At 61.7% G+C, this 55,930-nt stretch carries 57 protein-coding genes and 1 pseudogene (2 of these 58 only partly in view); 42 read left to right on the top strand and 16 right to left on the bottom strand.

What is annotated here, in order from left to right; genetic code table 11:
• Nucleotides 1-197 carry the 3' end of an acyltransferase family protein gene (locus ACP2YO_RS04905; RefSeq protein WP_426439585.1) on the top strand. It extends 853 nt beyond the left edge of the window, so 197 of the gene's 1,050 nt are visible here — the last part of the coding sequence; its start codon lies off the left edge, out of view; the stop codon is at nt 195-197.
• On the opposite strand, the gene ACP2YO_RS04910 is transcribed toward ACP2YO_RS04905, so the two are convergent.
• The gene (locus ACP2YO_RS04910; RefSeq protein WP_426439587.1) at nt 194-1,270 is read right to left on the bottom strand and encodes a phosphatase PAP2 family protein; all 1,077 of its coding nucleotides are present in this window, start codon (nt 1,268-1,270) and stop codon (nt 194-196) included. The genes ACP2YO_RS04905 and ACP2YO_RS04910 overlap by 4 nt on opposite strands.
• A gap of 209 nt (nt 1,271-1,479) precedes the next feature.
• Here ACP2YO_RS04910 and ACP2YO_RS04915 point away from each other — a divergent pair, with 209 nt between their 5' ends.
• From ACP2YO_RS04915 to ACP2YO_RS04930, 4 genes are all read left to right on the top strand, one after another.
• Entirely contained in the window at nt 1,480-2,280 is an 801-nt protein-coding gene (locus ACP2YO_RS04915) for a sterol desaturase family protein (RefSeq protein ID WP_426443067.1), read from the top strand.
• A 123-nt stretch (nt 2,281-2,403) separates the two neighbouring features.
• Nucleotides 2,404-2,913, top strand: a complete 510-nt coding sequence (locus tag ACP2YO_RS04920) for a pilus assembly protein N-terminal domain-containing protein (protein ID WP_426439589.1) — start codon at nt 2,404-2,406, stop codon at nt 2,911-2,913.
• Nucleotides 2,914-3,085: 172 nt separating this feature from the next.
• Nucleotides 3,086-3,649: a TadE/TadG family type IV pilus assembly protein gene (locus ACP2YO_RS04925; protein WP_426439591.1), complete on the top strand. Its 564-nt coding sequence runs from the start codon at nt 3,086-3,088 to the stop codon at nt 3,647-3,649.
• Entirely contained in the window at nt 3,649-4,287 is a 639-nt protein-coding gene (locus ACP2YO_RS04930; RefSeq protein ID WP_426439593.1) for a TadE/TadG family type IV pilus assembly protein, read from the top strand. The genes ACP2YO_RS04925 and ACP2YO_RS04930 overlap by 1 nt, the downstream gene beginning before the upstream one ends.
• A gap of 104 nt (nt 4,288-4,391) precedes the next feature.
• Here ACP2YO_RS04930 and ACP2YO_RS04935 read toward each other — a convergent pair whose 3' ends face one another.
• The 3 genes from ACP2YO_RS04935 to ACP2YO_RS04945 form a co-directional block, all read right to left on the bottom strand.
• Nucleotides 4,392-4,604 (bottom strand): cold-shock protein, encoded by a 213-nt coding sequence (locus ACP2YO_RS04935; protein WP_016842648.1) that lies wholly within the window; start codon nt 4,602-4,604, stop codon nt 4,392-4,394.
• Between the two features lie 269 nt (nt 4,605-4,873).
• Nucleotides 4,874-5,164, bottom strand: coding sequence for a translation initiation factor IF-1 (gene infA, locus ACP2YO_RS04940; RefSeq protein ID WP_426439596.1), 291 nt, complete (start codon nt 5,162-5,164; stop codon nt 4,874-4,876).
• Nucleotides 5,165-5,188: 24 nt separating this feature from the next.
• Complete coding sequence (locus ACP2YO_RS04945) at nt 5,189-6,610, bottom strand: DEAD/DEAH box helicase (RefSeq protein ID WP_426439598.1); 1,422 nt, start codon at nt 6,608-6,610, stop codon at nt 5,189-5,191.
• Between the two features lie 576 nt (nt 6,611-7,186).
• On the opposite strand from ACP2YO_RS04945, the gene urtA reads away from it, so the two are divergent.
• The 16 genes from urtA to ACP2YO_RS05025 all read left to right on the top strand — a co-directional run bounded on the left by urtA (nt 7,187) and on the right by ACP2YO_RS05025 (nt 21,543).
• Nucleotides 7,187-8,482: an urea ABC transporter substrate-binding protein gene (gene urtA, locus ACP2YO_RS04950; protein ID WP_426439600.1), complete on the top strand. Its 1,296-nt coding sequence runs from the start codon at nt 7,187-7,189 to the stop codon at nt 8,480-8,482.
• Between the two features lie 138 nt (nt 8,483-8,620).
• Nucleotides 8,621-10,201 carry an urea ABC transporter permease subunit UrtB gene (urtB, locus tag ACP2YO_RS04955; protein ID WP_426443068.1) on the top strand — a complete coding sequence of 527 codons (1,581 nt, stop codon included), beginning with the start codon at nt 8,621-8,623 and terminating at the stop codon, nt 10,199-10,201.
• Nucleotides 10,198-11,367, top strand: coding sequence for an urea ABC transporter permease subunit UrtC (gene urtC / locus ACP2YO_RS04960; RefSeq protein WP_426439602.1), 1,170 nt, complete (start codon nt 10,198-10,200; stop codon nt 11,365-11,367). Before urtB ends, urtC begins: the two co-directional genes overlap by 4 nt.
• 4 nt (nt 11,368-11,371) lie before the next feature.
• The gene (gene urtD, locus ACP2YO_RS04965; RefSeq protein WP_426439604.1) at nt 11,372-12,133 is read left to right on the top strand and encodes an urea ABC transporter ATP-binding protein UrtD; all 762 of its coding nucleotides are present in this window, start codon (nt 11,372-11,374) and stop codon (nt 12,131-12,133) included.
• A 3-nt stretch (nt 12,134-12,136) separates the two neighbouring features.
• Nucleotides 12,137-12,832 (top strand): urea ABC transporter ATP-binding subunit UrtE, encoded by a 696-nt coding sequence (gene urtE / locus ACP2YO_RS04970; protein WP_426439606.1) that lies wholly within the window; start codon nt 12,137-12,139, stop codon nt 12,830-12,832.
• 53 nt (nt 12,833-12,885) lie between these two features.
• Nucleotides 12,886-13,722: an urease accessory protein UreD gene (locus ACP2YO_RS04975; RefSeq protein WP_426439608.1), complete on the top strand. Its 837-nt coding sequence runs from the start codon at nt 12,886-12,888 to the stop codon at nt 13,720-13,722.
• A 29-nt stretch (nt 13,723-13,751) separates the two neighbouring features.
• Nucleotides 13,752-14,054: an urease subunit gamma gene (locus tag ACP2YO_RS04980; RefSeq protein ID WP_426439610.1), complete on the top strand. Its 303-nt coding sequence runs from the start codon at nt 13,752-13,754 to the stop codon at nt 14,052-14,054.
• 9 nt (nt 14,055-14,063) lie between these two features.
• The gene (locus ACP2YO_RS04985) at nt 14,064-14,369 is read left to right on the top strand and encodes an urease subunit beta (RefSeq protein ID WP_426439612.1); all 306 of its coding nucleotides are present in this window, start codon (nt 14,064-14,066) and stop codon (nt 14,367-14,369) included.
• A 4-nt stretch (nt 14,370-14,373) separates the two neighbouring features.
• Nucleotides 14,374-14,913 carry an HD domain-containing protein gene (locus ACP2YO_RS04990; RefSeq protein WP_426439614.1) on the top strand — a complete coding sequence of 180 codons (540 nt, stop codon included), beginning with the start codon at nt 14,374-14,376 and terminating at the stop codon, nt 14,911-14,913.
• A complete protein-coding gene (gene ureC / locus ACP2YO_RS04995; RefSeq protein ID WP_426439616.1) occupies nt 14,910-16,625 on the top strand; it encodes an urease subunit alpha in 1,716 nt (571 codons plus the stop codon). The genes ACP2YO_RS04990 and ureC overlap by 4 nt, the downstream gene beginning before the upstream one ends.
• Before the next feature lie 46 nt (nt 16,626-16,671).
• Nucleotides 16,672-16,971 carry a putative quinol monooxygenase gene (locus ACP2YO_RS05000; protein ID WP_426439618.1) on the top strand — a complete coding sequence of 100 codons (300 nt, stop codon included), beginning with the start codon at nt 16,672-16,674 and terminating at the stop codon, nt 16,969-16,971.
• Nucleotides 16,972-16,993: 22 nt separating this feature from the next.
• Entirely contained in the window at nt 16,994-17,293 is a 300-nt protein-coding gene (locus tag ACP2YO_RS05005; protein ID WP_426439620.1) for a putative quinol monooxygenase, read from the top strand.
• A 7-nt stretch (nt 17,294-17,300) separates the two neighbouring features.
• Nucleotides 17,301-17,906, top strand: coding sequence for an urease accessory protein UreE (locus ACP2YO_RS05010; protein WP_426439622.1), 606 nt, complete (start codon nt 17,301-17,303; stop codon nt 17,904-17,906).
• On the top strand, nt 17,887-18,624 hold the full coding sequence (locus ACP2YO_RS05015; RefSeq protein WP_426443069.1) for an urease accessory protein UreF: 738 nt from the start codon (nt 17,887-17,889) through the stop codon (nt 18,622-18,624). Before ACP2YO_RS05010 ends, ACP2YO_RS05015 begins: the two co-directional genes overlap by 20 nt.
• Before the next feature lie 174 nt (nt 18,625-18,798).
• Nucleotides 18,799-19,452: an urease accessory protein UreG gene (gene ureG / locus ACP2YO_RS05020; protein WP_426439624.1), complete on the top strand. Its 654-nt coding sequence runs from the start codon at nt 18,799-18,801 to the stop codon at nt 19,450-19,452.
• 429 nt (nt 19,453-19,881) lie between these two features.
• Complete coding sequence (locus ACP2YO_RS05025; protein ID WP_426439626.1) at nt 19,882-21,543, top strand: CHASE domain-containing protein; 1,662 nt, start codon at nt 19,882-19,884, stop codon at nt 21,541-21,543.
• A 198-nt stretch (nt 21,544-21,741) separates the two neighbouring features.
• Here ACP2YO_RS05025 and ACP2YO_RS05030 read toward each other — a convergent pair whose 3' ends face one another.
• A complete protein-coding gene (locus ACP2YO_RS05030) occupies nt 21,742-22,290 on the bottom strand; it encodes a sigma-70 family RNA polymerase sigma factor (RefSeq protein ID WP_092118964.1) in 549 nt (182 codons plus the stop codon).
• Nucleotides 22,290-22,493 carry a NepR family anti-sigma factor gene (locus ACP2YO_RS05035; protein WP_044541248.1) on the bottom strand — a complete coding sequence of 68 codons (204 nt, stop codon included), beginning with the start codon at nt 22,491-22,493 and terminating at the stop codon, nt 22,290-22,292. The genes ACP2YO_RS05030 and ACP2YO_RS05035 overlap by 1 nt, the downstream gene beginning before the upstream one ends.
• 261 nt (nt 22,494-22,754) lie before the next feature.
• On the opposite strand from ACP2YO_RS05035, the gene ACP2YO_RS05040 reads away from it, so the two are divergent.
• Nucleotides 22,755-23,567 (top strand): response regulator, encoded by an 813-nt coding sequence (locus tag ACP2YO_RS05040; RefSeq protein ID WP_426439629.1) that lies wholly within the window; start codon nt 22,755-22,757, stop codon nt 23,565-23,567.
• A gap of 178 nt (nt 23,568-23,745) precedes the next feature.
• Nucleotides 23,746-23,874 carry a hypothetical protein gene (locus ACP2YO_RS05045; protein ID WP_426439631.1) on the top strand — a complete coding sequence of 43 codons (129 nt, stop codon included), beginning with the start codon at nt 23,746-23,748 and terminating at the stop codon, nt 23,872-23,874.
• A 45-nt stretch (nt 23,875-23,919) separates the two neighbouring features.
• On the opposite strand, the gene ACP2YO_RS05050 is transcribed toward ACP2YO_RS05045, so the two are convergent.
• Nucleotides 23,920-24,174, bottom strand: coding sequence for a hypothetical protein (locus ACP2YO_RS05050; protein ID WP_426439633.1), 255 nt, complete (start codon nt 24,172-24,174; stop codon nt 23,920-23,922).
• A gap of 327 nt (nt 24,175-24,501) precedes the next feature.
• On the opposite strand from ACP2YO_RS05050, the gene ACP2YO_RS05055 reads away from it, so the two are divergent.
• The 10 genes from ACP2YO_RS05055 (at nt 24,502) to ltrA (ACP2YO_RS05100) (ending at nt 36,647) form a co-directional block, all read left to right on the top strand.
• Nucleotides 24,502-24,702, top strand: coding sequence for a hypothetical protein (locus ACP2YO_RS05055; RefSeq protein WP_426439635.1), 201 nt, complete (start codon nt 24,502-24,504; stop codon nt 24,700-24,702).
• A 324-nt stretch (nt 24,703-25,026) separates the two neighbouring features.
• The gene (locus ACP2YO_RS05060; protein WP_426439637.1) at nt 25,027-25,251 is read left to right on the top strand and encodes a hypothetical protein; all 225 of its coding nucleotides are present in this window, start codon (nt 25,027-25,029) and stop codon (nt 25,249-25,251) included.
• 61 nt (nt 25,252-25,312) lie between these two features.
• Entirely contained in the window at nt 25,313-25,993 is a 681-nt protein-coding gene (locus ACP2YO_RS05065; RefSeq protein ID WP_426439639.1) for a transglutaminase-like domain-containing protein, read from the top strand.
• A 339-nt stretch (nt 25,994-26,332) separates the two neighbouring features.
• Nucleotides 26,333-27,352 carry a patatin-like phospholipase family protein gene (locus tag ACP2YO_RS05070; RefSeq protein WP_426439641.1) on the top strand — a complete coding sequence of 340 codons (1,020 nt, stop codon included), beginning with the start codon at nt 26,333-26,335 and terminating at the stop codon, nt 27,350-27,352.
• Between the two features lie 3 nt (nt 27,353-27,355).
• Nucleotides 27,356-28,819 (top strand): GntP family permease, encoded by a 1,464-nt coding sequence (locus tag ACP2YO_RS05075; protein ID WP_426439643.1) that lies wholly within the window; start codon nt 27,356-27,358, stop codon nt 28,817-28,819.
• A 604-nt stretch (nt 28,820-29,423) separates the two neighbouring features.
• Nucleotides 29,424-30,824, top strand: a complete 1,401-nt coding sequence (locus ACP2YO_RS05080; protein WP_426439645.1) for an IS1182 family transposase — start codon at nt 29,424-29,426, stop codon at nt 30,822-30,824.
• Between the two features lie 648 nt (nt 30,825-31,472).
• Nucleotides 31,473-32,795 carry a group II intron reverse transcriptase/maturase gene (ltrA, locus tag ACP2YO_RS05085; protein WP_426435889.1) on the top strand — a complete coding sequence of 441 codons (1,323 nt, stop codon included), beginning with the start codon at nt 31,473-31,475 and terminating at the stop codon, nt 32,793-32,795.
• A 597-nt stretch (nt 32,796-33,392) separates the two neighbouring features.
• A complete protein-coding gene (locus ACP2YO_RS05090) occupies nt 33,393-33,749 on the top strand; it encodes a hypothetical protein (protein WP_426439647.1) in 357 nt (118 codons plus the stop codon).
• 15 nt (nt 33,750-33,764) lie between these two features.
• Nucleotides 33,765-34,721, top strand: coding sequence for a reverse transcriptase domain-containing protein (locus tag ACP2YO_RS05095; protein WP_426439649.1), 957 nt, complete (start codon nt 33,765-33,767; stop codon nt 34,719-34,721).
• A 603-nt stretch (nt 34,722-35,324) separates the two neighbouring features.
• Nucleotides 35,325-36,647: a group II intron reverse transcriptase/maturase gene (ltrA, locus tag ACP2YO_RS05100; protein ID WP_426435889.1), complete on the top strand. Its 1,323-nt coding sequence runs from the start codon at nt 35,325-35,327 to the stop codon at nt 36,645-36,647.
• 149 nt (nt 36,648-36,796) lie between these two features.
• On the opposite strand, the gene ACP2YO_RS05105 is transcribed toward ltrA (ACP2YO_RS05100), so the two are convergent.
• From ACP2YO_RS05105 to ACP2YO_RS05120, 4 genes are all read right to left on the bottom strand, one after another.
• Entirely contained in the window at nt 36,797-38,188 is a 1,392-nt protein-coding gene (locus ACP2YO_RS05105) for a serine hydrolase domain-containing protein (RefSeq protein ID WP_426439651.1), read from the bottom strand.
• Nucleotides 38,189-38,415: 227 nt separating this feature from the next.
• A complete protein-coding gene (locus ACP2YO_RS05110) occupies nt 38,416-38,949 on the bottom strand; it encodes a hypothetical protein (protein WP_426439653.1) in 534 nt (177 codons plus the stop codon).
• A 207-nt stretch (nt 38,950-39,156) separates the two neighbouring features.
• Complete coding sequence (locus ACP2YO_RS05115; protein ID WP_426439655.1) at nt 39,157-39,306, bottom strand: hypothetical protein; 150 nt, start codon at nt 39,304-39,306, stop codon at nt 39,157-39,159.
• 485 nt (nt 39,307-39,791) lie between these two features.
• Nucleotides 39,792-40,658 (bottom strand): SDR family oxidoreductase, encoded by an 867-nt coding sequence (locus ACP2YO_RS05120; protein ID WP_426439657.1) that lies wholly within the window; start codon nt 40,656-40,658, stop codon nt 39,792-39,794.
• A gap of 363 nt (nt 40,659-41,021) precedes the next feature.
• On the opposite strand from ACP2YO_RS05120, the gene ACP2YO_RS05125 reads away from it, so the two are divergent.
• From ACP2YO_RS05125 to ltrA (ACP2YO_RS05135), 3 genes are all read left to right on the top strand, one after another.
• Nucleotides 41,022-41,384, top strand: coding sequence for a hypothetical protein (locus ACP2YO_RS05125; RefSeq protein ID WP_426439659.1), 363 nt, complete (start codon nt 41,022-41,024; stop codon nt 41,382-41,384).
• On the top strand, nt 41,375-41,539 hold the full coding sequence (locus ACP2YO_RS05130) for a hypothetical protein (RefSeq protein ID WP_426439661.1): 165 nt from the start codon (nt 41,375-41,377) through the stop codon (nt 41,537-41,539). The genes ACP2YO_RS05125 and ACP2YO_RS05130 overlap by 10 nt, the downstream gene beginning before the upstream one ends.
• Before the next feature lie 599 nt (nt 41,540-42,138).
• The gene (gene ltrA / locus ACP2YO_RS05135; RefSeq protein ID WP_426434049.1) at nt 42,139-43,377 is read left to right on the top strand and encodes a group II intron reverse transcriptase/maturase; all 1,239 of its coding nucleotides are present in this window, start codon (nt 42,139-42,141) and stop codon (nt 43,375-43,377) included.
• Nucleotides 43,378-43,768: 391 nt separating this feature from the next.
• On the opposite strand, the gene ACP2YO_RS05140 is transcribed toward ltrA (ACP2YO_RS05135), so the two are convergent.
• Nucleotides 43,769-43,969, bottom strand: coding sequence for a hypothetical protein (locus ACP2YO_RS05140; RefSeq protein ID WP_426439663.1), 201 nt, complete (start codon nt 43,967-43,969; stop codon nt 43,769-43,771).
• Nucleotides 43,970-44,835: 866 nt separating this feature from the next.
• Between ACP2YO_RS05140 and ACP2YO_RS05145 the strand changes: the two genes are divergently transcribed.
• The 5 genes and pseudogenes from ACP2YO_RS05145 to tnpC all read left to right on the top strand — a co-directional run bounded on the left by ACP2YO_RS05145 (nt 44,836) and on the right by tnpC (nt 48,788).
• Nucleotides 44,836-45,303 (top strand): lipocalin-like domain-containing protein, encoded by a 468-nt coding sequence (locus tag ACP2YO_RS05145; RefSeq protein ID WP_426439665.1) that lies wholly within the window; start codon nt 44,836-44,838, stop codon nt 45,301-45,303.
• 36 nt (nt 45,304-45,339) lie between these two features.
• Nucleotides 45,340-46,212 (top strand): dienelactone hydrolase family protein, encoded by an 873-nt coding sequence (locus tag ACP2YO_RS05150; protein WP_426439667.1) that lies wholly within the window; start codon nt 45,340-45,342, stop codon nt 46,210-46,212.
• A 171-nt stretch (nt 46,213-46,383) separates the two neighbouring features.
• Nucleotides 46,384-46,770: a transposase gene (locus ACP2YO_RS05155; RefSeq protein ID WP_426435284.1), complete on the top strand. Its 387-nt coding sequence runs from the start codon at nt 46,384-46,386 to the stop codon at nt 46,768-46,770.
• Nucleotides 46,767-47,111 carry an IS66 family insertion sequence element accessory protein TnpB gene (tnpB, locus tag ACP2YO_RS05160; protein ID WP_426433797.1) on the top strand — a complete coding sequence of 115 codons (345 nt, stop codon included), beginning with the start codon at nt 46,767-46,769 and terminating at the stop codon, nt 47,109-47,111. Before ACP2YO_RS05155 ends, tnpB begins: the two co-directional genes overlap by 4 nt.
• Before the next feature lie 73 nt (nt 47,112-47,184).
• Nucleotides 47,185-48,788, top strand: a pseudogene (gene tnpC, locus ACP2YO_RS05165) (IS66 family transposase).
• A 177-nt stretch (nt 48,789-48,965) separates the two neighbouring features.
• On the opposite strand, the gene ACP2YO_RS05170 reads toward tnpC, so the two are convergent.
• The gene (locus tag ACP2YO_RS05170; protein WP_426439669.1) at nt 48,966-50,651 is read right to left on the bottom strand and encodes an Ig-like domain-containing protein; all 1,686 of its coding nucleotides are present in this window, start codon (nt 50,649-50,651) and stop codon (nt 48,966-48,968) included.
• A gap of 932 nt (nt 50,652-51,583) precedes the next feature.
• On the opposite strand from ACP2YO_RS05170, the gene ACP2YO_RS05175 reads away from it, so the two are divergent.
• Nucleotides 51,584-51,769 (top strand): hypothetical protein, encoded by a 186-nt coding sequence (locus ACP2YO_RS05175; protein WP_426439671.1) that lies wholly within the window; start codon nt 51,584-51,586, stop codon nt 51,767-51,769.
• A gap of 362 nt (nt 51,770-52,131) precedes the next feature.
• Here the strand turns inward: ACP2YO_RS05175 and ACP2YO_RS05180 are convergent, their stop codons facing one another.
• From ACP2YO_RS05180 to bamA, 3 genes are all read right to left on the bottom strand, one after another.
• Nucleotides 52,132-52,911, bottom strand: a complete 780-nt coding sequence (locus ACP2YO_RS05180) for a DUF3050 domain-containing protein (protein ID WP_426439673.1) — start codon at nt 52,909-52,911, stop codon at nt 52,132-52,134.
• A gap of 510 nt (nt 52,912-53,421) precedes the next feature.
• A complete protein-coding gene (locus ACP2YO_RS05185) occupies nt 53,422-53,961 on the bottom strand; it encodes a hypothetical protein (RefSeq protein WP_426439675.1) in 540 nt (179 codons plus the stop codon).
• A gap of 204 nt (nt 53,962-54,165) precedes the next feature.
• Nucleotides 54,166-55,930, bottom strand: the 3' portion of a protein-coding gene (bamA, locus tag ACP2YO_RS05190) for an outer membrane protein assembly factor BamA (protein ID WP_426439677.1). Its footprint extends 593 nt past the window's final position; the window shows 1,765 of its 2,358 coding nt (coding positions 594-2,358); its start codon lies beyond the right edge, outside the window; its stop codon occupies nt 54,166-54,168.

A 55,930-nucleotide genomic window follows, 5' to 3' on the forward strand; every position in this document is an offset into this window, starting at 1 on the left:
TTCATTTTGCGGTGCTCTCAGCGATCGGGGCGTGGCTGCAGGTCGATCTTGTGCTGCTAGCAGCGCTGGTCGCGGGCATCTCGCTGGCGTTGAGCTATTTCCTGATTGAACCTGTGATCGAGCGTCGCTTCAATCGGCTGGGTCATATGCTGGCTGCAAGCGTCGACCGCAGGCGGGGTGCCGCAACCGCGACCTAACTGGTAACCCGCTTCGCTCGAACGCTCTTTCGACGGACCAGGAGGATTGCGCCAAGGGTCAGGCCGGCGCCAGCAAGGACATCGGCGAGGTGATGGCCTCCAACGGGCATCGTTGCCAGGATCATCGTTCCATTCACGACGAGCACGGGGATCATGAGCCAGCGCGTATCGCGCGCGGCGTAGATCGTGATCAGGCCCAGCATGGTGTGAAACGAGGGAAAGCTGACGATGCCGTCAGGTGCCGAGAGGTCGATGACGGAGAGCGTCCCATCGCGCAGCATGAGGAAGGTGCGCAGAAAGGTCCACATCTCGCCCAATGCCGAGAAGTTGGCGAACAGCTGTGGAGCGGGATGGAAATAGGCGAAGGCGCCGGCGGCCGGAACCAGCGTCATGCCGATGCACACCGCGACCGTGCTCAGGCTCAGAACGGCCATGAATTCCGCGATTCTGTCGCCGCGACGCCGCAGAACGAGCGACATCACGACCAGGTCGGCGACCGGACCTATGGCGTTGTAGGCCTTGGCCAGCAGCTTCACGACGAGCGGGCTGAAGTTCGTCGCCTGCAGAAAGCTCAACCAGTCGAAGCCGAGCAGGTGATCGACATCCGCCAGCACATTGTCCCGCAAGGGCAAGTTCGCGGCCGTAATCAAATAGGTCAGGGTGATCCCCGTGGCCATCAGGCAGCCGATCGGCAGGAAGGTGCGCCACAGCAATTCAGTCCGAAGCAGAACCTGTCGCAACAGAGCCGCCGGAAGCCCTCGGTCTTCGGCAAGGCGACTGGATGCAATCGCAATGAAGGTACCGGCGAACGCGCTGCAAGCGGCGCATTTCAGAAGGATCGTCCAGTTCGAGGGTGCAAACGAAAGTCTTGAGCTTTGCAGCCAGATCACGTCGACAAGGGCGTAACAGAGGACGCAGGACCAGACGATCGCCATGTGCCGCTGCGCGACAGCACCATGGTCGCTGAACATGAGCCAGCGTCCCAGGGCGTCTCGAATCCGGACCGGATCGATGGTCAGGGCGCGAACGCCGGAATCGGCGGTGGGTTTCTCGATCCCGGATATCGACGACACGTCATGCCCCCCGCATTTTCGGCTGTCGCAGAAGCTGCTGGGAGAATCTTAAGATTGCTCTAATCGTGGAACGCGCGCTCAGATGGCGACGCCGCCGGACGCCTGGTGTACGATCACAGACCTGGACGGGGCACATTTCCGGCTTGTTGCGATCGCCTCGTCCAGCCGACGGGGTGACGAGTGTGAGCCTGCCAGTTCAGATCGCCGAGATGCTCGGCCAGACCTTGCTCCAGATGGTGCCCGTCACCATCGCGCTGGCGCTGCTTTTCACGGTGCTGGCGCATGTCTGGGCCTGCAATCCCGGCCGACCCTGGTGGCGCAAGCGCGAGATCGTCACCGACCTTTGTTACTGGTTCCTGGTGCCGTTGTTTGGGCGCGTGTTTCGCATCGGGCTTTTGGTTGTTATCGCCGGCCTCGTGTTCGGCATCAGCGACTCTGCCGAACTGGTCGCCTTCTATGACAATGGCCACGGGCCGCTGTCGACGCAGCCGATTTGGCTGCAGGCCGTGCTATTGCTGGTGATCTCCGACTTCGTGATGTATTGGCTGCACCGCATGTTTCATCGCAGCCGCTTCTGGCGCTATCACGCGGTCCATCATTCCTCTCGGGATGTCGACTGGATTTCAGCGGCGCGCTTCCATCCGGCGAATCTCCTGCTCGGCACGGTTGGCGTCGACGTCCTGATGCTGACGGCCGGCATTTCACCGAGCGTGATGCTCTGGGTCGGTCCGTTCAATCTGTTCCTGTCGGCTTTCGTGCACGCCAATCTGAACTGGGATCTGGGCCCTTTCAGATACGTGCTGGCGACGCCGGTCTTTCACCGCTGGCATCACACCTCGCTCGATGAGGGTGGCAACACCAATTTCGCCGGCACTTTTCCGGTCTGGGATATCCTGTTCGGCACCTTCCGGATGCCGATGGACCGGCTGCCGGATGATTACGGCATCGACGACAAGGCCTTCCCGAGCGAGATCGCGGGGCAATTGGCTTATCCGTTCCGGAAGTCGTGACATCCGCGCAATTCAAGGTTCGATTTTTGCTCTTCTTAAATGAATTGCCGTCAGATTCACTCCGTCGGGCGCCGGTCCGCCGCGTATCGCTTTTGCCGGCTTGTCAACGTCCCGGGGTAGAGTATGTCGTTTCAGTCTCAGCGTATTCGCGCCGTCGCGCGTTTTGGATTCGTCTCTCTGGCCGCAGCCATGCTGCTGTGGCCTGCGGTCTCGACGGCCGCGCCGGATCCCGACCGGATCGCGGTCAACGTCGATCAGGCCAAGCTCGTCAAGCTGCCCTTGGGCATCTCGACAATCGTCGTCGGCAACCCCCTGATCGCCGACGTCACCTTGCAGAATGGCGGCGTCGTCGTCGTGACCGGCAAGGGCTACGGCGCCACCAACTTCATCGCGCTCGACCGCACCGGCCAGGTGCTGGTGGACCGTCAGATCCAGGTGGAAGGGCCGCCGAGCGATCAGCTCGTCACCGTCTATCGCGGTGTCGACCGCGAGACCTACAGCTGCATGCCGGTCTGCCAGCGCCGCATCACCCTCGGCGACGGCGAGACCTACTTCAAGGCAACCATGGACCAGGCCGGCTCGCTGAACAGTCAGGCCTCCGGTTCGGCCGCTGCCGCCAAGCCGACCAATTGAAGCATTCCTGCTCCGGCGTATCGCGCGCCGGGGCCGCGGCCGATCGCAGGCCGTCACCTCGACACGGTTAAGATTGGCTTAACGGAACGGGGCATTCTGTTCCGATCCGGCGAAACACTTCAACAATGAGTTTCCGGTAGGGGTTGCCGGCCATGTTCATCCGGGGTCATTGATGCCGTTGCCCGCCTGTTCTTCCGGAAATCTCCTCCGTCGTTTCCGCCGCAATTCCCGCGGCTCGACCGCGGTCGAGTTCGCGCTGATCGCGCCGCTGTTTTTCGGGCTGGTGTTTGCGATCATCGAGACGGCGATGATGTTCTTTGCCGGCCAGGTGCTGGAGACCGTGACGCAGGATTCCGCGCGCGCGATCATGACCGGTCAGGCACAGAACGGCCTGGTGACAGGTTGTTCGACGCCATGCACCCAGGCGCAGTTCAAGACCTATGTCTGCAGCCAGATCAGCGCCATGTTCGATTGCACCAATGGCATCTATATCGACGTGCGCAGCTACACCGCGTCCCAGTTCGGGTCGGTCACCCTTACCCAGCCGATCGATTCGGGCGGAAACTTCCTCCCGACCATGCAGTACAATACCGGCGGCTCCGGCAGCATCGTCGTGGTCCGCCTGTTCTATCAGTGGCCGCTGTTCGTCACCTCGCTTGGCTTCAACGCCGCCAACCTGAACAACAAGAAACGTCTCCTGACCGCGAGCGCGGCCTTCAAGAATGAGCCCTTCTGATGCGGAACATGTGGCAGAGATCGCTGACACGGCTTCGTCTGCAGCGGTTCGCGCGAGACAGGCGCGCGCTCGCGGCCGTCGAATTCGCCCTTATATTGCCGGTGATGCTGGTGATGTTCCTCGGCACCATCGAGTTCTCGTCCGGCGTCGCTGTCGACCGCAAGGTGACGCTGATGGCGCGCACGCTGTCCGATCTGACCTCGCAGTCGATCTCGGTCGCGGACAGTGACATCATCAACTTTTTCAGTGCCTCGGTCGGGATCATGACGCCGTATGATCCGAGCCCGACCAAAGCCACGCTGTCGGAGATCTACGTCGATTCCACGCTGACCGCGAAAATCCAGTGGACCAAGGCTGGAACCATTGCCAGCGGCGCCACCCAGGCGACACTGACGCCCTCGTCCCGCAGTCCGGGTGACAACGTCACCAGCATCGTTCCGCCGGCGTTGTTGATTTCGCAGACGTCTCTGATCCTCAGCGAGGTCAAGTACAAATACGTCCCGACGGTCGGCTGGGTGATGGCGAAAGCCGGTATCACGCTCAGCGATGTCGCCTATACGCGCCCGCGGCAAGCGAATTGCGTGATCTATCCGACGCCCGCCACGGGATCTCCCATGCCGTCCTGTCCGTCGTCGTAGGCCCGACAAAAGCGCCGCACTCGCAAAAAAAGGCCGCACCCGAAGTGCGGCCTTTGATGTCTTGACGGCAATTTCCAGGAGCTTCGCGCTCGCGGGAAATCGGCTTATCCAGCGGCGCGGAGATTATCGGCCGAGGATTTGCCGGAACGGCGGTCAGCCACGATCTCGTAAGAGATCTTCTGGCCTTCACGCAGAGTGCCAAGACCGGCGCGCTCGACAGCACTGATGTGCACGAACACGTCGTTGCCGCCTTCATCCGGCTGGATGAAGCCGTAGCCCTTGGTCGCGTTAAACCACTTCACGGTTCCCATGCTCACGGGGGTAGTCCCTTCTCAGATATACAAGTTCAAGACCCGCTGGTCGGCGGGGTGGTGAGATCGAATTTTTGGAAGGGTCGTCAGCGTCTGAACCGGCTGTACCGGTGGATAGCTAATTTCGTCCGGCCGAAAATCGATGGCCGATATATTATGCGATTGAACGATTCAAAACAATCCTGACGTGCGCGATTTTTTGGCCGGCGTGCCCGCCGGCCAATTCTTGCGCACGACATAGGCATGTCATGCACGCAACAGTTGCAAAGTCTCGCCTACCGACGGCGGAACTGGCCGCCGCGCGGCGGTGTACCCCGCGGCGGACCGCCCGGTGAACTCGCCCGCTCGTCCTTGTGGCGGAAGATCAGGCGGCCCTTTTCGAGATCGTAGGGCGACATTTCGATCGTGACACGGTCGCCGGCCAACGTCTTGATGCGGTTCTTCTTCATCTTGCCGGCGGTGTAGGCGACGATCTCGTGTCCGGCATCGAGTTGCACCCGGTAGCGAGCGTCGGGGAGGATTTCGGTCACCAGTCCTTCGAACTGGATCAGCTCTTCCTTAGCCATATGTTTCTCCAGATCGAGCGACGGCTAGTGCTGCGGTTGGTTGTTGCGTTTGGGTTGCGGTTTCTGCCGGCTTTCGCGATGCAAGAAGGCGACGCCCTGGATGCCCTCGCTGCTGCCGGCCTGCGACGAACGCGGCGACTCGCCCCGGTTCGTCTGCGGCGCGGCATTGTTACCACCTCCACGGCGGTGGCGGCGAGGCCCTTTTGCACCTGGCGCGGCCTCATTCCCACGGACATTGTGGGCTCGCGGCGCGGGACGGCCGCCCCGCTGCTGACGGGGTGCCTGCGCCGGCGCGGCGGCGTCCCGGTTGCCACCCGGCGTACGCCGGTCTTCCCGCGGCAGCGTGATGCGGATCAGCCGCTCGATATCGCGCAGATAGCCCATCTCCTCGGCGCCAGCGACCAGCGAGATCGCGACCCCGTCGGCACCGGCGCGCGCGGTGCGGCCGATCCGGTGGACATAGGTTTCCGGTACGTTGGGCAGGTCGTAATTGACCACATGGCTGATGCCGTCGACGTCGATACCACGGGCGGCGATGTCGGTCGCCACCAGCGTGCGGATCTCGCCGGTACGGAACGCCGCCAGCGTACGCTCGCGGTGGTTCTGCGACTTGTTGCCGTGGATCGCATTGGCGCTGATGCCGGCTCGCTCCAGGCTCTTCACGACCTTGTCCGCGCCATGCTTGGTGCGGGTGAAGACCAAGGCACGATTGACCGGTTCCTGCTTCAGGAGCTGGGCGAGAATCGCCGACTTGGCTGCGAAATCGACCTGGATGATGCGCTGGTCGATGCGTTCGACGGTCGAGGCGACCGGGGTCACCGCGACGCGGGCCGGATCGCGCAGCATCGCCTCGGCAAGCTCGGCGATATCCTTGGGCATGGTCGCCGAGAAGAACAGCGTCTGCCGCTTGATCGGCAGTTTGGCGACGATTTTGCGGATGTCGTTGATGAAACCCATGTCCAGCATGCGGTCGGCTTCATCGAGCACCAGGAACTCGACCTGGTTGAGCTTCAGCCCGTTGCTTTGCACGAGGTCGAGCAGGCGGCCGGGAGTGGCCACCATCACCTCGACGCCCTGCATCACCGAACGGACCTGGCGGCCCATCCGCACGCCGCCGATCGCGAGTGCCGAGGAGAGGCGGATGTGGCGGCCATAGGTGTTGAAACTGTCGAGGATCTGGCCTGACAATTCGCGGGTGGGCGACAGCACCAGCACGCGGCAGCTCTTGGGCTGCAGCCGGATACGGTTTTCCAGAATGCGGTGCAGGATCGGCAGCGCAAAGGATGCCGTCTTGCCGGTGCCGGTCTGGGCGATGCCGACGACATCGCGGCCGGTGAGGGCGATCGGGATGGTCTGGGCCTGGATGGGGGTGGGCGTGAGATAGTTTTCTTCTCGCAGCGCACGGGCGATGGGATCGGCGAGGCCGAAGTCCTGAAAGGAGGTCAAAAGGTCGTTCTTTCCATAAACAGTCGTCGTCCCGGCGGATATCGCCAGGATCGCACGAGGGCGTCAGGACACCCGCGTGTCTGGGGCATCAGGCTTGGTTGGATGCAAAGGCGAGCCAGAAGCCGCTGAGACGACTTGAACACGCAGCTCGCGTGGGCGCGCCGCGATTCACGCGGGCACCGCAACCATATGGACCAGGAACACGGCGCTTTCAAGGTGTTACGGCCACGAGAACGCCGATTGATGCGCGTTCGCCAGGCCAAACCGTGGGTGCACGCGGCCACCAATCCATGCCGGAAATTTAGCCAAAGCGCCAATTTTGCTCATGTAATAATCAGACTGCTCCTTCGGCATACATTTTTTCAGCCTAATAATTAAGCCATCGAGGCCCGTATTCCCACGGAACTCGCGGAAATACCGAACCAGTTCAATTATTTAACTAGCGTGAAGGGGGTGGCACAGTTCTTGCGATTCCCTTAACCGCAGGCGGCCCGGTGGCCGTTTCGCAAGCGTTCCACGCCTGCGTCAGGGAGATGACATTTCATGCTTACAAAAATTAGTCACGATATATCGACGATGACCCGTCGCCGCGCGCTCGCGGCGACCGCCGGCCTGGTTTTGGGCTTGGCTGCGTCCTCGTCGTTCTCGTCCGCGCAAGCGGCCGATGACACCATTAAGGTGGGTATTCTCCATTCGCTTTCCGGCACCATGGCCATCAGCGAGAGCACGCTGAAGGACACCGTCCTGTTCATGATCGATGAGCAGAACAAGAAGGGCGGCGTAATGGGCAAGAAGCTCGAAGCCGTCGTCGTCGACCCGGCCTCGAACTGGCCGCTGTTCGCTGAAAAGGCCCGCGAGTTGATCACCAAGGACAAGGTCGCGGTCGTGTTCGGCTGCTGGACCTCGGTGTCGCGCAAATCCGTGCTCCCGGTTTTCAAGGAGCTGAACAACATCCTGTTCTACCCCGTGCAGTATGAGGGCGAAGAGTCCGAGCGCAACGTGTTCTATACCGGTGCGGCGCCGAACCAGCAGGCGATCCCGGCCGTCGACTATCTGATGAAGGACGAGAAGGTGAAGCGCTGGGTGCTGGCCGGCACCGACTACGTCTATCCGCGCACCACCAACAAGATCCTGGAGGCGTACCTGAAGTCGAAGGGCGTCGCTCAGGAAGACATCATGATCAACTACACGCCGTTCGGTCACTCCGATTGGCAGACGATCGTGGCCGACATCAAGAAATTTGGCTCGGCCGGCAAGAAGACCGCGGTGGTCTCCACCATCAACGGCGACGCCAACGTTCCGTTCTACAAGGAACTGGGCAACCAGGGCATCAAGGCAACCGACATTCCGGTGGTCGCGTTCTCGGTCGGCGAAGAAGAACTCGCCGGCATCGACGCCAAGCCGCTGGTCGGCCATCTCGCCGCCTGGAACTATTTCGAATCGATCAAGACTCCGGCGAACGAGAAGTTCATCAAGGAATGGCAGGCCTATACCAAGAACCCGAAGCGCACCACCAACGATCCGATGGAAGCCACCTATATCGGCTTCAATCTGTGGGTGAAGGCGGTCGAAAAGGTGAAGTCGACTGATGCAGACAAGGTGATCGACGCGCTTCCCGGCATCGAGACGGCGAACCTCACGGGCGGTACCGCCAAGGTGCTTCCGAACCATCACATCACCAAGCCGGTCTACATTGGCGAAATCAAAGCCAATGGCCAGTTCGACGTGGTGTGGAAGACTCCGGCGGAAGTCGCCGGCGACGCATGGTCGAAGGAATTGCCCGACTCCAAGGATCTGGTCGGCGATTGGGTCGGCAAGAAGTGCGGCAACTACAACACCAAGACCAACAAGTGCCTCGGTTCGGGTTCCTGATCCGGGACTCCTGATCTGATCAACGACACAACACAACCTTCCAAGACATCGGAGAAGGCGGCATCACTCGCCGCCTTCTCCTCACACTCCTGCCGGGGTACTCCTGTGGTTGTTCATTGCCTTGATCGCTTTCGCGCACTGTTTCTTTCCATCCTGCTGCTGACCTGCTTCGTCTTGCCGGCACTGGCCGGGCCGTTTGAGGATTCGGTCGCCAAATTCACCACTGACGACTTCTCCGACACCGAGGCGGCGATCGGCGAGATCGCGTCATCGGGCAATCCGCTTGCATCCACGATCATCAGCGCGCTGCAGGATGGCCGCCTGTCAGCCGATCCCGACACCAAGAAAGTCTTCATCACCCAGGCCGACGGCAAGATCATCGACGCCACCACCAGCGCTGCCGTCGACAAGCTACCGGACAATGCCGCTGCCGTCCGTCTCAACAACCGGCTGCGCCGCACCGTGGACGCAGCGGTCGGCGGCCTGACATTGATGTCGCCGGATCCGGCGAAGCGGCTGTCAGCCGCGCAATCGGTGTTCAAGAGTCACGAGGACAGCATGCTGCCGACGGTCGACAGCGCGCTCGCCAAGGAGACCGATAAGTCCATCAAGCAGGCGCTTGCCGAAGGGCGCGCCGCCATCATCCTGTTCAAGTCGGACGCAACAGACAGCGAAAAGCTCGATGCCATCTCCGTGGTCAAGGCGCGTGGCGACCAGGAAGCGCTGGCGCTGCTTACCGGTCTCGACGCTGGCCAGCCACCGCTGGTCGCCAAGGCTGCAGCAAGCGCGGTCGCTGCGATCCAGAGCAGGCTGGCGATGTGGTCGATGGTGCAGAACGCCTGGTACGGCCTGTCGCTCGGATCGGTGCTGCTGCTTGCCGCGATCGGGCTCGCCATCACCTTCGGCGTGATGGGCGTCATCAACATGGCCCATGGCGAGATGGTGATGATCGGCGCCTACACCACCTTCGCCGTGCAGGAGGTGATCCGCACCAGCTATCCCGGCCTGTTCGACTATTCGCTCCTGATCGCCGTCCCGCTCGCCTTCCTGGTCGCCGGCGGCATCGGCGTGCTGATTGAGCGCAGTATCATCCGCTTCCTCTATGGCCGACCGCTGGAAACCCTGCTCGCGACCTGGGGCCTGTCGCTGGTGCTGCAGCAGGCTGTGCGCACGATTTTTGGTCCCACCAACCAGGAGGTCGGCAACCCCTCCTGGATGAGCGGCGCGTTCGCGGTCGGCCAGATCACCATCACCTACAACCGGCTCTGGATCTTCTGCTTCACGCTCGCGGTGTTCGCGATCCTGCTCGCGATGCTGCGCTTTACCGCGCTCGGGCTGGAGATGCGTGCGGTGACGCAGAACCGGCGCATGGCGGCGTCGATGGGCATTGCCACCTCGCGGGTCGACGCGCTGACCTTCGGCCTCGGCTCCGGCATCGCGGGCATTGCCGGCGTGGCACTGTCGCAGATCGATAACGTCAGCCCGAATCTCGGTCAGAGCTACATCATCGACAGTTTCATGGTCGTGGTGTTCGGCGGCGTCGGCAATCTCTGGGGCACGCTGGTCGGCGCCTTCACGCTCGGCATCGCCAACAAGTTCCTCGAACCGGTGGCGGGCGCGGTGCTCGGCAAGATCGCGATCCTGGTGCTGATCATCCTGTTCATCCAGAAGCGGCCGCGCGGCCTGTTCGCGCTCAAGGGGCGGGCGGTGGAGGCATGAGCCCGCACATCCTCACCCGCTCGCTCGATCGCGCCGCTGCTACCTTCATCCTGGTCGTCGCCGCGCTTGGCGTGCTGATCCCGCTGTCGAACCTGCTATTGCCGCAGACTTCGATGTTCCACGTGCCGACCTATCTGGTGGCGCTGTGGGGCAAGTATGTCTGCTACGCCATTCTCGCGCTCTCGATCGACCTGATCTGGGGCTATTGCGGCATTCTTTCGCTCGGCCACGGCGCCTTCTTCGCGCTCGGCGGCTACGCCATGGGCATGTACCTGATGCGCCAGATCGGCAGCCGCGGCGTCTACGGCAACTTGATCCTGCCCGACTTCATGGTGTTCCTGAACTATCCGAAACTGCCGTGGTACTGGCACGGCTTCGACATGTTCTGGTTCGCGGCGCTGATGGTTCTGGTGGCGCCCGGCGTGCTGGCCTTCTGTTTCGGCTGGCTCGCGTTCCGCTCCCGCGTCACCGGTGTCTACCTCTCGATCATCACCCAGGCGATGACCTATGCGCTGCTGCTGGCGTTCTTCCGCAACGATTTCGGCTTCGGCGGCAACAATGGCCTGACCGACTTCAAGGACATCCTCGGCTTCAACGTGCAGGCCGAAGGCACCCGCTGCGCGCTGTTCCTGCTGAGCTGCCTGGCGCTGCTCATCGCCTTTGTGATCTGCCGCGGCATCGTGAGCTCGAAGCTCGGCAAGGTGCTGATCGCGGTGCGCGATGCCGAAAGCCGCACCCGCTTCCTCGGCTATCGCGTCGAAACCTACAAGCTGTTCGTGTTCACGCTGTCGGCCTGCATGGCCGGCGTCGCCGGCGCGCTCTATGTGCCGCAGGTCGGCATCATCAATCCCAGCGAATTCGCACCCGGCAACTCGATCGAGGCGGTGATATGGGTCGCGGTCGGCGGCCGCGGCACGCTGATCGGTGCGGCCCTCGGCGCCGTCGTCGTCAACTACGCCAAGACCTACTTCACCTCGGGGCCGCTCGCGCCGTACTGGCTGTTCATGCTGGGCGCGATGTTCATCCTGGTGACGCTGCTGCTTCCGAAAGGCATCGTCGGCACCTACAATGGCTGGCGCGACAAGCAGCGTAGCGCGGCAATCGAGGCCGACAAGGAAAGTGCCGCGCGCGAAGACGGCATCGGCGAACCGAACCCGGCGGAGTAGGCACATGAACGTCATGGATACCCGTGCCACCTCGGCGATGCTCTATCTCGACGGCGTGCACGTCTCGTTCGACGGCTTCCACGCCATCAACAATCTGTCGCTGACGCTGGCGCCCGGCGAGATGCGCGCGATCATCGGTCCGAACGGCGCCGGCAAGACCACGATGATGGACATCATCACCGGCAAGACCAAGCCGGACCGGGGCAGCGTGCTGTTCGACGGCACCGTCGACCTGACGCGGCTGGACGAGACCCGCATCGCCGAACTCGGCATCGGCCGCAAGTTCCAGAAGCCGACGGTATTCGAGAGCCAGACCGTGCAGGATAATCTGCTGCTCGCGCTCAATGTTGACCACAGCGTCAAGGGCACGCTGTTCTGGCGCGGCAGCAAGGCCGAATCCGAGCGCATCGACAAAGTGCTCGAGACCATCCGCCTGACCGATGCGCGCAACCGCCTCGCCGGCAGCCTGTCGCACGGCCAGAAGCAGTGGCTCGAGATCGGCATGCTGCTGGCGCAGGATCCCAAGGTGCTGCTGGTCGACGAGCCCGTTGCGGGCATGACCGACGTCGAGACCCACCTGACCGCCGAGCTGTTGAAGCAGATCAACAAGAACCACACCATCATGGTGGTCGAGCACGACATGACCTTCGTCCGCGAGCTCGGTGTCAAGGTGACCTGCCTGCATGAGGGCTCGGTGCTGGCCGAAGGCACCATCGACCAGGTGTCGTCGAACGAGCGGGTCGTTGAAGTGTATCTGGGGCGCTGAGCGATGCTGAAGGTCGACAACATCAACCTGTTTTACGGCGCAGCGCAGGCCTTGCGCGGAGTTTCGATCACGGCCGAGCCCGGCAAGGTGACCTGCGTGCTCGGGCGCAACGGCGTCGGCAAGACCTCGTTGCTGCGCGCCATGGTCGGGCAGTATCCGATCGCCTCGGGCGCGATCAATTTCGACGGCAAGGACATCACTGCGCTAAAACCCTATGAACGGGCGCGGCACGGCATCGGCTTCGTGCCGCAAGGCCGCGAGATCTTTCCGTTGCTTACCGTGGAGGAGAATCTCAAGACCGGCTTCGGGCCGCTGAAGCGCGAGGACCGCAACATCCCCGACGATGTGTTCTCGCTGTTTCCGGTGCTGCAGACCATGCTCGGCCGCCGCGGCGGCGATCTCTCCGGCGGCCAGCAGCAGCAGCTCGCGATCGGCCGCGCGCTGGTGATGCGGCCGAAGCTGTTGTTGCTCGACGAGCCGACCGAAGGCATCCAGCCCTCGATCATCAAGGACATCGGCCGCGCCATCTCCTATTTGCGCAACCTCGGCAACATCGCGATCGTGCTGGTCGAACAATATCTCGACTTTGCCTGCGAACTCGGCGACAGTTTTGCCGTGATGGACCGGGGTGCGGTGAAATATGCCTGCGACCGCGCGAGCCTCGATCCCGCCGAGATCAGCCGCCAGATGGCGCTGTAATAATAGCGTGACGCCGCTCCTCGGGGCGCGCAGAGGGGGGAGTGTTCGGGCGGATGCGGAGCGAGATCGCAGGCGCATCTTCAGCGACATTCGCGGCGAACCGTGCCCAGGGCGCGGTGAGGTTCGGCGTGCATTTCAAGGACGGTGTCACCCGCCGCGGCGATTTGCATGAGTCAGGCTCGCTGCGCGTCCGCTTTCCATCACCGGAAGACGACGGCCTGTCGGCGATGTTCGTCAACACGGCGGGCGGCATTGCCGGCGGTGACCGCTTCGACATCGAGATCGCAGCCGGCGAGGGCGCCCGGCTGACGCTGACCACTGCGGCCGCCGAGAAGGTGTATCGCGCGCCAGGCGCCGCTGCGCGGCTCGGCATTGCCCTGAAAGCGGAAGCCGGCGCGCACCTTGCCTGGCTGCCGCAGGAGACCATTCTGTTCGATCGCGCCCGCGTCCACCGCCGCTTCGACATCGATCTCGCCGAAGGCGCCTCGCTGCTGCTCTGTGAAATCGTGGTATTTGGCCGCGCCGCAATGGGCGAAACCATGCGCCATGGCGAATTCGTCGACCGCTGGCGGATGCGCCGCGGCGGCCGGCTGGTGTTTGCGGAGACGATCCGTCTCGACGGCGAGATCGGCGACAAGCTGGCAAAGCCTGCGATTGCCAATGGCGGCGCGGCTGTTGGCACCGCGCTGATCGTGCCGGGCGACGAGGCATTGGTCGAGCGCATCCGCGAGGCGTCGGAGGGCTTCCGCGGCGAGGTCGGTATCTCCGCCTGGAATGGATTTGCAATGGCGCGCTTCTGTGCCCAAGATGCGGCGAGGCTGCGCGCCGACATGATGACGGTGCTCGGCCGCGCCTCCGCCGTCCCGCTGCCGAGGTTGTGGCTCAACTAATCCCTAATCCATCCCATCAGAGTGCTCGCATGAATTTGTCTCCCCGCGAAAAGGACAAGCTCCTGATTTCGATGGCGGCCATGGTGGCGCGCCGCCGGCTCGAGCGCGGCGTCAAGCTGAACCATCCCGAAGCCGTCGCGCTGATCTCGGATTTCATCGTCGAGGGCGCGCGCGACGGGCGCACGGTCGCGGATTTGATGCAGGCCGGCGCCAAGGTGTTGACCCGCGACCAGGTGATGTCCGGCATCCCCGAGATGATCCACGATATCCAGGTCGAGGCGACATTCCCCGACGGCACCAAGCTCGTCACCGTGCACGAGCCGATCCGATAGGAGCGCAACATGATTCCCGGCGAACTCTTCATCAAGGACGGCGAGATCGAACTCAACGCCGGCCGCAAGACCGTGACGCTGTCGGTCGCCAACACCGGTGACCGCCCGATCCAGGTCGGCTCGCACTACCACTTCTTCGAAACCAACCCGGCCCTGAAATTCGACCGCAGACGCGCCCGCGGCATGCGCCTCGATATCGCCGCCGGCACCGCCGTCCGCTTCGAGCCCGGCCAGACCCGCGATATCCAGCTCGTCGCGCTGGCGGGAAAGCGCATCGTCCACGGCTTCCGCGGCGAGGTGAAGGGGAAGCTGTAACCCGATGCTGCCCCCGATCCGCCTGATCTCCGAAGCCGCAGAACTCGCCGCGCGCCGTCACAACGGGATAGCGCGCAAGGGGCGGGGCGGTGAGCCTTACATCAATCATCTCGCCGAGGTCGCGAACCTGCTCGCGGCCGTCACTGATGGCGCTGACGCCGAGCTGGTGGCGGCGGGCTGGTTGCACGACACGATCGAGGACACCGAGACCACGCGCGATGAACTCGCCGGGCGGTTCAGCGCGCGGGTAGCCGATCTGGTGGTCGAATGCACCGACGACATGAGCCTGCCGAAGGCCGAGCGGCGACAAAGGCAGATCGCGGATGCCTCGCACAAATCGCCAGACGCAAAGCTGATCAAGATCGCCGACAAGATCAGCAACATCCGCGCCCGCATCCTGCCCGACCCGAGCGCCGCCGAGCGCGATGACTTGATCGACTACGTCACCTGGGCCGAAAAAGTCGTCGCCGGCTGCCGCGGCGACAATGCCACTCTCGACCGGACATTCGACGACATCGTCAAGCTTGCAAGGAGTTCACTGTGAGCACCAAGATCAAACGTTCCGTCTATGCCGACATGTTCGGGCCCACCACCGGCGATAAGGTGCGGCTTGCCGACACCGACCTCATCATCGAGGTCGAGAAGGACCTCACCACCTATGGCGAGGAGGTCAAGTTCGGCGGCGGCAAGGTGATCCGCGACGGCATGGGGCAGTCGCAGGTGACCAACGCGCAAGGCGCCGCCGATACCGTCATCACCAACGCGCTGATCGTCGACCACTGGGGCATCGTCAAGGCCGACGTCGCGATCAAGCAAGGGATGATCGCTGCAATCGGCAAGGCCGGCAATCCCGACATCCAGCCCAACGTCACCATCATTATCGGCCCCGGCACCGATGTGATCGCCGGCGAAGGCAAGATCCTCACGGCCGGCGGGTTCGACAGCCACATCCATTTCATCTGCCCGCAGCAGATCGAGCACGCGCTGATGTCCGGTGTGACCTCGATGCTGGGTGGCGGCACCGGCCCGTCACACGGCACCTTTGCGACCACCTGTACGCCCGGCCCGTGGCACATAGGGAGGATGATCCAGTCGTTCGACGCCTTCCCGGTTAATCTGGGTATTTCCGGCAAAGGCAATGCGTCGCGCCCGGCGGCGTTGGTCGAGATGATCAAGGCCGGCGCCTGCGCGCTGAAGCTGCACGAGGATTGGGGCACCACGCCGGCGGCGATCGACACCTGCCTGTCGGTCGCCGACGACTACGACGTCCAGGTGATGATCCACTCCGATACGCTGAACGAATCCGGATTCGTCGAGGATACGGTCAAGGCGTTCAAGGGCCGCACCATCCATGCCTTCCACACCGAAGGCGCCGGTGGTGGCCATGCGCCTGACATCATCAAGATCGCCGGCCTGAAGAACGTGCTGCCGTCCTCGACCAACCCGACGCGGCCGTTCACCCGCAACACCATCGACGAGCATCTGGACATGCTGATGGTGTGCCACCACCTCGATCCGTCGATCGCCGAAGACCTGGCCTTCGCCGAAAGCCGGATCCGGAAGGAGACGATTGCGGCCGAAGACATCCTGCACGATCTCGGCGCGCTCTCGATGATGTCGTCGGACTCGCAGGCGATGGGCCGGCTCGGCGAGGTCATCATCCGCACCTGGCAGACCGCCGACAAGATGAAGAAGCAGCGCGGGTCGTTGCCGCAGGACAAGGGCAACGACAACGACAATTTCCGCGTCAAGCGCTACATCGCCAAATACACCATCAATCCCGCGATCGCGCATGGCGTCTCGAAGCTGATCGGTTCGGTCGAGAAGGGCAAGCTCGCCGACCTCGTGCTGTGGTCGCCGGCATTCTTCGGCGTCAAGCCGGACTGCATCATCAAGGGCGGCTCGATCGTGGCCGCTCCGATGGGCGATCCCAACGCCTCGATCCCGACGCCGCAGCCGGTGCACTACCAGCCGATGTTTGCAGCCTTCGGCAAGGCGCTGACGGCCTCCTCGGTGGTGTTCACGTCGAAGGCCGCGATCACCGGCGGCCTCGCCCGCAAGCTCGGCATCGAAAAGAAGCTCTATGCGGTGCAGAACACCCGCGGAAAGATCTCCAAGAAGAGCATGATCCACAACGATGCAACCCCCAAGATCGAGGTCGACCCCGAGACCTATGAAGTGCGCGCAGACGGCGAACTCCTGACCTGCGCGCCGGCCGAGGTGCTGCCCATGGCACAGCGCTATTTTATGTTCTAAAACCCCTCCCAGTCTGAACCAGAAGAGAAAACCAGGAGGAATTTCCGTGATTTACGTCGTTGCCACGCTAACCATCAAGCCCGAGACCCGCGCCGAATTCATCGCTGCGGCGACGGCCTGCATCAAGGAAACCCGCAAGGAGCCGGGCAATATCGCCTACGATTTGCATGAGAGCGTGACCGACCACAGCAAGATGGTGTTCGTCGAGCAGTGGGAAAACGCCGAGGCGCTGGTGCCGCATCGCACCGCCGAGCACATGAAGACGTTCGGCCGGGTTGCGGTGAAATGCTTCGCCGCCCCGCCGAAGATCGAGGTGATCACGCCGGAGAAGGTCGACGTCCGCTAGGCGACAAGAGGGAGACGAATTCATGATCTATGTCATCGCCACCACGCCGATGAAGCCGGAGAATCGCGACGACTTCATCAAGGGCCACAAGGCCTGCACGACCGAGACTCGCAAGGAGAAGGGCTGCCTCTCCTACGATGGTCATGTCAGCGTCAACGATCCCAACCTCTATGTGGTGGTCGAGCGTTGGGAAACCCGCGACGATCTCACAGCACACAGCAAAGCGCCGCACATGAAGGTGTGGCGCGAGTATTCCTCGCAAATGAAGACGGCGCCGACGGTGATCGAGATCATCAGCGACGGCAAGGTCGAGAAGTTCTGAGGTCTGCATGATCCGCGCGACCAAGGTTCTGGGACAGCATCGCTGGAAGGACGCACCGGCCGACACCGTCGTGCTCGATTTCGACGACCGTCACCGGCGGCGGATGGCGATGACCGGGACGCGCGGGTTCGAATTCCTGCTCGATCTCGAAAACGCCACAGCGTTGCGCGGCGGCGATGCGCTGGTGCTGGAGGACGGCCGCCTCGTCGAGGTGGTCGCAGCTCCGGAGCCACTCGTGGAAATCCGCGGCAGCGATCCGCATCATTTGATCCGGGTCGCCTGGCATCTCGGCAACCGCCATTTGCCGACCCAGATCATGCCGAAGGGGCTGCGCATCCGCCGCGATCACGTGATCGAGGCGATGGTGAAGGGGCTGGGAGCCCGCGTCGTCGAGATCGAAGCGCCGTTCGATCCCGAGGGCGGCGCCTATGCCGGGCAGGCGCATGCGGAAGAGCCGCATGGCCATACCGGCCACGATCACGCGCACAGTCATGCGCATGATCACCGTGATCTTCACGATCACGGCCATCACCACCACGCTGATCACCATCAACACGACGAGCACTGCGGTCACGACCACCACGACCATTCCCATGCTCATGACCACAAATGAGCCCGATCCCGTCGCGGTAAGCGGCGGGATGACGGAGGGCGAGGCGAAGGCGCTGTACCGGCTGATGACGTGGCTGTCGCCGTCGTTTCCGGTCGGCGCGTTTTCCTATTCCAGCGGCATCGAATGGGCGGTGGAAGCCGGCGACATCATCGATGCGGCGTCGCTGCGCGACTGGCTCGCGGCTGTTCTGGCCGAGGGAAGTGGATTCTGCGACGCCGTGTTCCTCGCGCACAGCCATCGCGCGGCCTCGGAGCATGATCATGCAGGTCTGCAGGAGGTCGCCGAACTCGCCGCCGCCTTCGTGCCGTCGCGCGAGCGGCAACTCGAGACGACGAGCCAGGGCCGCGCCTTCATCGACATCGCGCGCGCGGCCTGGAATTCGCCCGGCCTCGACGCGATGATTGCCGCATGCGGTGGCGGAATCGTCTATCCGGTCGCAGTCGGCCTCGTCAGCACCGCCCACGGCATTCCGCTGGAGCCGACGCTGCATGCCTTTCTCCACGCCGTGGTCTCCAACTGGATTTCGGCAGGCAGCCGGCTGATCCCGCTCGGGCAGACCGACAGCCAGCGCGTGCTGGCCAGTCTCGAACCTGATGTCGCCGCGACCGCTGTTCGCGCCGGCACGGCCTCGCTCGACGATCTCGGCAGCGCAACCTTCCGCGCCGACCTCGCCAGCTTGCGGCACGAGACGCAATATACGAGGCTGTTCCGGTCATGATGAGCGATCGAATGATGTCGGCGTCGCATCCTCGACTGTCGTCCCTGCGAAAGCAGGGAACCATAACCACAGGCCTTGGTGGTTATATGAGCCTGTGGCCCGAGCTCGTCGCGACAATGGAATTCGGTGGCTATGGGTCCCGGCCTACGCCGGGACGACGATGGATGGATTGACATGGCATCATCTCACGGCCCGTTGCGTGTCGGCGTCGGCGGCCCGGTGGGCTCCGGCAAGACCGCGCTGATGGATCTGCTCTGCAAGTCGATGCGTGAGCGCTACGACATTGCCGCGATCACCAACGACATCTACACCAAATGGGATGCCGAATTTCTGGTGCGATCGGGCTCGCTGACAGCGGACCGCATCGCTGGTGTCGAGACCGGCGGCTGCCCGCACACCGCGATCCGCGAGGATGCCTCGATGAACCTCGCCGCCATTGCCGACATGCGCGCCAAGTTTCCGAACCTCGATCTGGTCCTGATCGAGTCCGGCGGCGACAATCTGGCCGCGACCTTCTCGCCGGAACTGGCCGACCTGACGATCTATGTCATCGACGTCGCCGCCGGCGACAAGATCCCGTCAAAGGGTGGGCCCGGGATCACGCGATCCGACCTTCTGGTGATCAACAAGATCGATCTTGCCCCCTATGTCGGTGCGTCGCTCGAGAAGATGGACACCGACGCCAGGCGCATGCGGGGCGAGCGGCCCTTCGTGATGACCAACCTGAAAAAGAGCGACGGCCTCGAGCGCATCATCAGCTTCATCGAGACCAAGGGCGGTCTTCGGCCGCAGGCCAAGGCGGGTGCCAAGGCCGGCGCCAGGGTCTAGCCGTTAACCATTGTAGCTGCCCGGCGCTGGTCCCGTCATCCTGAGGAGCGCGTAGCGCGTCTCGAAGGATGAGCGGCCCCGTCCGGTGGCCGTGCATCCTTCGAGGCTCGCCCAGCGGCGCAAGTGCGCCGCAAGGCTCGCGCCTCAGGATGACGGGATGGTTGGCCGATCACGTCGCTCCGCCGCAAAAAAGCTGCGCAATCGCCGGAACAAAATCCAACTTTCCCGATTAGCAACCTCTGGTGCCGCCAACGATCAGCCGGGTGGTGTCAGCGTTAATGTTGCCGGCCGGCTTCTGTTGCGTACCGATGATCGCTATTCCATATTCCGCTGCGGCAGGTGCTCTTCGCGTGTTGATTTGTCGCTGCCCCCGCAGACGTCAGATGCCTTCCATCCCTTTCCGCCACCCCCTGATTACCGAGTAAGCGAGTGGTTCGGCTGGGCTTCATCGTCGCCTTGATTGCGCTGATCGGAGTGCTGCTCTCCGGTGCCGCCGCCTATCGGGTGCACGATCAGGAGCTGGCGCTCGACGGCATCGCGCTGGCGCGGGCGATCGACGTCCATGCCAGCCTGGTGCAGGACCGGCTGACCGAGCGCGAGCTGCTGGCGCGGGTGGCCTCGGGCCTGTTCCGTTCGCCGTCGACCGTGAAGGCCAACATGCTGCAGCCGCTGCGCTCGGCGATCTACGCCTTCAAGACCGATTTCGTCGTCGCCGCCTGGATCGCGCGGTTGCGGCCGAACGAGCTGGCCGCGGCGGAGGGGGAGCTGAAAACCGCAGGGTTCACCGACCCGTCGATCCGCGATTTCGACGACCAGCCGCTCGACCTCAAGGGGATCGAGAAGCCGATCAACGTGCTGATGGATGTCGAGCCGCGCAATCCGGAAACCTTGAGCATTCCAGGCCGCGCCTTCGATAACCACTCCGTGGTCGGCCCGATGCTGGCGAAGGCGCTGGAGGAGGCCAAGCCCGTGGCCTCGGACCCGATCCCGCTGCTGCGGCAGAATGGCCCGGTCGGCGTCGTGCTGGCGGCGCCGGTGTTCCAGGAAGGGGCGTCGGAGCCGGCCGGCTTCGTCACCTTTTCCTACGAGCTGTCGTCGTTGATGCTGACCAATGACGATGCGTCGCTGTTCGCGGTGGCGTTGAAGGATCCGCGCGATTCCAACGACGAGTTCATCGCCAACGAACAGGGCATCGTCACCTCGCGCACGGTACGTGAGAACGGACCGGCGCCCTCGATGGTCCGCACGGTGACGTTCGGCGGACGCGACTGGTCGCTCGACTATTACGCCAAGAGCAACGCCACGGCGCGCGCACAGCAGACCGCGACCATCGTCGCGGCGATCGGGCTGGCGCTGACCGGGATCGTCTGCGGCCTGTTCGGCTATGTCGCCTACAACAACCTGCGCCTCAGCCGCGAGATCGAGGTCAGGATCGGCTTCGAGCGACGGCTGACGGCTGTCATCGACGAACTCAATCATCGCGTCAAGAACATCCTGGCTGTGATCCAGTCGATCGTGACGCGCACGCTGCGCCACGGCGCCGACATCGACGGCGCGCGCGAACTCCTGATCGGCCGCATCCACGCGATGTCGAACGTGGTGACGCTGCTGAGCGAGAGTCAGTGGCAGGGTGTCAAGCTGAAGGGCCTGTTCGAATCGCGCTCGATCCCGCATGCCGACCGCATCGCCGTGAACGGTCCCGACATCAGCGTCAGCGCGCGTGCGGCGCAATCGCTGTCGCTGTTGTTCTTCGAGCTCGCGTCGCATTCCGACGAAGGCCTGTCGCTGGTCGGCAAGCATCCGCACATCGTCGCCAATTGGGAGGTGACCGGGGAGGGCGAGGACGCGATCTTTCATTTCCGCTGGGAGGAGTTCAACACCAGCGAGGCGACCCGGCGGCCGGACAGCGATTTCGGCCTGATCCTGCTCGACCGCGTCGCGCCCGAAGCGCTCGGCGGCACCGCCAAGCGCTATTTTACCGACGTTTCCTACGTCTACGAGCTCACCGCCCCGATGGACACCGTCGTCGACATGACCGAGCGCGACCGCACCGAGCAGTTTTCGGCGCCGGTGCGCGGGGGGCGCTCATGACTGGTAGATCGGCGCGCGTCAATCTCTCCCCGTCATCCCCCTCTCCCCGTCATCCCCGCGCAACGGTCAAGCCGTTGTCACTGGAGGAGCGGCCTCTTGGCCGCGTCTCGAAGGATGCACGGCCCGCACCGTGCCCGTCGTGCTTTGACAAAAAAGGCGGCCCGTCGGCCGCCTTTTCCGTTTCAGCATCTCGCTCGCTTAGCCGCCATTGCCGCCGATCACGGCGCGCACGGTGTTGTCGGGGCCGAAATCCTCGGCGCTGTCGACATAGAGCAGCGCGCTCAGTTTCGACCGCGCGCGGTTTACCCGGCTCTTGATGGTGCCGACTGCGCAGCCGCAGATCGCCGCGGCATCCTCGTAGGAGAATCCGGAGGCACCGACCAGGATCAGCGCCTCGCGCTGGTCTTGCGGCAGCTTCTCCAGCGCGGCGCGGAATTCCTCGAACTCCAGATGCGCGGTCTGCGAGGGCTGGCTCTTCAGCGTCTTGGCATAGTTGCCCTCGGCGTCCTCCACCTCGCGCCGCCGCTTCCGGTAGTCGGAGCGAAACAGGTTGCGCAGGATGGTGAAAAGCCACGCCGGCAGGTTCGAACCCGGCTGGAAGGAGTCGATATTGGCGATCGCCCGCAGCAGGGTCTCCTGCACGAGATCGTCGGCGCGGTCGCCATTGCCGGAAAGCGAGATCGCAAATGCGCGCAGGCTCGGAACCGACGCCAGGATGTCGTCGCGAAGTTCATTCGTGAGAGGCATTAGTCCCCTCCATTGTTCTTGTCGGTATCGCCCCCGGCAGCAGCCGCCGCGGCAGCCTCAGGTCCATCGAGCTTGCGGACCAGTTCGGCAAAACGGTCGGGTACGCCCTGCCGCACCACGTCGTCGTACATGGCACGAAGCTGGTGGCCGATTCTCGACTGAATCTCGGCGTTCAGACCGCCCTGCTTCTTTACTTCCTTCATGATGTGATCCACACTTCCCCGGGAGTTAAGTCTCTGATTTTCCAAGCTGTTTCCTCGAAAGAAAGGCTGGTATCGTCGCCCAGTCGGTCACGAGCTAATGCAAAGTTGCGCAGAAAGTTCCGGAACGTTGGAACTATTTCGAGGAACTTTTGCGCCCGTCGCGCGTAGTTGGGCATGCAGGGGAGCCGGGTCCCCCCAGGAATTGATACGCGGCCCATGTTTCAGGCCGGTTTTGGCCTTACGAACAAGAATGGAGTGGGAATGTCCCGATCGCAGGTCGTCGCTGAACATCTGCCGCTGCTGCGCCGCTATGCCCGCGCGCTGACCGGAAACCAGGCGTCGGGGGACGCCTATGTCGGGGCCATGCTTGAGGCCCTGCTGCAGGACGCATCGCTGCTGGACGAGACGCACGGCCCGCGCGCCGGGCTGTTCCGGCTGTTTACCCAAATCTGGAATTCGGTGGCGGTGAACAACAATGACAATTCCGACGTGGCGACGCTGTCGCTGCCGCCGGAGCGGCGTCTCTCCAACATCACGCCGCTGCCCCGCCAGGCCTTCCTGCTGCTCTCGCTGGAAGGTTTTTCGGAGGAAGAGGTGGCCTACGTCCTCGGCATCGACATCGCCCAGACGCGCAAGCTCACCGACGCTGCCGGTCGCGAAATGGCCGCCGAGATCGCCACCGACGTGCTGATCATCGAGGACGAGACCTTCATCGCGATGGACCTCGAAAGCCTGGTGAAGAATCTCGGCCACAACGTCATCGGCGTCGCCCGCACCCATTCGGATGCGGTGGCGCTCGCCAAGAACAAGAAGCCCGGCCTGATCCTCGCCGACATCCAGCTCGCTGACGGCTCGTCCGGCCTCGACGCCGTGAACGAGCTGTTGCGGACCTTCGAGGTGCCGGTGGTGTTCATCACCGCCTATCCCGAGCGCTTCCTGACCGGCGAGCGGCCGGAGCCGGCGTTCCTGATCTCGAAACCGTTCCAGCCGGCGATGGTGTCGGCGGTCGCAAGCCAGGCGCTGTTCTTCCAGCGAAACTCGCGCAATCGCGCGCCGCGGGCGGCGTCCGCATGAGCCGCTGAGTTTAACGAAGCTGGTCAAACTGAACCGGCGTACCGCAAGGTGCGCCGGTTTTTTGCGGTCCGGATGGAGCGAAGCGCAATCCGGGAACGGTTGCGTCAGCCGCACGATTTCCCGGATTACGCTTCGCTCCATCTGGGCTACGGAATGTTCGCATCTTGCGCAGCCCGGTATGCGTCGCGGGCGAGCGCAGCTATTTTATCTCGCGGATCTCAGGACGGCGATATCCTCGTCGACCCTGGTGGTCTGCATCCAGAAGGCGATCGTCCAGGGGATCGTCGATCTGTTCGGCGCGGCCTGAACGGCGCCCCCACCGACACAATCGATCAACCGGCCCGACGCGCCGTCACTCCGTCGCGGCCCCGTTTGGGCCGCCGTCGGCCTGTGTGTGTCCATCCGGTCCCCGATCGAACACGCCATAGTCGCTGGACTTGATGCCGGACTCGCCGTCGACCGCCGCATTGGCCATGCCGAACTTGAGCAGTTCCCGAACCGCCGCGGCCCGGGTCGGCATGCGGTGCCGGAAGCGGAAATCATCAAGTGCAGCCAATTCCTCTGGAGACAACATGACCTGAAGTCGTTCACCCCGAAGCTCGCTCATCGCAAAACACCCAAAATATGCCGGTTGAGTAATTTGCTAAACGAGCTAACTCGCGTCGGGTTCCTCAAGCGCAGACAAAAACGTCAAGTTAGCAAAATACTATAGCAAAATCAATTAGTTATGGAGGAACCTCCGATCGCATGACACGTTTTCTGCGGAAGAGTTTTCCATGTGGGAGAGATGCCGTGACAGATAACGTCAAGCTGCCCCGCAAATTATCCGAAGAGCCGGAGGCGCCGAGGCCGCGGCGGCCGAGTCACGCACGGGTCATCGAACAATTGGACCGCTGGGCCAACAGCTCCGGTCTCCAACCGCCGGAGGTGAACGATGCAGACACGAAAACGATCTGAGCCCCACACGTTCGAACAGCGCTTGGACGAGCACAGGCTGCGCCTCGAGGATGAACTCGCACGACTGCCGCAGGGCGCGCAACGCGAATCGGTCATCTCCCGCATCGAGCAGTTGCGGACAGCCGTGGAACTGAACGCGTTGCTATCGACAAAGGCAGCGGCAAACCCCAGTCCGTGATTCTTCAACCGCGGCGCGCGCCGCTGGACGATCACCGCCCTGTTGTCATTGAAGGTGCGCTTCACGTCGACCCCGCTCACGGCACAGGGTCATTAACGCTGTTCCGGCTGGCAGGGTTGTCAGTGCCGTTGTGGATATCGCTGGAATTGCCCATCGCGGACTCCGCTCTAGTTCTCGTTGACCGTCAGCGGGGCCAGCGTTGACCGCGACCGCCGCTCCAAAAAAGTGAAAGGCGAAGCTGCGGCCGGCCGCGCGGACTGCTTGGCGTGCGCAGGGGCAGCCGGTAGTATGGAACCCGATCGGGGCCAAGGGAAGAGCCGGGAGATGAAGCACGTCGACGTCGCAGTGATATCCGCCACCCTGTGGCTGCTGGCGTCGATGGTGCTCGACATCCTGACGCCGAAGTCGATTACCGTGTTCATGATCGGGGCGGCGCTTGCCCCGCCGTTCCTGATCGGGATCGGCATCCATTTCGCCCGCGAATATTTCAAGGCGAAGCGGCGCAGCTATCGCCCGCCCTCCCGGCTGGACGAACGCTTCAGGAATTGAGCGGGACAGCCGTGCGATTGCCGCATTGAACCCGGCGGACGACGCTTGCTAAGTTCAGGGAATGACCAGCACCCTTCCCGCTACGATCAGCCGCCTCTATACCGACCCGGCCGAGTATATCGACAGCGACCATCCGGCGGTCGAGACGTTCGCCCGTGCCGCCGTCCCGGCCGGCGCCGGTGCGCGCGACACGGCAAGCACGCTCTACACCGCAGTTCGCGACGGCATCCGCTACAACCCCTATGTCAGCATGCGCGACGCCGAGAGCTACCGTGCCTCCAGTGTGCTCGCGGCCGGCAATGGCTATTGCGTCGGCAAGGCCGCCCTCTATGCCGCCGCCTGCCGGGTCCATGGCATTCCGGCCCGCGTCGGATTCGCCGATGTCCGCAACCACCTCACCACCGAAAAACTGCGTCAGAGCATGGGGACCGACATGTTCACCTGGCATGGTTTTACGGAGGTGTTCGTCGACGGCGCCTGGCGCAAGGCGACGCCGACCTTCAACGACACGCTGTGCGCCAAGCTCGGCGTCAAACCGCTCGATTTTGACGGCCACACGGACGCGCTGCTGCATTCCTTCGACGGCGAGGGGCGCACCTACATGCAGTACGTTAACGACCACGGCACCTATCACGACGTCCCCGCCAAATTCCTGATGCGCGAGATGGCGCGCGAATACGCCCACATGCAGGGCGAGGATCTGTCCGGCCGCGACATGGAGCGGGAAGCGGCGGAGCAATGAGAGGCGCGTCGCTCTGACCGCGGCGGAAGTGCGCTCCCTCGCCCCGCAAGCGGGGGACGCGAAGTGCGAGATATCCGCTCTTCGGGGTGAAGCAGACTTACGCGAGCAAGCCGGCGATGTCGCGTTTTGGACCCATTGCCGAAGTGATCGGCTCAGCCGTGCGCAGCCTTTCACACGCGCCGTTCACGGCCTCGCGTCAATACCGCGGCAAAGTAGACCCAAGTTTGATAAAAATAACTTGCGGAAACATGAGTTTGTCCGGGCTTTATTATTGGGTCTCTTCGGCGTGCCTGTTGTGGTATTTCATGTACGACCGCGGCACGTAACGAGGATGCTCTTATGGCCCGTGACCCCGTACTGATCGATCTTGCCTTGCAGGGTGGTGGCTCTCATGGCGCCTTCACTTGGGGCGTCCTCGACCGACTGATCGAGGAACCCTGGCTACGGATCGAGGCAATCTCCGGCACTTCAGCGGGAGCGATGAACGCGGCGGTGCTGGTGAACGGATGGATGCAGGGCGGCGCTGAGGGGGCCCGAACGGCGCTCGAAGCCTATTGGCGGCGCGTGTCGCAAGCCGCGGCGTTCAGCCCGCTGCAACGCTCGCCGGTCGACCGCCTGATGGGCACCTGGACGCTCGACACCTCGCCGGCCTACCTCGCCATGGATATGATGACGCGCGTGTTCTCGCCGTACGATCTCAATCCGTTCGGGCTCAATCCGCTTCGCGCCATCCTCGCAGAGAGCATCGATTTCGAACGGCTCGCACGCGCGCCGATCCTGTTGTTCATCACCGCGACCAACGTGCGCACCGGCCGCGGACGCATATTTCGGAACGCGCAGATCACCGCCGAAGTGCTCCTGGCCTCTGCGTGTCTGCCGACCATGTTTCAGGCGATCGAGATCGACGGCGAGCCTTATTGGGATGGTGGCTATGCCGGCAATCCGACGATCACACCCCTTGTGCGCGAGAGCGAGGCGCACGACACGATTCTGGTGCAGATCAATCCGCGCGAACGGCCGGAACGGCCGCGCACAGCGAGCGAGATACTCAACCGCCTCAACGAGATTTCCTTCAACTCGCCGCTCATGAAGGAATTGCGCATGATCGCGCTGCTCCGCCAGGTGGCCGATCCGGGCACCGGCGAAGGCGCGCGCTGGGCTGCGATGCGCACCCACAGCATCAGGACTGACAAGCTTGCTGAATTGGGCGCGTCCTCAAAACTCAATGCCGAGTGGGAGTTTGTCACCATGCTCAAGGAAGAAGGGCGTCGCAGCGCCGACGCATTCCTCGCAGCGCACGGCGACGACCTCGGCCAGCGTTCCTCCGCCGACCTTGATGTGCTGCTGGCGGAGTGCTGAGCAATGACGCTGGTAGGTCTCGCCGGCATCCTGGTCGGGCTGGGCCTATTGATCTGGTTCGCCTTCCGCGGTTGGAGCGTGCTTATACTTGCGCCGCTCGCGGCGTCGATTGCCGCGCTGTTTTCGCGCGAGCCGCTCCTCGCGCACTGGACCCAGACCTTCATGGGCAGCGCGGCAGGCTTTCTGGCGCAATTCTTTCCACTGTTTCTGCTGGGTGCGCTGTTTGGAAAACTGATGGAGGATAGCGGTTCGGTCGCCGCTATCGCAGCCTTCATGACGCAAAAGCTCGGCGCACGGCGGGCGGTACTGGCCGTAGTGCTCGCCGGCGCGATCGTCACCTATGGTGGCGTCAGCCTGTTCGTCGCCTTTTTTGTTTTGGCGCCAATGGCGCAAGAGCTGTTTCGTGCGGCCGACATTCCACGGCGACTGATGCCGGCGACAATCGTGCTCGGCACGTCCACCTTCACGATGTCGGCTCTGCCGGGCACACCATCGATCCAGAACGCCATTCCGATGCCGTTCTTCGGTACCACACCATTCGCAGCTCCGGGCCTTGGCATTCTGGCGTCCTTGATCATGCTCGGCTTCGGGCTTTGGTGGCTCAATCGCGTGGAGACAAAAGCGAGGACGATCGGTGAAGGTTTCGGCGACGGTAGCCCGATGGCGCCCGACCGCCTTGCGACCGACGAAACACTGCGCGAACGCGCCACCACCGCGCGCGAGTTCGATCCGGCCGAAATCGCGCACGGCAAAGTGACCGACACGCCGCCGTCGGTGGTGCTGGCCGCGCTGCCGCTCGCGGTGGTGATCGTCGTCAACCTCGCGATGTCGCTGTTCATCCTGCCAGCGCTCGACACGCGCTATCTCGCCGACGTCCGCTGGGGCGAGACCTCGCTCGCCGGGGTCGGCGGCGTTTGGGCGGTCGTCACCGCGTTAGCCTGCGCTATCGTCGCCGCTCTTGCGGTAAGCCACAGAAGACTGCCCGCATTGCGCGCGACCATGGATGCCGGCGCCAATGCTTCGGTACTGCCGGCCATGAGCGTCGCGAGCCTTGTCGGCTTCGGCGCCGTGGTCGCGGCCATGCCCGCCTTCGCCATGGTGCGCGACGCCGTGCTCGGTGTCGGCGGCGGCCCGTTGGTGTCACTTGCGGTTGCCACCAACGTTCTCGCAGCCCTCACCGGCTCGGCGTCGGGCGGACTGACGATTGCGCTGGACGCGCTTGGGGCCACCTACTTGGCGCGCGCAGCCGAGATCGGGCTCAATCCCGCGCTGCTGCATCGCGTGGCGGTGATCGGGGCCGGCACACTCGACAGCCTGCCGCATAACGGCGCGGTGGTGACGCTGCTGGCCGTGTGCGGATCGACGCATCGCGATAGCTATCGCGATATCGTTATGGTCGGCATCATTGGCGCACTCCTCGCTCTCGCGGCAGTGATCCTGATCGGATCGAGTGTCGGATCTTTCTGACGCAGGAACGTGATGCGCCCGCCAAATGATCAGCGACGGAGCCCGGCGGCGGCGCAGGTGCCGAGCGATAACGCCCGATTAACCTCGCCGCGCACGGCTTCATGAGAAGCGCTTCGGCCTTTCGGCTCGCAAGCGCTGTCAGACGTCCGCTACGACGAAGCGGTCCGCCAACAGATCGAACGGATTTGTGCTCGAAGAGAACTCGATTTTGCTCGACATCTGTTAGGCGTCGACGCCTTGCAAGAAGAGATCACGTGGAGGCTCAGTGAAGAAAATGCGTCCTATACTGACCAAAACATTTGGGAGAAAACTGATCAGGGCAACGCGGAGATACTCAGTCATCTGGGAATGCCAGAATGGGTCATAATTCTAGTGTTTAGGGCGAGAAATCTAGTTAGTGGAATTCGCCGCTTCATCCGACGCACGGCCGGTGCTTCTGTTCAATGATCACATAGCCCGGGATGACCGCTCTTGGCCCGTATGAGACGTGCCGACTGGCTCTCACGATGTCTGTTGTCAGAGGGATTGTGTTGCAAAACTCCGGTTGAGGCGACTCGCGAACCGTGATTCCGTTGGTTTGAGACAGCATTTGCGGGAGCAGCGGATGTTAGGGCGGCAGGCGAGCGGTCAGGGCCAGTTCTTTTACTCCTTTGATCTCGACAGGGTGGTGCCGCCTGATCATCTGGTCCGGCAAATCGACGGTTTGCTCGACCTGAGTTGGGTGCACAACGAGCTCGCTCCATTCTACTCGCACACTGGCCGGCCTTCGATTGATCCGGTGCTCATGATCCGGATGCTGATTGTGGGCTACGTATTTGCGCTTCGTTCCGAGCGCCGGCTCTGCGCTGAGGTCCAAGTCAATCTGGCCTACAGATGGTTTTGCAAGCTCGGCATCGAGGACCATATCCCTGATCACTCAGTGTTCTGCCGGGCGCGGCGCGAACGCTTCCGTGAGAGCGATGCCTTACGCCGGGTTTTTGAGGGTGTAGTGGCGCTGTGTATTTCAGCGGGGCTGGTTGGAGGCGAGGCGTTCTCGGTCGATGCGAGCCTGATCAAGGCAGATGTGAACAGGACCAGGCGGCTCCCCGGCGACCAGCCTATTACCTGGCCAAAGGCGGAGGAAGCATCCCATGCGGTTCGCGAGTACATCGCAGCGCTTGATGCCGCCAACAGCGATAAGGACGGTGATGAGGACGGTGGCGGTTCAAGTGAAGGCAGCCATCGACGCAAGCCTCCCAAAGAAGTCTCGCTCACCGATCCGCAAGCAACATGGGTTGCGAGGCCAGGCGTGGACCCCTTCTTTGCTTATGATGCGAACTATTTGATCGACAACAAGGCCGGGATCATCCTCGATGCGGTAGGCACGCGCGCGAACCGTGCGGTTGAGATTGCTGTCACCCAGACCATGGTGGACCGTGTTGAGCGTCGCTTCGATCTGCGACCCCAGAGGCTGGCAGGCGACACGGCTTACGGCGCGGTAAGGCTGCTCAAATGGCTGGTGGATCGCAAGATCACGCCGCACGTTCCGGTGTGGGACAAGTCGGCACGCCCCGATGGCACCTTTAGTCGAGCCGACTTCGCCTTCAATCAGAAGCGCAATGTCTACGTTTGTCCGGGTGGCGCGGAGTTGACCAGCACCGGCAATATCGATCAAGGTCACATCGTCTACTACAGGGCCAGCAAGAGCGACTGCTCTGGCTGCGCCTTGAAGCCCAAATGCACGACGGCGGTCGTGCGAAAAATTACCCGCGACCTCAACGAAGATGTGCGCGATCGTGTCCGTGCGCTGGCCAATACGGAAGCCTTCCAGCAATCGCGCCGCGAGCGCAAAAAGGTCGAGATGCGGTTTGCTCATATGAAACGCATTCTCAGGCTCGACCGGCTTCGGCTGCGGGGCTTGAATGGCGTCAGGGACGAAGTGCTGCTCACAGCCACGGCGCAGAACCTGAGGCGACTGGCCAAGCTAATCTGCCGTCCCCCGCCACCTCTGGCAGTCGCGTGCTGAACATCCACAAGCAAAACGGAAACCGCCGACACCACCGTACCAAAAGGAACCGCCAAAACTCAAAAGCCAAGCTCGCCCCCAAGACAGAAACGAGTTTTGCAACACAATCAGAGGTAAACCGGAAGCGGTCGGCCCTCGTTAGAATGACGCGATTGACCGTGCGCCCCGAGGGCGCGAACTACCAGTGAGGGAGGAACTCACCCGGATAATTGTCGATTGGTCCGGAAGCTGGCAGGCGGCTCGGCCGGGTAACTGGCTGGGTCGGAGCCCTGCGACGAAGGCAGCCGTGGGCTGCTGAGCGATCTGATGGGCCGTAACAAAAGTGAAGCCCGAGCAGGCCTCGAAAGTTCTAATGCGGATGCCGACCCTCCGGTCATTTGGGGAAGGCCGCACGTGTGGGGAAGCAATCGACACGCGCACCCACGCGATCCGCCGGGGTAGTGGGCACGGCACGTCGGAAGGGTAGTTCGCAGTTACAGGGGGAGACCCGTCGCGGACGAGGGTAGCGGCCTCAGCATCGCATCAGGCGGTGGTCACGGCGGGAGTCGGACGGGGCCATAGGAGCGTTGATGCCGGGTAATGCCGGTGGAGCAAAGGGCCCCGACTTCTGGTGCGCTTTTGAAGATGGTGAGGTGAAGGTGATTGGTGATGAGCCTGACAACGCCTGATAAGATCCGGAGCCTTCAGAGAAAGCTCTACTGCAAAGCGAAGGCGGAGCCCACCTTCCGCTTCTATCTGCTCTACGACAAGATCTGTCGCGAGGACATCCTAGACCACGCCTATCGGCTTGCCCGCGTTAATGCGGGTGCACCAGGTGTGGACGGGATGACGTTTGCTCAGATCGAGAAGCAGGGCCTGGAAGCATGGTTGGCGGGCTTGCGCGCGGAACTGGTCTCGAAGACGTACCGACCTGATCCGGTGCGGCGGGTGATGATCCCGAAAGCGAATGGTGGCGAGCGTCCGCTCGGCATTCCGACCATTCGTGATCGTGTGATTCAGACTGCCGCCAAGATCGTGATCGAACCGATCTTCGAGGCTGACTTCGAGGACAATGCCTACGGCTACCGGCCCGCTCGCGGGGCGGTGGACGCGGTCAAGGAAGTGCACCGGCATTTATGCCGGGGCTATGCCGACGTAGTTGATGCTGATTTGTCCAAGTACTTCGATACGATACCGCATTCCGAGCTGATGAAGTCAGTAGCCCGGCGTGTGGTGGATCGAAACGTCCTGTGCCTCATCAAGATGTGGCTGAGGGCGCCGATCGAGGAACGGGACGCGGACGGAGCCCGGAGTATGAGTGGCGGCAAGCGAAACACGCGTGGCACGCCGCAAGGCGGTGTCGCAAGTCCACTGCTGGCCAACATCTACATGAACCGGTTCCTGAAGCATTGGCGTTTGACTGGCTGCGGCGAGAGCTTCCAGGCTCACGTCGTCTCCTATGCCGACGACTTCGTTATCCTCAGCCGCGGTCGTGCGGCGGAGGCACTAGCGTGGACGAAGGTGGTGATGACCAAGCTCGGGTTGACGATCAACGAGGCGAAAACTTCGTTGAGAAACGCCCGACAGGAACGCTTCGACTTCCTCGGCTACTCGTTCGGCGCGCATCGGTTTGAGGCGAACGGGAATTGGTATCTGGGTGCAAGCCCGTCCAAGAAGAGTGTGCAACGGCTCAAGACAAGAATCGGCGACCTTCTGGTGCCGAGCAATATCGATCCATGGCCGGAAGTATGTGACAAGCTGAACAGGTCTCTGCGAGGCTGGTCCAACTACTTTGGCTACGGCTCGCTGAGCAAGGCATACCGCAGCGTCGACCAATACGTCTTTGAACGATTGCGCAGGTTCCTCGCGCGAAGGCACAAGGTGCAAGGGCGCGGCAATCGCCGATTCACATTCGATGTTATTCATCGAGAACTCGGCGTTCTGTGCCTCCAACGCCTGCCCCGAGCGGTCCCGTCGCGTGCCTTGCGGTGAAGCTGGTCGGAAAGCCGGATGCCGGAAATCGGCCCGTCCGGTTTGATGAGCGGGGATGGGAAACGGGGCGTTGGCCATAGGCCCCAAGCTACCGCGCCCATCCTCGACTCTACGTGCGCCCCGAGGGCGCGAACTACCAGTGAGGGAGGAACTCACCCGGATAATTGTCGATTGGTCCGGAAGCTGGCAGGCGGCTCGGCCGGGTAACTGGCTGGGTCGGAGCCCTGCGACGAAGGCAGCCGTGGGCTGCTGAGCGATCTGATGGGCCGTAACAAAAGTGAAGCCCGAGCAGGCCTCGAAAGTTCTAATGCGGATGCCGACCCTCCGGTCATTTGGGGAAGGCCGCACGTGTGGGGAAGCAATCGACACGCGCACCCACGCGATCCGCCGGGGTAGTGGGCACGGCACGTCGGAAGGGTAGTTCGCAGTTACAGGGGGAGACCCGTCGCGGACGAGGGTAGCGGCCTCAGCATCGCATCAGGCGGTGGTCACGGCGGGAGTCGGACGGGGCCATAGGAGCGTTGATGCCGGGTAATGCCGGTGGAGCAAAGGGCCCCGACTTCTGGTGCGCTTTTGAAGATGGTGAGGTGAAGGTGATTGGTGATGAGCCTGACAACGCCTGATAAGATCCGGAGCCTTCAGAGAAAGCTCTACTGCAAAGCGAAGGCGGAGCCCACCTTCCGCTTCTATCTGCTCTACGACAAGATCTGTCGCGAGGACATCCTAGACCACGCCTATCGGCTTGCCCGCGTTAATGCGGGTGCACCAGGTGTGGACGGGATGACGTTTGCTCAGATCGAGAAGCAGGGCCTGGAAGCATGGTTGGCGGGCTTGCGCGCGGAACTGGTCTCGAAGACGTACCGACCTGATCCGGTGCGGCGGGTGATGATCCCGAAAGCGAATGGTGGCGAGCGTCCGCTCGGCATTCCGACCATTCGTGATCGTGTGATTTAGACTGCCGCCAAGATCGTGATCGAACCGATCTTCGAGGCTGACTTCGAGGACAATGCCTACGGCTACCGGCCCGCTCGCGGGGCGGTGGACGCGGTCAAGGAAGTGCACCGGCATTTATGCCGGGGCTATGCCGACGTAGTTGATGCTGATTTGTCCAAGTACTTCGATACGATACCGCATTCCGAGCTGATGAAGTCAGTAGCCCGGCGTGTGGTGGATCGAAACGTCCTGTGCCTCATCAAGATGTGGCTGAGGGCGCCGATCGAGGAACGGGACGCGGACGGAGCCCGGAGTATGAGTGGCGGCAAGCGAAACACGCGTGGCACGCCGCAAGGCGGTGTCGCAAGTCCACTGCTGGCCAACATCTACATGAACCGGTTCCTGAAGCATTGGCGTTTGACTGGCTGCGGCGAGAGCTTCCAGGCTCACGTCGTCTCCTATGCCGACGACTTCGTTATCCTCAGCCGCGGTCGTGCGGCGGAGGCACTAGCGTGGACGAAGGTGGTGATGACCAAGCTCGGGTTGACGATCAACGAGGCGAAAACTTCGTTGAGAAACGCCCGACAGGAACGCTTCGACTTCCTCGGCTACTCGTTCGGCGCGCATCGGTTTGAGGCGAACGGGAATTGGTATCTGGGTGCAAGCCCGTCCAAGAAGAGTGTGCAACGGCTCAAGACAAGAATTGGCGACCTTCTGGTGCCGAGCAATATCGATCCATGGCCGGAAGTATGTGACAAGCTGAACAGGTCTCTGCGAGGCTGGTCCAACTACTTTGGCTACGGCTCGCTGAGCAAGGCATACCGCAGCGTCGACCAATACGTCTTTGAACGATTGCGCAGGTTCCTCGCGCGAAGGCACAAGGTGCAAGGGCGCGGCAATCGCCGATTTACATTCGATGTTATTCATCGAGAACTCGGCGTTCTGTGCCTCCAACGCCTGCCCCGAGCGGTCCCGTCGCGTGCCTTGCGGTGAAGCTGGTCGGAAAGCCGGATGCCGGAAATCGGCCCGTCCGGTTTGATGAGCGGGGATGGGAAACGGGGCGTTGGCCATAGGCCCCAAGCTACCGCGCCCATCCTCGACTCTACGTGCGCCCCGAGGGCGCGAACTACCAGTGAGGGAGGAACTCACCCGGATAATTGTCGATTGGTCCGGAAGCTGGCAGGCGGCTCGGCCGGGTAACTGGCTGGGTCGGAGCCCTGCGACGAAGGCAGCCGTGGGCTGCTGAGCGATCTGATGGGCCGTAACAAAAGTGAAGCCCGAGCAGGCCTCGAAAGTTCTAATGCGGATGCCGACCCTCCGGTCATTTGGGGAAGGCCGCACGTGTGGGGAAGCAATCGACACGCGCACCCACGCGATCCGCCGGGGTAGTGGGCACGGCACGTCGGAAGGGTAGTTCGCAGTTACAGGGGGAGACCCGTCGCGGACGAGGGTAGCGGCCTCAGCATCGCATCAGGCGGTGGTCACGGCGGGAGTTGGACGGGGCCATAGGAGCGTTGATGCCGGGTAATGCCGGTGGAGCAAAGGGCCCCGACTTCTGGTGCGCTTTTGAAGATGGTGAGGTGAAGGTGATTGGTGATGAGCCTGACAACGCCTGATAAGATCCGGAGCCTTCAGAGAAAGCTCTACTGCAAAGCGAAGGCGGAGCCCACCTTCCGCTTCTATCTGCTCTACGACAAGATCTGTCGCGAGGACATCCTAGACCACGCCTATCGGCTTGCCCGCGTTAATGCGGGTGCACCAGGTGTGGACGGGATGACGTTTGCTCAGATCGAGAAGCAGGGCCTGGAAGCATGGTTGGCGGGCTTGCGCGCGGAACTGGTCTCGAAGACGTACCGACCTGATCCGGTGCGGCGGGTGATGATCCCGAAAGCGAATGGTGGCGAGCGTCCGCTCGGCATTCCGACCATTCGTGATCGTGTGATTCAGACTGCCGCCAAGATCGTGATCGAACCGATCTTCGAGGCTGACTTCGAGGACAATGCCTACGGCTACCGGCCCGCTCGCGGGGCGGTGGACGCGGTCAAGGAAGTGCACCGGCATTTATGCCGGGGCTATGCCGACGTAGTTGATGCTGATTTGTCCAAGTACTTCGATACGATACCGCATTCCGAGCTGATGAAGTCAGTAGCCCGGCGTGTGGTGGATCGAAACGTCCTGTGCCTCATCAAGATGTGGCTGAGGGCGCCGATCGAGGAACGGGACGCGGACGGAGCCCGGAGTATGAGTGGCGGCAAGCGAAACACGCGTGGCACGCCGCAAGGCGGTGTCGCAAGTCCACTGCTGGCCAACATCTACATGAACCGGTTCCTGAAGCATTGGCGTTTGACTGGCTGCGGCGAGAGCTTCCAGGCTCACGTCGTCTCCTATGCCGACGACTTCGTTATCCTCAGCCGCGGTCGTGCGGCGGAGGCACTAGCGTGGACGAAGGTGGTGATGACCAAGCTCGGGTTGACGATCAACGAGGCGAAAACTTCGTTGAGAAACGCCCGACAGGAACGCTTCGACTTCCTCGGCTACTCGTTCGGCGCGCATCGGTTTGAGGCGAACGGGAATTGGTATCTGGGTGCAAGCCCGTCCAAGAAGAGTGTGCAACGGCTCAAGACAAGAATCGGCGACCTTCTGGTGCCGAGCAATATCGATCCATGGCCGGAAGTATGTGACAAGCTGAACAGGTCTCTGCGAGGCTGGTCCAACTACTTTGGCTACGGCTCGCTGAGCAAGGCATACCGCAGCGTCGACCAATACGTCTTTGAACGATTGCGCAGGTTCCTCGCGCGAAGGCACAAGGTGCAAGGGCGCGGCAATCGCCGATTCACATTCGATGTTATTCATCGAGAACTCGGCGTTCTGTGCCTCCAACGCCTGCCCCGAGCGGTCCCGTCGCGTGCCTTGCGGTGAAGCTGGTCGGAAAGCCGGATGCCGGAAATCGGCCCGTCCGGTTTGATGAGCGGGGATGGGAAACGGGGCGTTGGCCATAGGCCCCAAGCTACCGCGCCCATCCTCGACTCTACCTGAACGGACGTCGCGAGCCGATTGCTGCATGCAGATCACTGAGGCAGCGCCACCCCGGCGATTTGCATGACGCCAAGCTGGTCGAACAACTCAATCTGTTCACCGTTCAGCACTGGAATGTAGCAGCGACGTCTGGCACCCAAGATCAAGATACAGAGCTTATCCTCCGCGACCGTCCATGTCCCGGCTGCAGGTCCAAGGGCCTCGTCCCAGTGCGGATAGGTCATCCGGCCGTCGGGCTCGAATCGCATTGTGAACGGACCATCCCTGAGCTTGGTACCGAAGCTGATCGTCTTGCCCTGGAATTTTGCGGCCAGGGTCTCACCTGTCGGTCGTTCGCCGGTCGCTGCGGTCAGCGAGGCATCGGGCCCCGGATGATAGCCCTCGGCCTTCAGGATCAGCCAGAAGAGCCTGCCAATACTACGCATAGAAGGTTCGGTGAAGGGCGTGTCGCGGTCGACACGGTGCACCACGACGAGGTCGAGTGCGGGCACGACTAAGGCGTATTGGCCGCCAGCACCTTGGGCCAAAAAACTGCCCTCCGGCAAAGTTACCGTAGGCGCAACGTCGCCGCCCATAAAACCGGTCCACCAGAGATAGCCATAGCCGAACCCGAACGCCGCTCTCGAATGGCTACGCGTACTCTCTTCCACCCACTCCCGCGGCGCGATCTGGTGTCCGGCCCAACTGCCGTTGTGCAGATAGAGAAGTGCAAAACGCGCCAAGTCCCGTGCGCTCATGCGGATCGCATAGGCGGGGTGGATAGACTCTTCGCCGCGGACGTAGCTGCCATCTTGTTGCCGGTAGTCCTGCATGCCGATTGGCTTTGCGATCTTTTGGTCGAGCGCCTCGAAGATGCCGGTGCCAGTTGCGCGCTCGTAGATCGTGCCCAGCGCGTTGAAGTCCCAATTGTTGTAATACCAGAAGGTGCCGGGCGGGTGGCTGCCGCGCGGCGGTCTCATCTTGGCCATGTCCGGCGTCTCATAGAGCGCCGCGTGGTAGACCCCGGAACGCGCTTCGAGGAGTTCGCGCACCGTCGCGCCCTTCTCGATCCCGGTCAAGCCAGGCGGATTATCGTCGATGCCGAGTTCGCCAAGCGTGCTGTCGAGGTTGATCAGGTGATCCGACACTGCGACGCCGATCAGGGCGCTGAGTAGGCTCTTGCGGATTGAAGCGAGTTCCATTGGCTTCGTCGTATTGCCCCACTCGGCCACCACCCTTCCGTGCTGAACGATCACAACCGCGCTCGAGCGAATCTGATCCGAAAAGGATCGCGCTTGGGCTAATTCGGTCTCTGACCAGCCCAATTCTGCAGGGGTGACGCGCTCCCACTCCGCTGCTGGGAAGCCATCTCCAGCTGTGGCAGGCCCGAACCGAACCAAAGCGCCGAGCAGCACGACGGCGAAAACAATCTGGCGAATAAACATTGGATCCCACGCGCTGCGAGCTTGACCTGATCGCAGCATAATACTCATTAACGGAGCTAGGCAGAACGCCTATTGAAGTATTTTCTTTGGATTCCCGCCAACGCGTTCTCATAGCGACGTCTCTTGTTGGCCCATCGCGTGATTTGAGCTCCTCGGCAATTCGCCGCTTTCGGAGCAAAAGCTGACGTCAGTCGAGCTGCTTACAGAACCGGTTTATGAGAACGCGCCTAGCAGGCGCCGATGCCGCCGAAGAGATCGCCTGCGCCGGCGTTGCCGGCCGTTGACGGTATCGCGCCCAGGCAGCGCGCGGTCGATGAGACACCGCCGCCAGCGCCACCAGCGCCCGACGTGGCGTTGGGCGTGACGGTTTGCCCGTTGGCGCCGATGCCGCCCACTGGTCCCGTTGTCACCGGGGTAGCCCCTGCCTCCGTCGGAATCTGATAGGTGGGGGCGCCGAGCGGATCGGACGCGCAGCCGAATGCCGTCAGATTGGCGCTCAGCGATACGCCGAACGGACAGGGCACCGCCACGGGCGCAACGGTACTGAAGCTTCCTCCCGTTGCGCCGGTCACTCCCTGGCCTGACGGCACGATCGCGCCGGTCACCGTGCTCATCGCGTTGGTCGGGGGATTGACCTGCGCGCCGGTTTGAGCACTGACCTGAGGGTTCGGCTGCGTGCCTACCGACGAACTCACCTGCGCATGAGCGGTGGCATACACGCCAAGCCAAAGGGTGACCGCAAGAATGAGTATTCGTTTCATCGCGCTCTCCTGTCTTGCCGAAGCGACGATGAGGTCGTGATACGGCTTCCGCCCGCCCGTTGCTCCAAACGCCTCCGACGCAGAGGGGTTCCCTGGCATCGCGCCTCGGTGCCGGGCTTCGCCCAACGGCTGCATGCCGGCTTGCCCGTCATCGCGAGAAGCCTCCCGCAGCGGCGTCCCAGCCATCCGGCATGAACGGAATGATGGTCACGCGTCGCGATGAAGGTGCCGATCGAGCGGGAAAGCGCCGAGCCGATTGTCCCAGAATCCCGCGAGCAGCAGGGACCCGAATGTCCGCTCAGAGGCGCCCAGGAAAATAGCTGGTGCCGGCAGGTTGGCCAAGGCGACGGTCACCAATCGATTCGCCATCGTTGTCCCGTGGTCCCCCATCTGACGGCGGCCCTTGATATTCCGCTAAATCCGGGAAGAAATAGCTGGCTTTGTCTTGGCGGACCTGCGTACCGATCACCGCGATATCCGCTTTTGGCCCTTTGCGACCTGCTGGCAGACCCTGGGCGCGTCTGCTTCCGAAGGCATTGCGGAAGTCGGATTGCTCCGGCGCCAGGACCGTTCGTGACCCTCAACTGTCCGGCACATCTTGCCGGTGACCGAGCGTCTAGGCTAAGGTCTTCCAGCCGCATGCCCTCCGGTAAGCATGTGTGAAGCTCCCCGCCACGACGGATCACGGGCAAGTGTATTCCGTGCGCTCTCGCGCCTCTTCCGTCGTGTTTCCATGCGGCCGCTTTCAGCACCCGCGCAGCGATTGGCACCTTGGGTGGCCTCCCGCTGAAATTGCCCTCAGCTTCGAATGTTCGGGCTCGCCGCGGCGTCTGCTGCTTCGCCTATGGCAGTTTCACGTCCATGCCCATATTCTTCTTCACGTCAGCGACCCATTCATCATCGCTCGCGGCACCCAACGCCACCCATTCTTCATCCGTCTTGTTCTTGCGCCAATTAATAAAGCTAGCTCCATCCGCGCCCGTCGGGTTCCGGAGCTTCACGCTCTTGCCATCGACGATGTCTTGAATGGTTTTGGCAACTTCGAACGGGGACGTGGGGTTGCTCAGCGACGCCGCGAAATACGCGCCCAGGCGTCGCCCGTGCGTGGAGTATGGGTTGGGTGGCGCTACCGGTCTAGGTGTGGTTGTCAGCGGTGTCGCAATCACACCCGGCTCTACGATGGCTACCCGGACGTTGAACGGGCTCAACTCTTGCGCGAGGCATTCGCTCAGCCCTTCAAATGCCCATTTCGAAGCCGCATACGCCCCTTGCGGCGACAATCCAAACTGGCCGGCAACCGAGGTGATATTGATGATGCAGCCTCTCCGCCTTTCCCTCATGGACGGCATTACCGCTTTGATGCATCGGAGGCCGCCAAAGAAGTTCGTTTCCATTACCTGTCGGAACACGCTAACAGGCATCAACTCGATTGGGCCGCGAGCTCCTATTCCCGCATTGTTGACCAGGACGTCGATTTGGCCCTTTTCGCGCAAGACATGGTTGAAGGCATCGTCAACCGAGCTGTCACTATCGACGTCAAGCCGTACGATGGTGACGGCAAGGTTCTCTCTCGACGCAATCTCTCGAAGCTCGCCGTCGCGATCTAGGTTTCGCATGCCCGCGAATACAGTGTGTCCAGCTCTCGCCAGGGTAATTGCAGTTGCCTGACCAATGCCAGTGCTGGTGCCAGTAACGACAATAACGCCCATTTCAAAAGCTCCGTTACCCCAATATGTCCGGTGGTCCAAAAGCTGCGTGTGGTAATCATCGCGAGAAATTCGTCGGTGTTCAAGAAATTCTTTGTCACAAAGATGAAAGTTTCAAACCTCCATGTTCGGTACGATTATCGTGCCTGCTCGGATCGTGGACAATCGGCTGGCGTGTTGGCTTCAAGACCACGAAGGCGCTTGGCCGTGGAATACCTCTAGGTGATCGCGCTGCGGACGCTGTGATCGAATAGCGGTGTTTGTTGCAGTGCATGAGTCCGGAATTGGGCCAGGAGCAGAAGTGGCTCCCGCGGAGGAGAGCTGCTAGTCTGCGGAGCTCGAAAGCGACTGGGATGATCTCGGGGCATGCGCCGCCGCATCTTCTGGGTGGTCATCGGAGTACCGCTGACGTTGATCGTCATCGGTGGAGGGGCGGCACTCTCGATGCCTGCGGTACGCCATCTTATCCCGGGCTTGTGGAATTTGCCCGATCGATTGCCTGCTCTCGCTGGCAACAGCCAAGTACACTATCAGCCAGGTGCCGAAGATTATGCTCGTGACGTGGCGGCGCTGCTCCCAGACGCCATCACGCGGATTGAAGCCGCGCACGGTCGACCCTTCGCGCGTCCTGTAACCGTGGGCGTATATGCGACCATGGAAGCATATGCGGCTGCAAACGGCCTGGGTATCTGGTCGTGCTGGCTTACCGGGAAGCCGGAATGTTTGTGACGTACCTTCGAGAGTCGGATGGGCCGGCCTTTGACCGGATGATGAACGCGATTTTGGACGGCAACGCCTTCGACGAAGCGATAACCGTCGGTTACCACGATGACGTGCGGTCACTATGGCGGAAGTTCATGGCGTCAAGCCTCGATCGAAAATGACCGCTTCGGGTGTGCGCCGTGAAAAGGCGGCGCTTTCCAGTGGGTGCAAGTCCCACCCGGCAACCGCTCCAGCCGGAAGCAACCGGAGCAGTCATGGAGGTAACGAAATGGCTGAAGCCTCTGGTTAGCGTGTCACGATATACGGTGACAGCGCGAGTGTGCAGGCCGTAACGCGAGTAAACGCCGAGCAAGCCTCGAAAAGGACGATGCGCAGGCCGACCCGACAACCCTTTCGGGGAAGGCTGATACGGCTGGGTGAATGAGCGAAGCAGTACGCCCAGCCGCTGCGCCGGGGTAGTGGCGACAGCATGTACACAAGGAAAGCGTACGCAACACGGGAGACCCCAGGACGTGGTCAGGGATGATCAACCGGATGCCCGTGAGGGACAGGCCGGGCGCCCTGGGGAGACGGAGAGGTTCGCAGTACCGCTGAAGCCGGGTAATGCCGGGGGAGGGAAGGGACCTCAGTTCAAGACGAACGCAAGACGTAGTGAGGGACCTGGAGATTGGGCAACCTATCAACTCCGAAAAGTGTTCAGAAGCTGCAGACGGCGTTGCACGCGAAAGCGAAGGCAGAAGCCGGCTATCGCTTCTATGCCTTGTACGACAAGATCAGCCGCGAGGACATCCTGGCCCATGCCTATGCCCAGTGCCGCTCCAACAAGGGCGCACCGGGCGTGGATGGGCAAGATTTTGCGGGCATCGACGCGTATGGGGTGCAGCGGTGGCTTGGCGAACTGGCGCTTGCGCTCAGGCAGGAGACTTACCGACCGGACCCCATCAGAAGAGTGTTCATCCCGAAGGCCAACGGCAAACTCAGGCCGCTGGGCATCTCAACCCTGCGGGATCGGGTCTGCATGACAGCAGTGATGCTGGTGCTGGAACCGATCTTTGAAGCCGACCTTCCACCAGAGCAGTACGCTTACCGTCCCGGGCGCAATGCCCAACAGGCGGTGGTCGAAGTGGAAGCGCGGCTGTTCCGAAGCCACCCGGAAGTCGTTGACGCCGACCTCGCGGACTACTTCGGGAGCATTCCGCATACCGAACTTCTAAAGTCGGTAGCGCGCCGGATTGTTGATCGGCGCGTGCTGCATCTGATCAAGATGTGGTTGGAATGCCCCGTGGAAGAAACCGACGATCGAGGAAGGAAGACACGTACGACCGAAGCCCGGGACAACCGGCGCGGCATCCCGCAAGGTTCACCGATCTCACCATTGCTGGCAAATCTCTACATGCGCCGGTTCGTGCTGGGATGGAAGATGCTCGGGCTGGAACAAAGCCTCGGCTCTCGCATCGTGACCTACGCCGACGACCTTGTGATCCTGTGCCGGAGAGGCAAAGCCGAAGAAGCCTTGCAGCGACTGCGCGAGATTATGAGAAAGCTGAAGCTCACGGTCAACGAGGAGAAGACACGAATCTGCAAGGTCCCGGAAGGGGAGTTCGACTTCTTGGGTTACTCGTTCGGGCGGATGTACTCAGCGAGGACCGGCCAGGCACGCCTGGGTTACCGGCCATCAAAGAAGAGCATTAAGCGCATGGTCGAGAACGTCCACGCGCTGACCGACCGATCGGGGACATGGCAAGAAACCACAGAGCTAGTGGGCAAGTTGAACCGCACGCTACGCGGATGGGCCAACTACTTCAACGTAGGCACCGTCAACAAGGCGTATCGAGCGATCGACAACTACACAGCTGTGCGGTTGCGCCGGTGGTTGCGCATCAAGCACAAAGTTAGGCGACGCAAGGGCGGGACTTATCCACTCTCGCACCTCTACGGGCACTTCGGGCTCGTACGCTTAACTGCGCGTGGGCGCGACGTGCCGTGGGTGAAGGCGTGAAGTCTTGTCCGAGAGCCGGATGCGAGAGATTCGCCCGTCTGGTTCGATGAGCGGGATGTGGAAACGGAGTCATGGTTGAACCACTAAGGCACCGCCAGACGAAAGAGGCGGCAACAGATATGTTCAGCCTAAAGCCACCGCGCCACATCTCGACTCTACCAAAACTCGGAAGTCGCGTTCGGTCACTGTGACGTCGGCTGTACCCCGAACAACGGACATGGAGAGGCCCGCAGCGGTTCGCAGTCTGCGGCGTTCCCGTGAGCCACGGCGGTACCTAACGCCTTGAGGTGGCGAAGAGTTCACCAGCGGCTCCGATGAAGCTCCAAAGTCGCCAATAGGAAAACTTGGGAATTCAGAGCCCGAAAAGGGTGTGCCGCGCAATGCTGGGCGATCAGGTCTTTGCCTTGTCCTTGTCAGTGCTCACCGCGCGGAGCGCCGCTGGCTTATTCGCTTTCGGGCTCGGTGCATCGACAACCAAACTGTCAGACTCCATTCCGGGAGGAGATTTGATCACAGGCTCCTTCGGTAAGCTGTCGGCAGGCTCGTACCACGGGGCTTTCTCAATCGTTCCGCCCTCAAGGGCTTGAGCCATCAACTTTCCAATTTCTGTCCCAGTCAGCGGCACAAGGCTGCCGTCCTCGTTCTTGTAAAGCTGCGGACAAAAGTAGAGCGCGTGTATTCGTGGATCATATCCATTCTACGAAACGGGCCAAGCGCGATTGTGCAGACAGCGCGCACCGTGAGACCAGAAGTACCCCCCACCCGGTGAAAGGGATCGCGATTATAAAACCTAGAACTTGAACGTTTGGACTCGAATGGTGCGTTGCTAACCAAGCTGCCATGGCAACACCAAGTCCACCGAAAAGGAGACCAGCCAAGAAGCAAGCAACTCGCACGAATAAATCATCCCGCGCGAGCGCAATGAGGAGACGACGCAAGAACCGTTTTATAGTGCCGATGCTCCGCCGGGAGAAGGTCCAACATTCCTATCTCCTCCTCCTCGCTGACCGGTTAAGGCGTCTGTGAAAGTTAGCATAATTCCAACGCTAAGCAGATGCGCCCAGAGCCGCGCTGCCCCCATTCTACTGTTGGTGCGCGCAAGGTGCGCGGCCCAACAGTTCTCGGCCGCCATGCCCGCACGCAATCGTGCCCGGGCCGATAGGTCCGCTTTGGGTCCGGTCGGGAACGGACTCACGTTAGTGTGCCTGCCGCCTACTTGTTACTTTCGGAGCTTCGCGACGGCGGCTCGATGAATGTTTGTTGAAGCCTTTCGGTTGCACGATCTAAGACTTCACATAGTATCTTGTTCGTACTTTCGTTGTAATCAATATCGGCGAGAGTGGAGACAAGTTTGGCTGACCTTCGGACAGCGCTTTTGACCCAAAGCGAAACTGCGCGGCCAAACACGGTATGCTACGTTAGATGCCCATACATTCACTCATTCATCGGAGGAGTGTCATGCGTGCGATATCCGCAATCCTTCTCGCAATTTCAAGTCCTGCATTCGCCGCGGGTCCCGACAGCCTTATCGGCAATTGGAAACTCGTGTCATCGCAGGTGGTCGTCGAAGGGCAGCCACCGCAGGATCTCTTTGGATCAAACCCAAGGGGCTACCTCGTTTTGACGCCGGATGGTCGCAGCATAGTGTTGACTACCGCGGACGGGCGTAAAGCCGGAATGGGCGATGCTGAGCGGGCTGCTCTGCACAAGTCGATGCTTGCATACACCGGCAAATACCGGGTCGAAGGAGATGACTTCATTACGGTAGTTGATCTCTCGTGGAATGAGGCATGGAACGGAACTGAGCAGAGACGTCACTTCAGGATTGAAGGCGACAAGCTCTTCATCGAGTCAGCACCGGGACCAAGCATAGTATTTCCGGGCAAAATTGATTTTCGTAGGATTGTTTGGGAACGAGAGAAATAAACACTCCGCGCGTTTCGACTTAACAGGGAGAACAGCATGCAACGCGAGTTGAGGCCAGCGGTCGCTGCGGTGCTTTTGCTTGCGGCGATGCCGCCGACATCTGCGTCAGACGAGGTGCCCCCACTTCGAATCAACTATCTCGCATTCCCGGTCGAGTGGAATGGAAAGTCCGTCATGATCGGAGCACGGCTTCAGGAGCCCGCCAATTCGACTGGAAGAATTCCTGCCGTCATCCTTCTGCATGGTACAGTGGGGGTCCGATACAGCGGTGTGTATTACGCGACCGCGCTCAATCGGGCCGGCATCGCTACGCTCGAAGTAGACCAGTGGGGCGGACGCGGTCTTCCCGGCGGGGCATCAAGCCGCCCGAAAGGACTGGGGGATATGCTGACGGACGTGAAAGGCGCTTATCGTCTGCTCTCCGAACGCTCCGAAATCGACGCAGCGCGCATCGCGCTGATCGGGAGTTCGATGGGCGGCATCGAGACGATGCTGATGATGACCCGCCACTATAGCGATGCAATCCTCGGCCCGGGCGTTCACCTCAAGGCGGCGGCGGCGCTCTACCCCATATGCTGGCTTTACAATCACGTGCCCGGCGGCGGCTTCGCCGATCTTGTGGACGCGCCTGTCCGAATACTCGTCGGCAGCGCAGACGACTACGATGGCGGGCAGCCAGCGTGCGAAACACTTCTGCACGATCTCGCGCCAGCTGATGCAGCGCATTTATCGCTACGGATTTTTCCGGGAGCCACGCATATTTTCGACGCCTTTGAAGGCTCCTTCGAATACTACGATCCGACTGCCAATCGGCGTCAGGGCGGTACCATCCATGTCCGGCCCGATTCAGAGGTCCGCCAGGAAGCGCGTGATGATCTCGTCTGGTTCTTCACCGCTTCATTTAAATAGAGCCTCGCAGCGCGAAGGCGGTGATCGAACAAGGACGGTGACGTCCGCCATGTCCTTTCTAAGACGTGACGAATAGAGAGTAAGCGTGTAGGTCATCCCACGTAGCGGATGATGTTCGATTGTCAGAGAATCTCCTGGTGATTTGTCCCAGGAGTTCATGAGAGCGAACATATGTCTGATACGAAGAATTTCGAAGTTATCACAGCGGCGGCCGAGCGGCTTTCGGTGAGTCCCGGGCGGAGCTACCGCACCTGGTCGCGGGAGGAGAAGGATCGCATCGTCGGGGAAACGTTTGCGCCGGGGGCGAACGTGTCGGCGATAGCGCGCTGTCATGGGATCGATCCATCGCAGTTGTTTGCGTGGCGACGCAAGGCGCTGGCCTCGGGAATGGTGGCGCCGCTCTCTGGGGCGCGAGACCGATCGGTTAAGTTCGCGCGCTTTGAGACCATGGCGGGGGAGATGGTGGAAATCGTCATCGGCGATGTCGTGGTGCGCGTTGGTGGAGATGTGGAGGCGGGGCGGCTTGCTGCTGTGATCCGGGCGGTTCGGCAGGCATGATCCCGGCGGGTGTTCAGGTTTACGTGGCCAGCACGCCGGTCGACTTCCGCAAGGGAGCCACGGGTTTGATGGCGCTGGTTCGAGATGGTGGGGCCGACCCCTTCAGCGGAGCACTGTACGTGTTCCGTTCGAAAAGGGCGGATCGGATCAAGGCGGTTTGGTGGGACGGCAGCGGGGTATGCCTGTTTGCCAAGACTCTCGAGGAGTCAAAGTTCTGCTGGCCGAGGATTGCGCCGACCCGGGTGCAGCTGAACCATGCGCAGTTGCTCGCGCTGATTGACGGGCTGGACTGGACGAAGGTGCGTCCGGTGGTTGTGAAGCGCCCAGAAACGGTAGGCTGACAAGCTGCGGCGAATTGAATCAGGGTGCTGAAAAGTTTGGAAGAGTGGCGGCGACTCTGCTGTGATGGCGACGATGACGACGCCCGTTACAGAGCTCCCGACGACGCTTGCCGAAGCCCACGCGCTGATCGTCGCCTTGGCGGAAGAGCGGGCGGCGATCGAGGCCGAGAACAGCCGCATTGCCGCTGCAAACACCGATCTTACGGCGATCAACAAGGCCGCCGATGCGCGGATCGTGGAGCTGACGGCGATCGTCAAAATGCTGGAGCGCACGCTTTACGGCACGCGCTCGGAACGCTTGCGCAGCGACAAGCTGAGCACGGAGCAGATCGCCTTCGTGTTCGAGGAGATTGAGACCGGCGTGTCGGCGGTTGAAGCCGAACTGGCCAAGGCTGGCGGCAAGGACATGCCGAAACGCGTGCCGCGGCCGCGCAAGGAGTTCGGGGCGCATCTGGAGCGGGTGGAGATCGTCATCGAGCCGGAGGTTCCTGCCGGGTGCGAGGGGCTGGAGAAGGTGCTGATCGGCGAGGACGTGTCGAAGCGGCTGGATGTGACGCCGGCGAAGTTCCGCGTGATCGTCACGCGCCGCCCGAAATACGCCTATCGCAACCGCGACGGCGTGGTACAGGCGCCAGCGCCTGCCCATTTGATCGAGAGCGGCCTTCCGACTGAAGCGCTTCTGGCCCAGATTGCCGTCTCCAAATATGCGGACGGGCTGCCGCTTTACCGGCAGGAAGCGATCTACGCCCGCGATCGGGTCGAGCTGGACCGCTCGTTGATGGCGCAGTGGATGGGCAAGGTCGGCTTCGAATTGCAGCCGCTGGCCGACTATGTGCTGGAAAAGGTCAAGCAAGGCGAACGGATCTTCGCCGATGAGACGACCCTGCCAACGCTCGCTCCCGGATCCGGCAAGACGCAAAAGGCCTGGCTGTGGGCTTATGCCCGTGACGACCGGCCGTTTGGCGGCATCGGTCCACCGATGGTCGCTTATCGCTTCGAGGACAGCCGTGGCGGCGAATGCGTCGAGCGCCATCTGGCAGGCTTTGCTGGCATCCTCCAGGTCGATGGCTATGCCGCCTATAATCGGCTCGCCAGGTCGGCGGGCGCCAACGAGGGAGTGCGGCTTGCAGCGTGCTTTGCCCACGTCAGGAGACGGTTCTACGAGCTTCACGTCAACGAGAGCTCGCGCCTGGCGACACAGACCGTCACCACCATGGTCGAGCTGTGGGAGATCGAGGCCGATATCCGCGGCCAGGATCCTGAGACGCGGCTGAATGCGCGCCAGCAAAGGTCCGCCCCCATCGTTGCGGCGCTGTTCGATCTGTGGGAGAAGGAGCTGCCGCGTCTGTCCGGCAAATCCAAGCTCGCCGAGGCGATCCGCTATGCCACATCCAGACGCGCCGCACTCGAGCGCTTTCTGAGCGACGGTCGTATCGAGATCGACTCCAATATCGTCGAGCGGACCATCAGACCCCAGGCAATCACAAGAAAAAATGCGCTCTTCGCGGGTAGCCATGGTGGCGGCCGCTCCTGGGCGACCATCGCTACGCTTCTGCAGACCGCCAAAATGACGACGTCGATCCACTCGCCTGGCTCACGCAAACGCTCGAGCGCATCGCGAACCGGTGGCCGATCACTCAGATCGATGCCCTCATGCCGTGGAACTTCAGAGCCTGAACGGCTTCGGCTACACGCTTACAATAGAGACACTTTCGGCAATGCATGAGTCCGGAAGTGGCCCGAATGCGAAGTCCGGGCGGACTCTGGAATTGTCCGCTAATCGGGATAGACCGGAAGTGACTGGCCGACATTCCAAACGGCGCTTATGACCCAACCCGGACGTCCGCTAAATCGTCAGACGAAGAAAAAATGGCTCGCGTGCAAGCTCGCGATATTTACGCCGAGTAAATCGACCGTGTTTCCGGAATGGCTTGGATCACTGATGAGAGTGCCTTCGTGCCCGTCAGACGCGGCGTTGGCGATGACCGCTGCAAAATTGTGAAACTGGCTTTTATCCAGCTCGATCGTGTCGTGGCCCTTCCCGAAATCGGTGATCGTGTTTGCACCAAAGTTGTCGCTGAATACGAATGTGTCACGGCCCCGCCCGCCCGTGAGAACATCCCCTGGTCCGCCGACGATAACATCTTTACCATTCCCGCCGCTAATCTGCTCGAACCCAAGGCTCCCGTCGATGACTTGCTTGCCATTCCCACCTGTCACGACGCTGAGATGACCGGCGTCGATAGCCGGCGTTCCACTAATGTAAGTCTCACCTGGCTTGACCACAGTCACGGTCAATGTGGCCTGAGAGTTCAAGTGGTCGGTGTTCGTTGCTGTGTAGGAGAACGTATCCTGAGCGAGCGCGTGATCAGGAAAATCGATCTTCTTGTTTGCTTCGTAGGTAAAGGTTCCGTCGCCGCTCACAAGCAGCGTGCCATAAGTGCCTTTCTCAACAAATTGACCCGCACCATTGATTGTCGCCCCCGTCACCCCCGTCACAGTCAATACTTCATGGTTTGGATCGGAATCGTTTGCCAGAACATTGCCTGAAACATCATGGTGCTTGGATACGCCGGCAATGTCGTCTTTCGCGACCGGGGGTAAGTTGGGGGTCGCGAGAAAGCCGTGGGCGGCGCCGCTGCTGTCGAAGTAATAACCTGTGATCTGGCCCGAGGCGTTGATGTCGCTGGCAACGGTGTTGGTGGCGAAGGGAGCATCGATGGTGGTGTAGCTGCCGTGGCTGTAGAGGAAGCCGTGTTCTGGGCCAAAGGTGCCGTCCCGGTAATACCCGGTGATCAGGCCCGAGGCGTTGATGCTGAGGGCAACGGTGTTGGTGCCGAGGGGATCATCGATGGTGGTGTAGCTACCGCCGCTGTAGAGGAAGCCGTGTTCCAGGCCGTTGGCGTCAAGGTAAGACCCGGTGATCTGGCCCGAGGCGTTGATGCTTTGAGCAGTGGTCTCGTTGGCGGCGAAGGGATCATCAATGGTTGTGTAACTGCCGCCACTGTAGAGGAAGCCATGGGAGCCGGTGCCGTAGCCGGGGTTCTCCTGGTAATACCCGGTGATCTGGCCCGAGGCGTTGATGCTTTGAGCGACGGTGCCGTTGGTGGCGAAGGGATCATCGATGGTGGTGTAGCTGCCGCCCCTGTAGAGGAAGCCATGTTCAAGGCCGTTGGCGTCCTGGTAATACCCGGCGATCTGGCCAGAGGCGTTGATGCTGTTAGCAAAGGTGCCGTTGGTGGCGAAGGGATCATCGATGGTGGTGTAGCTGCCGCCGCTGTAGAGGAAACCATGGAAGAAGCCGTTGCCGTCGTGGTAAAACCCGGCGATCTGGCCCGCGTCGTTGATGGCGGAGGCAAAGGTGCCGTTGGTGCCGAAGGGATCAGCGATGGTGGTGTAGCTACCGCCGCTGTAGAGGAAGCCATAAGACCCGTTGCTGTAGTAAGAACCAAGGATCTGGCCCGCGTCGGTGATGCTGCCGCCAGTGGTGTTGTTGGTGCCGAAGGGATCATTGATGGTGGTGTATGAATAAGTCGGCATGTGTGGGGCCCCTCTAATGGCCAGCCCGACACTTTGAGCCGGGACTAGCGGCGAGTTTGCCAAGCAGCGGAGCGCGGCCCTATTCACGACTCTCGGCGCGTCGCTGCCTTCCGGGTGTATTTTAGCTCGCCACAACCCAAAGTCAAACGAAGGCCATTACGATCAAATCAAAGTGATTCCCCTTTCGTATGCGCACCACGTGCGGCCTAGCGCTGAACGCGCTCTTGGGCGTCGGCATTCGGCAAATGGCATCATGACCGCTGTTGGCCCATTTGAGACTCATGGACTCGCAGGTCCTGCTTCTGCTGCTGGGGGAATAGCGGACATCGTCGAAGTCTGGTCAGACAGTCCCGTTCAACCCGAACTACATCAATCGGCAGCTGCGCCCTTATGACTGAGAGTGCCTAGGCAAACTGATAAGGTTTCGCCCCAAAGCTTATCAGCCGACCCCTCGTGGCCCTGGAAAGCGCAGTCACCGACCAGCAGGGACAATTGAAGACGATTGCGGACTAACGGCCTGGCCATCGACGATCGACGCACTGCAAGGCACAACGGCCTGCCCCGCTGCCTAGACCGGCAGCCCCATTAGCGCACGACGACCGCAGGAACACAGCCCACGCCGAACCCGAAGCCCCCCGCGTGCCGCAAATCCCGTCGGCCCATCTCCGTCGGCGGCGCACCGTTGAACGTAAAGTGCAGCTGCGCGAAACTTCGGCCCAAGGTAACCTGGTCGCGCCTGGCTGTCGGGCGCGCCCGCCGGCTGCAAGCTGCTGCTGAGCGCGGCTGATCGTGACGCTGGAGTGCCATTGGGACGCGAGCTTGTTCGTATTCTAGCTAACAGGCAGCGTTGCACTATTTCCAGATTGTTAGTTGCGAACTTGGCGAGCCGTTGCTAACAGCGACTGCTGTCTAAACACTAAGGAGTTGAGACTTTGAAAGCTGCCAAAACCAAGAAGACACCTCGTCGTGAGTGGACTGCGGCGGATTTGAGAGACCTCAAGAAGCATTCGAAGGCACGTACACCCATCGAGAACGTTTCGAAGGCGATGAAGCGTACTATCGGCGCGCTGCGCGTAAAGGCATCGCAGCTCGGAGTAGGCTTAGGTCATCTGCGCTGATGCCTTATCAAAGTCGCGCGACCCTGCCGGACACGCTAAGAGCGCATCTCGCATGCTACGGTGACACGCTCAGCTAATTCCGTGTCTAAGGTCGACACTCAGCGGCAGCCATTGGGCACGACCGAGTTGGTAATCAGTAACGGCCACCATCGCGCTTTTGCTGCGTTGGCCATTCCGATAAGGTCCTGGGTGTTGTTCCTGAAGTCCTGCGATTTGGTTGGCTCGGCGTTGCCTTGAGATTGTCGGATCGCCAGATCAGCAGCATCGGCGGCGGCCCTCGCATGCTCGGCGGCATTCGGATCGATTGAGCCGCCGAACTCCGACTATCGGCTGTCCGGCGGCTCGCACTTAGGACACGGTTCTCACGCAGCGCGTGTGGCTCGAAGAGTGCTTAATGTGCCATTCCAAAGCTCGATCCTGGCTTGGATGCTGTTGCACGCGGCCCGTAGCGCGCGTTCGTCCCTCTGCGGCGAATCCGCGACCAGGCCGTCGAGAAGTTCTCTCCCCATTGGGCCATGACTGTCGCCATCGAGCTCGATGTGCCGCTCGATGTAGTAGACGAAATTGCGCAAGCGATCTTTGTCGTGCTTGATGCCAGGGAGCGTCTTCTGAAGCCTGCTGAACATCTCGGGGATGATGTCCTCGCGACCATAGAAAAATGCCGCTAAGACCTCTTCCGTCGACCCCGACTGGGCTAACGTCATCGTATGCGCGACAAAAGCTCGGACATGAGGCGGTGTTCCCGTCCGTACCATACTCCGTTCGACCGACGTACCGACTCGCGCCAGCGAGCGAAACGTTTCGAACTGGCGGGTGCTTGCGCCGACATCCGCCATGGCGCGGAGGTAGAGATCCAGGTGGCTGACATAGGAGCCGTCCGGATCGACATCGGTCTCCTCACCAATCACAATATCATTGATCAGGCGCGCGGCCCGCGCATTCTCCGCCGGGAACCACGGCACTTTTGTGCACGTCAGGTCTTGCTGCAGCCGCTTCAGCAGCGACATGAAATCCCAGACCGCGAAGACATGATCTTCCATGAATCGCCTCAGATCGTCGACGGAAGCAACCTCCGCGTAGATGGGATGGTTCAGTAGTCCCGCGCGAAGGGTGGCTAGGTGGTCACGAACCTGCTTCGACATGTTTGACCTCTATTTGGCATGTTTGACCTTGGCTCTGGGTTGAAGGGTGAGCCCGGCTTAGGAGCCCTCATCTCTTTTGTGTAGCGCCAGATACAAGCCGCTATCAGTCGTGCGTGATGCGGTTTGACTATGGGTGATGTGCGCGCCGCCTTTCCCGTTGCGGGCGACACGAGATGGAACGGCGGGATGCAGAGGAGAGCCGTATGCTGCGCGCAGCAGCTTTTCGTTAGGGGAGTCCAAAATAAGGTTGCGTCTGTAACAGTGGAGTCGTGCGAATGCGCCGTGCATGATCCGCGCGCACACTCCTTCCTGACTCTGAATTTATTTCCTGACTTTGAATTTATCCAGGCACGGCTCGCGCAGAGTTGAGCCACGGACTCGTCAACGGCAGTAACGAGCTCGTCAAGGTTCGTAGCGCTTCTTCAGGACCAACGCTACCTGCGAAGAGCATCGCGTTGAGAGCGATCTTGCTGAAGGAGAATGGTTATGTTGCGCAAGACAATTATCGCGTTATTGGCAGTCGCGTCCGTTGGCCTGGCTGCGCCGACAGTGGCGTTGGCACGTGGCGGCGGAGGAGGAGGTGGTGGTGGTGGCGGCCACGGAGGTGGCGGCTTTGGCGGAGGAGGAGGAGGAGGGGGTGGTGGCGGCCACGGAGGTGGCGGCTTTGGCGGCGGCCACGGCGGTGGCTTTGGCGGTGGCGGTTTCGGCGGCGGAGGTTTCCACGGCGGCGGCCTTGCTGGCGGTTTCCACGGTGGCCGAAGCGGCGGCTTCCATACCGGGATAGCTGGCGGTTTCCATGGCGATGGATTCCATGATCGTGGCTTCCGCGGTCGTGGCTTCCGCGGTCGTGGATTCGGCTTCTTCCCATATGACGATGCTTATGATTATCCGTATGGGTATGGCTATTACCCATATGCCTACAACGATACGTACAGTGACAACGGCAGTTGCCGTGTAGTTCATCGACGCGTGCACACCAAGCAAGGCTGGCGTCGGGAAGCCGTTCAAGTCTGCGGTTAATAGACCGTCGTAGATCGACGTTGATCGCAACCTGGAATGGTCCGATTGAAAGACTAAGAATCGATCACGGCGCGATTCGCCGGCCGGCCTCGGCGCGCGCAGAGGCCTGCGCCGCGCATAATCGCGGCCCGCGACGTTTGTCGTTAAAGGATGCCTCGAGAGTTCGCGAAACCGGGCACTGCGCGGGCAGTAATATCCGCTGTTGCCAAGGCGCGAGGCCGCCTTCAGTTCCCGTCAAAATCCTCCAGCAGTAAAGCCAAATGGCTGGACCACGTCATAGGCGGCCTTTGTGATCGGTACGGCGTAGCTCGCTGTAAGCGAGCCGAATGGCGAGGCCCAGGTCAGCCCGACGCCGACGGACGAGCGGACGACATTCTTGTTGGCGACCTGGAGCGCCGTCCCGCCGACCGCGTTCGCGCCGCTGTAGCCAAAGACACTCCCGGCATCGACGAAGGCCGACGCCCTGAGGCCGTATTCGTTTGGCACGCCGGGTATTGCGCTTTGCAGCTCCGCCGTCGTCGCCCAATACATGCTGCCGCCGACATTGTCCATCGTGGTGCCGGGCGTGAGGTCGCGCGGGCCGAAACCATTGGTGGCAAATCCGCGGACCATGGTCGGGCCGCCGAAGAAACTGTTCATCAGCGGCACCTGCTGGCCACCCCAACCGGTGATGTAACCGCCTTGCGCGCGGACCATGCCGACGAGATCGCTGCCGAGCGACTGGTAGTAGCGCACGTCCTCGGTGGTCCGCAGGAATTTGACGTCGCCGCCGAGGCCGGCAAGATCCTGGCTGAGCTGCGACTTGACTCCACTGGTCGGATTCTTGGCGTCGTCGAGCGTGCTGTACGTTGCCGTGCTTCCGATCGACGAAACCCACGCCGGACCGTTCGCCGCGGCCTGTTGGATGGCCAATGAGGGTGGCGAGCCTGAGGAGGTCGCGCCAAGCGAAATGTCCTGATTGTAGAGCGAATAGCGCCACTGCACGCCAAGCTGCTCGGTGATCGGCGTACCGACCTGCAACGTGCCGCCGTAACTCGTGCTATTGTAGGACTGATAGCTGGTCACGTCGGTCTGCCGGCCGAAGAGTTCGATCCCAGCTGAAACTCTGGTACCAAGGAAATAGGGCTCTGAAGCCGTCAGGTCGATCCCGCGCGCATACTGCCCGTAGCTCACCGAGGCCTGGACATTGTTTCCGGTGCCATAGACATTACGATCGCCCGCCTTCACCTGGACAAGGGCGCCGTCAGTAGTCGAGTAACCGCCGGCAATGTTGAAATCGCCGGTCGACTCGTCGACGGCTTCAACATCGAGGACGACGCGATCCGGCGCGGAGCCCGGCCGGTTCGAGATCTTGACTGTCTTGAAATAGTTCAAGCCCTTTAATCGCCGCTCGGCACGATCGATCAGCGTCTTGTTATAAGGATCGCCTTCTGCGACATCGAATTCGCGCCGGATCACGTAATCACGGGTGCGGGCGTTGCCGTGTATTTCGATGCGCTCGACATAGGTGCGCGGTCCCTGATCGATCACGAATGCGACATCGACCCGTTGCGCAGCAGCATCGCGGGTGACGCGCGGCGTGGCTTGGGCAAAGGGGTAGCCCAGTTTCGCCAACTCGATTGCGATAACTTCGCTGCTCTTGTCGAGCGCGTTGCCGTCGAATACCGCGCCATTGTGTGCCAGCGGCAGCCCGCGAAGTCTTTCCGGATCAAGTCCCGGGACGTTGCAGACGACAGTGACGTCGCCGAAATGATAGCGTGGTCCTTCCTCGATGGCGAAGGTCACTGCAAATCCTTTGGCCGTGAGATCGTATACGGCTCTGGCCGATGGCACACTGGCGTCGGCATAGCCCCTGCTGCGATAGAAAAGCCGCAGTTGCTCCTGGTCCTGGGCTATGCGATCGGGATCATAGACGTCCGCGCCGGTCAGGAAGCTCAGCATGTTTGTGGCGGACGTCTTGATCACGGCATTGAGCTGCCGTTCGCCGAAAGCGTGGTTG

Origin of the sequence: Bradyrhizobium genosp. P (assembly GCF_049949265.1) — a bacterium.
GTDB lineage: Bacteria > Pseudomonadota > Alphaproteobacteria > Rhizobiales > Xanthobacteraceae > Bradyrhizobium.

What these genes read in the sequence shown, in the direction of transcription:
- ACP2YO_RS04915 (WP_426443067.1), top strand. Translation starts at nt 1,480, where the DNA reads ATGCTCGGCCAGACCTTGCTCCAGATGGTGCCCGTCACCATCGCGCTG.
- ACP2YO_RS04920 (WP_426439589.1), top strand. Translation starts at nt 2,404, where the DNA reads ATGTCGTTTCAGTCTCAGCGTATTCGCGCCGTCGCGCGTTTTGGATTC.
- ACP2YO_RS04925 (WP_426439591.1), top strand. Translation starts at nt 3,086, where the DNA reads ATGCCGTTGCCCGCCTGTTCTTCCGGAAATCTCCTCCGTCGTTTCCGC.
- ACP2YO_RS04930 (WP_426439593.1), top strand. Translation starts at nt 3,649, where the DNA reads ATGCGGAACATGTGGCAGAGATCGCTGACACGGCTTCGTCTGCAGCGG.
- infA (WP_426439596.1), bottom strand. Translation starts at nt 5,164, where the DNA reads ATGGCTAAGGAAGAGCTGATCCAGTTCGAAGGACTGGTGACCGAAATC.
- urtA (WP_426439600.1), top strand. Translation starts at nt 7,187, where the DNA reads ATGACCCGTCGCCGCGCGCTCGCGGCGACCGCCGGCCTGGTTTTGGGC.
- urtC (WP_426439602.1), top strand. Translation starts at nt 10,198, where the DNA reads ATGAGCCCGCACATCCTCACCCGCTCGCTCGATCGCGCCGCTGCTACC.
- urtD (WP_426439604.1), top strand. Translation starts at nt 11,372, where the DNA reads ATGAACGTCATGGATACCCGTGCCACCTCGGCGATGCTCTATCTCGAC.
- urtE (WP_426439606.1), top strand. Translation starts at nt 12,137, where the DNA reads ATGCTGAAGGTCGACAACATCAACCTGTTTTACGGCGCAGCGCAGGCC.
- ACP2YO_RS04975 (WP_426439608.1), top strand. Translation starts at nt 12,886, where the DNA reads ATGCGGAGCGAGATCGCAGGCGCATCTTCAGCGACATTCGCGGCGAAC.
- ACP2YO_RS04980 (WP_426439610.1), top strand. Translation starts at nt 13,752, where the DNA reads ATGAATTTGTCTCCCCGCGAAAAGGACAAGCTCCTGATTTCGATGGCG.
- ACP2YO_RS04985 (WP_426439612.1), top strand. Translation starts at nt 14,064, where the DNA reads ATGATTCCCGGCGAACTCTTCATCAAGGACGGCGAGATCGAACTCAAC.
- ACP2YO_RS04990 (WP_426439614.1), top strand. Translation starts at nt 14,374, where the DNA reads ATGCTGCCCCCGATCCGCCTGATCTCCGAAGCCGCAGAACTCGCCGCG.
- ACP2YO_RS05005 (WP_426439620.1), top strand. Translation starts at nt 16,994, where the DNA reads ATGATCTATGTCATCGCCACCACGCCGATGAAGCCGGAGAATCGCGAC.
- ACP2YO_RS05010 (WP_426439622.1), top strand. Translation starts at nt 17,301, where the DNA reads ATGATCCGCGCGACCAAGGTTCTGGGACAGCATCGCTGGAAGGACGCA.
- ACP2YO_RS05015 (WP_426443069.1), top strand. Translation starts at nt 17,887, where the DNA reads ATGCTCATGACCACAAATGAGCCCGATCCCGTCGCGGTAAGCGGCGGG.
- ureG (WP_426439624.1), top strand. Translation starts at nt 18,799, where the DNA reads ATGGCATCATCTCACGGCCCGTTGCGTGTCGGCGTCGGCGGCCCGGTG.
- ACP2YO_RS05030 (WP_092118964.1), bottom strand. Translation starts at nt 22,290, where the DNA reads ATGCCTCTCACGAATGAACTTCGCGACGACATCCTGGCGTCGGTTCCG.
- ACP2YO_RS05035 (WP_044541248.1), bottom strand. Translation starts at nt 22,493, where the DNA reads ATGAAGGAAGTAAAGAAGCAGGGCGGTCTGAACGCCGAGATTCAGTCG.
- ACP2YO_RS05040 (WP_426439629.1), top strand. Translation starts at nt 22,755, where the DNA reads ATGTCCCGATCGCAGGTCGTCGCTGAACATCTGCCGCTGCTGCGCCGC.
- ACP2YO_RS05045 (WP_426439631.1), top strand. Translation starts at nt 23,746, where the DNA reads ATGCGTCGCGGGCGAGCGCAGCTATTTTATCTCGCGGATCTCAGGACG.
- ACP2YO_RS05050 (WP_426439633.1), bottom strand. Translation starts at nt 24,174, where the DNA reads ATGAGCGAGCTTCGGGGTGAACGACTTCAGGTCATGTTGTCTCCAGAG.
- ACP2YO_RS05055 (WP_426439635.1), top strand. Translation starts at nt 24,502, where the DNA reads ATGCAGACACGAAAACGATCTGAGCCCCACACGTTCGAACAGCGCTTG.
- ACP2YO_RS05060 (WP_426439637.1), top strand. Translation starts at nt 25,027, where the DNA reads ATGAAGCACGTCGACGTCGCAGTGATATCCGCCACCCTGTGGCTGCTG.
- ACP2YO_RS05065 (WP_426439639.1), top strand. Translation starts at nt 25,313, where the DNA reads ATGACCAGCACCCTTCCCGCTACGATCAGCCGCCTCTATACCGACCCG.
- ACP2YO_RS05070 (WP_426439641.1), top strand. Translation starts at nt 26,333, where the DNA reads ATGGCCCGTGACCCCGTACTGATCGATCTTGCCTTGCAGGGTGGTGGC.
- ACP2YO_RS05075 (WP_426439643.1), top strand. Translation starts at nt 27,356, where the DNA reads ATGACGCTGGTAGGTCTCGCCGGCATCCTGGTCGGGCTGGGCCTATTG.
- ACP2YO_RS05080 (WP_426439645.1), top strand. Translation starts at nt 29,424, where the DNA reads ATGTTAGGGCGGCAGGCGAGCGGTCAGGGCCAGTTCTTTTACTCCTTT.
- ltrA (WP_426435889.1), top strand. Translation starts at nt 31,473, where the DNA reads ATGAGCCTGACAACGCCTGATAAGATCCGGAGCCTTCAGAGAAAGCTC.
- ltrA (WP_426435889.1), top strand. Translation starts at nt 35,325, where the DNA reads ATGAGCCTGACAACGCCTGATAAGATCCGGAGCCTTCAGAGAAAGCTC.
- ACP2YO_RS05105 (WP_426439651.1), bottom strand. Translation starts at nt 38,188, where the DNA reads ATGTTTATTCGCCAGATTGTTTTCGCCGTCGTGCTGCTCGGCGCTTTG.
- ACP2YO_RS05110 (WP_426439653.1), bottom strand. Translation starts at nt 38,949, where the DNA reads ATGAAACGAATACTCATTCTTGCGGTCACCCTTTGGCTTGGCGTGTAT.
- ACP2YO_RS05120 (WP_426439657.1), bottom strand. Translation starts at nt 40,658, where the DNA reads ATGGGCGTTATTGTCGTTACTGGCACCAGCACTGGCATTGGTCAGGCA.
- ACP2YO_RS05125 (WP_426439659.1), top strand. Translation starts at nt 41,022, where the DNA reads ATGCGCCGCCGCATCTTCTGGGTGGTCATCGGAGTACCGCTGACGTTG.
- ACP2YO_RS05130 (WP_426439661.1), top strand. Translation starts at nt 41,375, where the DNA reads ATGTTTGTGACGTACCTTCGAGAGTCGGATGGGCCGGCCTTTGACCGG.
- ACP2YO_RS05140 (WP_426439663.1), bottom strand. Translation starts at nt 43,969, where the DNA reads ATGGCTCAAGCCCTTGAGGGCGGAACGATTGAGAAAGCCCCGTGGTAC.
- ACP2YO_RS05145 (WP_426439665.1), top strand. Translation starts at nt 44,836, where the DNA reads ATGCGTGCGATATCCGCAATCCTTCTCGCAATTTCAAGTCCTGCATTC.
- ACP2YO_RS05150 (WP_426439667.1), top strand. Translation starts at nt 45,340, where the DNA reads ATGCAACGCGAGTTGAGGCCAGCGGTCGCTGCGGTGCTTTTGCTTGCG.
- ACP2YO_RS05155 (WP_426435284.1), top strand. Translation starts at nt 46,384, where the DNA reads ATGTCTGATACGAAGAATTTCGAAGTTATCACAGCGGCGGCCGAGCGG.
- tnpB (WP_426433797.1), top strand. Translation starts at nt 46,767, where the DNA reads ATGATCCCGGCGGGTGTTCAGGTTTACGTGGCCAGCACGCCGGTCGAC.
- ACP2YO_RS05170 (WP_426439669.1), bottom strand. Translation starts at nt 50,651, where the DNA reads ATGCCGACTTATTCATACACCACCATCAATGATCCCTTCGGCACCAAC.
- ACP2YO_RS05180 (WP_426439673.1), bottom strand. Translation starts at nt 52,911, where the DNA reads ATGTCGAAGCAGGTTCGTGACCACCTAGCCACCCTTCGCGCGGGACTA.